At 68.7% G+C, this 56,813-nt stretch carries 53 protein-coding genes and 1 tRNA gene; 14 read left to right on the forward strand and 40 right to left on the reverse strand.

Features of this window, described 5'->3' with window-relative positions; translation table 11 throughout:
• Nucleotides 1-286 precede the first annotated feature (286 nt).
• From ACZ6DT_RS18700 to ACZ6DT_RS18750, 11 genes are all read left to right on the forward strand, one after another.
• Nucleotides 287-1,603, forward strand: a complete 1,317-nt coding sequence (locus ACZ6DT_RS18700) for a nucleotide sugar dehydrogenase (RefSeq protein ID WP_465596298.1) — start codon at nt 287-289, stop codon at nt 1,601-1,603.
• Nucleotides 1,584-2,771 carry a glycosyltransferase family 4 protein gene (locus ACZ6DT_RS18705; RefSeq protein WP_465596301.1) on the forward strand — a complete coding sequence of 396 codons (1,188 nt, stop codon included), beginning with the start codon at nt 1,584-1,586 and terminating at the stop codon, nt 2,769-2,771. Before ACZ6DT_RS18700 ends, ACZ6DT_RS18705 begins: the two co-directional genes overlap by 20 nt.
• Before the next feature lie 139 nt (nt 2,772-2,910).
• Nucleotides 2,911-4,191, forward strand: coding sequence for an exopolysaccharide biosynthesis protein (locus ACZ6DT_RS18710; protein WP_465596581.1), 1,281 nt, complete (start codon nt 2,911-2,913; stop codon nt 4,189-4,191).
• Nucleotides 4,188-5,738 (forward strand): Wzz/FepE/Etk N-terminal domain-containing protein, encoded by a 1,551-nt coding sequence (locus tag ACZ6DT_RS18715; protein WP_465596304.1) that lies wholly within the window; start codon nt 4,188-4,190, stop codon nt 5,736-5,738. Before ACZ6DT_RS18710 ends, ACZ6DT_RS18715 begins: the two co-directional genes overlap by 4 nt.
• A 190-nt stretch (nt 5,739-5,928) precedes the next feature.
• On the forward strand, nt 5,929-7,962 hold the full coding sequence (gene asnB, locus ACZ6DT_RS18720) for an asparagine synthase (glutamine-hydrolyzing) (RefSeq protein WP_465596307.1): 2,034 nt from the start codon (nt 5,929-5,931) through the stop codon (nt 7,960-7,962).
• A gap of 7 nt (nt 7,963-7,969) precedes the next feature.
• Nucleotides 7,970-10,141, forward strand: coding sequence for a bi-domain-containing oxidoreductase (locus tag ACZ6DT_RS18725; protein WP_465596310.1), 2,172 nt, complete (start codon nt 7,970-7,972; stop codon nt 10,139-10,141).
• Nucleotides 10,141-12,096, forward strand: a complete 1,956-nt coding sequence (locus ACZ6DT_RS18730) for a heparinase II/III family protein (protein WP_465596313.1) — start codon at nt 10,141-10,143, stop codon at nt 12,094-12,096. Before ACZ6DT_RS18725 ends, ACZ6DT_RS18730 begins: the two co-directional genes overlap by 1 nt.
• Nucleotides 12,093-13,616 (forward strand): right-handed parallel beta-helix repeat-containing protein, encoded by a 1,524-nt coding sequence (locus ACZ6DT_RS18735; RefSeq protein ID WP_465596316.1) that lies wholly within the window; start codon nt 12,093-12,095, stop codon nt 13,614-13,616. Before ACZ6DT_RS18730 ends, ACZ6DT_RS18735 begins: the two co-directional genes overlap by 4 nt.
• Nucleotide 13,617: 1 nt before the next feature.
• Nucleotides 13,618-14,874: an O-antigen ligase family protein gene (locus ACZ6DT_RS18740; protein ID WP_465596319.1), complete on the forward strand. Its 1,257-nt coding sequence runs from the start codon at nt 13,618-13,620 to the stop codon at nt 14,872-14,874.
• Between the two features lie 133 nt (nt 14,875-15,007).
• Entirely contained in the window at nt 15,008-16,189 is a 1,182-nt protein-coding gene (locus tag ACZ6DT_RS18745; protein ID WP_465596322.1) for a glycosyltransferase family 4 protein, read from the forward strand.
• Entirely contained in the window at nt 16,186-16,821 is a 636-nt protein-coding gene (locus ACZ6DT_RS18750; protein WP_465596325.1) for a phosphatase PAP2 family protein, read from the forward strand. Before ACZ6DT_RS18745 ends, ACZ6DT_RS18750 begins: the two co-directional genes overlap by 4 nt.
• A gap of 259 nt (nt 16,822-17,080) precedes the next feature.
• On the opposite strand, the gene ACZ6DT_RS18755 is transcribed toward ACZ6DT_RS18750, so the two are convergent.
• From ACZ6DT_RS18755 to ACZ6DT_RS18830, 16 genes are all read right to left on the reverse strand, one after another.
• Entirely contained in the window at nt 17,081-18,037 is a 957-nt protein-coding gene (locus ACZ6DT_RS18755) for a hypothetical protein (protein ID WP_465596328.1), read from the reverse strand.
• Between the two features lie 160 nt (nt 18,038-18,197).
• On the reverse strand, nt 18,198-19,634 hold the full coding sequence (locus ACZ6DT_RS18760; RefSeq protein WP_465596331.1) for a right-handed parallel beta-helix repeat-containing protein: 1,437 nt from the start codon (nt 19,632-19,634) through the stop codon (nt 18,198-18,200).
• A 56-nt stretch (nt 19,635-19,690) separates the two neighbouring features.
• Nucleotides 19,691-21,190: a right-handed parallel beta-helix repeat-containing protein gene (locus ACZ6DT_RS18765; protein ID WP_465596334.1), complete on the reverse strand. Its 1,500-nt coding sequence runs from the start codon at nt 21,188-21,190 to the stop codon at nt 19,691-19,693.
• The gene (locus tag ACZ6DT_RS18770) at nt 21,187-22,503 is read right to left on the reverse strand and encodes a glutamate-1-semialdehyde 2,1-aminomutase (protein ID WP_465596337.1); all 1,317 of its coding nucleotides are present in this window, start codon (nt 22,501-22,503) and stop codon (nt 21,187-21,189) included. The genes ACZ6DT_RS18765 and ACZ6DT_RS18770 overlap by 4 nt, the downstream gene beginning before the upstream one ends.
• A 4-nt stretch (nt 22,504-22,507) precedes the next feature.
• Entirely contained in the window at nt 22,508-23,056 is a 549-nt protein-coding gene (locus ACZ6DT_RS18775; RefSeq protein ID WP_465596340.1) for a dTDP-4-dehydrorhamnose 3,5-epimerase family protein, read from the reverse strand.
• A complete protein-coding gene (locus ACZ6DT_RS18780) occupies nt 23,053-24,240 on the reverse strand; it encodes a polysaccharide pyruvyl transferase family protein (protein WP_465596343.1) in 1,188 nt (395 codons plus the stop codon). The genes ACZ6DT_RS18775 and ACZ6DT_RS18780 overlap by 4 nt, the downstream gene beginning before the upstream one ends.
• Entirely contained in the window at nt 24,237-25,187 is a 951-nt protein-coding gene (locus ACZ6DT_RS18785; RefSeq protein ID WP_465596346.1) for a glycosyltransferase family 2 protein, read from the reverse strand. Before ACZ6DT_RS18785 ends, ACZ6DT_RS18780 begins: the two co-directional genes overlap by 4 nt.
• On the reverse strand, nt 25,184-26,464 hold the full coding sequence (locus tag ACZ6DT_RS18790) for a hypothetical protein (RefSeq protein WP_465596349.1): 1,281 nt from the start codon (nt 26,462-26,464) through the stop codon (nt 25,184-25,186). Before ACZ6DT_RS18790 ends, ACZ6DT_RS18785 begins: the two co-directional genes overlap by 4 nt.
• Nucleotides 26,465-26,614: 150 nt before the next feature.
• A complete protein-coding gene (locus ACZ6DT_RS18795; RefSeq protein WP_465596352.1) occupies nt 26,615-27,919 on the reverse strand; it encodes a DUF4910 domain-containing protein in 1,305 nt (434 codons plus the stop codon).
• Nucleotides 27,919-28,941, reverse strand: coding sequence for an NAD-dependent epimerase/dehydratase family protein (locus ACZ6DT_RS18800; RefSeq protein ID WP_465596355.1), 1,023 nt, complete (start codon nt 28,939-28,941; stop codon nt 27,919-27,921). Before ACZ6DT_RS18800 ends, ACZ6DT_RS18795 begins: the two co-directional genes overlap by 1 nt.
• A 5-nt stretch (nt 28,942-28,946) precedes the next feature.
• The gene (locus ACZ6DT_RS18805; RefSeq protein WP_465596358.1) at nt 28,947-29,600 is read right to left on the reverse strand and encodes a PIG-L deacetylase family protein; all 654 of its coding nucleotides are present in this window, start codon (nt 29,598-29,600) and stop codon (nt 28,947-28,949) included.
• A complete protein-coding gene (locus ACZ6DT_RS18810) occupies nt 29,597-30,394 on the reverse strand; it encodes a sugar phosphate nucleotidyltransferase (protein WP_465596361.1) in 798 nt (265 codons plus the stop codon). Before ACZ6DT_RS18810 ends, ACZ6DT_RS18805 begins: the two co-directional genes overlap by 4 nt.
• A complete protein-coding gene (locus ACZ6DT_RS18815; protein ID WP_465596364.1) occupies nt 30,391-31,626 on the reverse strand; it encodes a class I SAM-dependent methyltransferase in 1,236 nt (411 codons plus the stop codon). The genes ACZ6DT_RS18810 and ACZ6DT_RS18815 overlap by 4 nt, the downstream gene beginning before the upstream one ends.
• 260 nt (nt 31,627-31,886) lie before the next feature.
• The gene (locus ACZ6DT_RS18820) at nt 31,887-33,812 is read right to left on the reverse strand and encodes a S8 family serine peptidase (protein WP_465596367.1); all 1,926 of its coding nucleotides are present in this window, start codon (nt 33,810-33,812) and stop codon (nt 31,887-31,889) included.
• 226 nt (nt 33,813-34,038) lie between these two features.
• Complete coding sequence (locus ACZ6DT_RS18825) at nt 34,039-35,226, reverse strand: BtrH N-terminal domain-containing protein (protein ID WP_465596370.1); 1,188 nt, start codon at nt 35,224-35,226, stop codon at nt 34,039-34,041.
• 117 nt (nt 35,227-35,343) lie between these two features.
• On the reverse strand, nt 35,344-36,312 hold the full coding sequence (locus tag ACZ6DT_RS18830) for a YncE family protein (protein WP_465596373.1): 969 nt from the start codon (nt 36,310-36,312) through the stop codon (nt 35,344-35,346).
• Between the two features lie 134 nt (nt 36,313-36,446).
• On the opposite strand from ACZ6DT_RS18830, the gene htpX reads away from it, so the two are divergent.
• Nucleotides 36,447-37,313 (forward strand): zinc metalloprotease HtpX, encoded by an 867-nt coding sequence (gene htpX / locus ACZ6DT_RS18835; protein ID WP_465596584.1) that lies wholly within the window; start codon nt 36,447-36,449, stop codon nt 37,311-37,313.
• A gap of 309 nt (nt 37,314-37,622) precedes the next feature.
• Here the strand turns inward: htpX and rfbA are convergent, their stop codons facing one another.
• Both rfbA and ACZ6DT_RS18845 read right to left on the reverse strand, forming a co-directional pair.
• Nucleotides 37,623-38,504 (reverse strand): glucose-1-phosphate thymidylyltransferase RfbA, encoded by an 882-nt coding sequence (gene rfbA / locus ACZ6DT_RS18840; RefSeq protein WP_465596376.1) that lies wholly within the window; start codon nt 38,502-38,504, stop codon nt 37,623-37,625.
• Nucleotides 38,505-38,557: 53 nt separating this feature from the next.
• Complete coding sequence (locus ACZ6DT_RS18845) at nt 38,558-39,706, reverse strand: sialidase family protein (protein ID WP_465596379.1); 1,149 nt, start codon at nt 39,704-39,706, stop codon at nt 38,558-38,560.
• A gap of 184 nt (nt 39,707-39,890) precedes the next feature.
• Here ACZ6DT_RS18845 and ACZ6DT_RS18850 point away from each other — a divergent pair, with 184 nt between their 5' ends.
• The gene (locus ACZ6DT_RS18850; RefSeq protein ID WP_465596381.1) at nt 39,891-40,571 is read left to right on the forward strand and encodes a hypothetical protein; all 681 of its coding nucleotides are present in this window, start codon (nt 39,891-39,893) and stop codon (nt 40,569-40,571) included.
• Nucleotides 40,572-40,625: 54 nt separating this feature from the next.
• Here ACZ6DT_RS18850 and ACZ6DT_RS18855 read toward each other — a convergent pair whose 3' ends face one another.
• Nucleotides 40,626-41,117, reverse strand: coding sequence for a YajQ family cyclic di-GMP-binding protein (locus tag ACZ6DT_RS18855; RefSeq protein WP_276366293.1), 492 nt, complete (start codon nt 41,115-41,117; stop codon nt 40,626-40,628).
• Between the two features lie 119 nt (nt 41,118-41,236).
• On the opposite strand from ACZ6DT_RS18855, the gene ACZ6DT_RS18860 reads away from it, so the two are divergent.
• Nucleotides 41,237-41,318: transfer RNA gene (locus tag ACZ6DT_RS18860), tRNA-Tyr, on the forward strand.
• Between the two features lie 134 nt (nt 41,319-41,452).
• Here the strand turns inward: ACZ6DT_RS18860 and ACZ6DT_RS18865 are convergent.
• The 21 genes from ACZ6DT_RS18865 to ACZ6DT_RS18965 all read right to left on the reverse strand — a co-directional run bounded on the left by ACZ6DT_RS18865 (nt 41,453) and on the right by ACZ6DT_RS18965 (nt 56,717).
• Nucleotides 41,453-42,823, reverse strand: coding sequence for a tyrosine-type recombinase/integrase (locus ACZ6DT_RS18865; RefSeq protein ID WP_465596384.1), 1,371 nt, complete (start codon nt 42,821-42,823; stop codon nt 41,453-41,455).
• A complete protein-coding gene (locus ACZ6DT_RS18870; RefSeq protein WP_465596387.1) occupies nt 42,820-43,134 on the reverse strand; it encodes a helix-turn-helix domain-containing protein in 315 nt (104 codons plus the stop codon). Before ACZ6DT_RS18870 ends, ACZ6DT_RS18865 begins: the two co-directional genes overlap by 4 nt.
• A 362-nt stretch (nt 43,135-43,496) precedes the next feature.
• Complete coding sequence (locus tag ACZ6DT_RS18875; RefSeq protein ID WP_465596390.1) at nt 43,497-45,083, reverse strand: YfjI family protein; 1,587 nt, start codon at nt 45,081-45,083, stop codon at nt 43,497-43,499.
• 113 nt (nt 45,084-45,196) lie between these two features.
• A complete protein-coding gene (locus ACZ6DT_RS18880; RefSeq protein ID WP_465596392.1) occupies nt 45,197-45,802 on the reverse strand; it encodes a hypothetical protein in 606 nt (201 codons plus the stop codon).
• On the reverse strand, nt 45,802-46,527 hold the full coding sequence (locus ACZ6DT_RS18885) for a DUF4417 domain-containing protein (RefSeq protein WP_465596395.1): 726 nt from the start codon (nt 46,525-46,527) through the stop codon (nt 45,802-45,804). Before ACZ6DT_RS18885 ends, ACZ6DT_RS18880 begins: the two co-directional genes overlap by 1 nt.
• Nucleotides 46,528-46,559: 32 nt before the next feature.
• Nucleotides 46,560-47,645 carry a DNA cytosine methyltransferase gene (locus ACZ6DT_RS18890; RefSeq protein WP_465596398.1) on the reverse strand — a complete coding sequence of 362 codons (1,086 nt, stop codon included), beginning with the start codon at nt 47,643-47,645 and terminating at the stop codon, nt 46,560-46,562.
• Nucleotides 47,642-48,139, reverse strand: coding sequence for an RbsD/FucU family protein (locus ACZ6DT_RS18895; protein ID WP_465596401.1), 498 nt, complete (start codon nt 48,137-48,139; stop codon nt 47,642-47,644). Before ACZ6DT_RS18895 ends, ACZ6DT_RS18890 begins: the two co-directional genes overlap by 4 nt.
• Nucleotides 48,140-48,271: 132 nt before the next feature.
• Nucleotides 48,272-48,496: a hypothetical protein gene (locus tag ACZ6DT_RS18900; RefSeq protein ID WP_465596404.1), complete on the reverse strand. Its 225-nt coding sequence runs from the start codon at nt 48,494-48,496 to the stop codon at nt 48,272-48,274.
• Nucleotides 48,493-48,771, reverse strand: a complete 279-nt coding sequence (locus ACZ6DT_RS18905) for a hypothetical protein (protein ID WP_465596407.1) — start codon at nt 48,769-48,771, stop codon at nt 48,493-48,495. Before ACZ6DT_RS18905 ends, ACZ6DT_RS18900 begins: the two co-directional genes overlap by 4 nt.
• A 17-nt stretch (nt 48,772-48,788) precedes the next feature.
• The gene (locus ACZ6DT_RS18910; protein ID WP_465596410.1) at nt 48,789-49,595 is read right to left on the reverse strand and encodes a hypothetical protein; all 807 of its coding nucleotides are present in this window, start codon (nt 49,593-49,595) and stop codon (nt 48,789-48,791) included.
• Between the two features lie 22 nt (nt 49,596-49,617).
• Nucleotides 49,618-49,956, reverse strand: a complete 339-nt coding sequence (locus ACZ6DT_RS18915) for a hypothetical protein (RefSeq protein ID WP_465596413.1) — start codon at nt 49,954-49,956, stop codon at nt 49,618-49,620.
• A gap of 25 nt (nt 49,957-49,981) precedes the next feature.
• Nucleotides 49,982-50,152, reverse strand: a complete 171-nt coding sequence (locus tag ACZ6DT_RS18920; protein WP_465596416.1) for a hypothetical protein — start codon at nt 50,150-50,152, stop codon at nt 49,982-49,984.
• A gap of 558 nt (nt 50,153-50,710) precedes the next feature.
• The gene (locus ACZ6DT_RS18925; RefSeq protein WP_465596419.1) at nt 50,711-53,068 is read right to left on the reverse strand and encodes an FtsK/SpoIIIE domain-containing protein; all 2,358 of its coding nucleotides are present in this window, start codon (nt 53,066-53,068) and stop codon (nt 50,711-50,713) included.
• 117 nt (nt 53,069-53,185) lie between these two features.
• Nucleotides 53,186-54,373 carry a hypothetical protein gene (locus ACZ6DT_RS18930; RefSeq protein WP_465596422.1) on the reverse strand — a complete coding sequence of 396 codons (1,188 nt, stop codon included), beginning with the start codon at nt 54,371-54,373 and terminating at the stop codon, nt 53,186-53,188.
• A gap of 57 nt (nt 54,374-54,430) precedes the next feature.
• On the reverse strand, nt 54,431-54,586 hold the full coding sequence (locus ACZ6DT_RS18935) for a hypothetical protein (RefSeq protein WP_465596425.1): 156 nt from the start codon (nt 54,584-54,586) through the stop codon (nt 54,431-54,433).
• Nucleotides 54,587-54,617: 31 nt separating this feature from the next.
• Nucleotides 54,618-54,809 (reverse strand): hypothetical protein, encoded by a 192-nt coding sequence (locus ACZ6DT_RS18940; RefSeq protein ID WP_465596428.1) that lies wholly within the window; start codon nt 54,807-54,809, stop codon nt 54,618-54,620.
• A gap of 3 nt (nt 54,810-54,812) precedes the next feature.
• Complete coding sequence (locus ACZ6DT_RS18945; protein WP_465596430.1) at nt 54,813-55,259, reverse strand: RapZ C-terminal domain-containing protein; 447 nt, start codon at nt 55,257-55,259, stop codon at nt 54,813-54,815.
• Nucleotides 55,256-55,603, reverse strand: coding sequence for a hypothetical protein (locus ACZ6DT_RS18950; RefSeq protein ID WP_465596433.1), 348 nt, complete (start codon nt 55,601-55,603; stop codon nt 55,256-55,258). Before ACZ6DT_RS18950 ends, ACZ6DT_RS18945 begins: the two co-directional genes overlap by 4 nt.
• A gap of 20 nt (nt 55,604-55,623) precedes the next feature.
• The gene (locus ACZ6DT_RS18955; protein WP_465596436.1) at nt 55,624-55,893 is read right to left on the reverse strand and encodes a hypothetical protein; all 270 of its coding nucleotides are present in this window, start codon (nt 55,891-55,893) and stop codon (nt 55,624-55,626) included.
• A gap of 6 nt (nt 55,894-55,899) precedes the next feature.
• Nucleotides 55,900-56,244, reverse strand: coding sequence for a hypothetical protein (locus ACZ6DT_RS18960; RefSeq protein WP_465596439.1), 345 nt, complete (start codon nt 56,242-56,244; stop codon nt 55,900-55,902).
• A 293-nt stretch (nt 56,245-56,537) separates the two neighbouring features.
• Complete coding sequence (locus ACZ6DT_RS18965; protein ID WP_465596442.1) at nt 56,538-56,717, reverse strand: hypothetical protein; 180 nt, start codon at nt 56,715-56,717, stop codon at nt 56,538-56,540.
• Nucleotides 56,718-56,813: the final 96 nt, after the last annotated feature.

The following is a 56,813-nucleotide window of genomic DNA, read 5'->3' on the forward strand; positions in this document are numbered from 1 at the left end:
GGGGGGGGGGGGGGGGGGGGGGGGGGGGGGGGGGGGGGGGGGGGGGGGGGGGGGCCACAAAAAAAACCCCCCCCCCACGACCAACCCGACCCACTCCTACCCCGCCGCCCTCAATCGAGACGAAACCCTTACGCGTCCCCTGTAGCGTTTCGTGCCCCCCGAGCGATGAGTGATTCCCTTGCCGCACAGGCATTCCGCCAAAAGCAGGCGAACGCGGGACACCGGTAACGAACCCGGTCCTCCGGCCGACCAACTCGTCAGCGGAACGCGGCTGGAGGAATTCGTCATGAAGATCAGTGTCTTCGGGCTCGGTTACGTCGGTTGCGTGTCTGCGGCGTGCCTGGCCGGGCGTGGGCACGAGGTCGTCGGGGTGGACGTGAACCCGGTGAAGATCGACCTCGTCTCCAGCGGCAAGGCGCCGGTGGTCGAGGAACGGATCGGCGAGCTGACCGCCGAGGTCGTCGCCCAAGGCAGGCTGAGAGCCACCACCGACGTCAGACAGGCGATCGCGGACAGCGAAGTCTCCCTGATCTGTGTCGGTACCCCGTCGGCGCCGAACGGCAGCCTCTCGACGGTCTTCCTGGAGCGCGTGGCCGAGGAGATCGGCGAAGCGCTCAAGGCCAAAACGCGAAGGCACACCGTCGTTTTCCGCAGCACCATGTTGCCGGGCACCTGCCTGGACCTGCTCGTCCCCATCCTCGAGAAGTCGTCCGGTCTCACCGCCGGTGTCGATTTCGGCGTCGCGGTGAACCCCGAGTTCCTGCGTGAGGGCAGCAGCGTCAAGGACTTCTTCGACCCGCCCAAGACCGTCATCGGCGAGCTCGACGCGGCCAGTGGTGACGTCGTCGCGGCGCTGTACGAAGGACTTCCCGGCGAGGTCTTCCGCGTCGCGATCCCGGTCGCCGAGATGACGAAGTACGCCGACAACTCCTTCCACGGGCTCAAGATCGGCTTCGCGAATGAGCTCGGCGCCATCTGCCGCGCGCTGGGGCTCGACTCGCATCAGGTGATCGACGTCTTCCTCGCCGACCGCAAGCTCAACATCAGCCCCGCCTACCTCCGCCCCGGGTTCGCTTTCGGCGGCTCTTGCCTCCCCAAGGATCTGCGCGGCCTTGTCTACGCCGCGCACCGCGCGGACGTCGCCGTCCCGATCCTGTCGCACGTGCTGCCCTCGAACGACGAACACCTGCAGCGTGCCTTCGACCTGGTCGCACGCACCGGGAAACGCAAGATCGGGCTGTTCGGCCTGTCCTTCAAACCCGGCACCGACGACCTCCGCGAGAGCCCGCTCGTCGAGCTGGCGGAGCGGCTGCTCGGCAAGGGATACGACCTCCGCATCTACGACGCCAACGTCAGCCTTTCGCGGCTGATGGGCGCGAACCGCGAGTACATCGAGGGCAGGCTGCCGCATCTCGGCCAGCTGCTGGCCGGCTCCGTCGCCGAGGTCGTCGACCACGCCGAAGTCTGTCTCGTCGGCTGCACCGATCCGGCGGTCCTCGCTGCGCTCCCGGCGGGCGGCGGCCACACCATCATCGATCTCGTCCGCGTACCCGACGCCGGACGGCGCCGGACTGAAGAGGGATATGTCGGCCTTGCCTGGTAAAGCTCTCATCCTCGTCGAGAACCTTTCCGTCCCCTTCGATCGCCGCGTCTGGCAGGAGTGCGCCGCGCTCCGTGAGGCGGGCTGGGAAGTCCACGTCATCTGTCCACAAGGGACGAAACGGGACACCGAAGCCGAAATCACCATCGATGGCGTCCACATCCTGCGGTACCCGCTGAAGGCGGCCACCGGTGGCCCGGCCGGGTACGTCCAGGAGTACGGCTCCGCGTTGTGGCACACGCTCCGGCTCGCCCGCAAGGTCGGGCGGGTGGACGTCGTGCACGCCTGCAACCCGCCGGACCTGCTGTTCCTGGTCGCGCTGTTCCTCAAGCGTGAGGGCGCGAAGTTCATCTTCGACCAGCACGACCTGTGCCCCGAGCTGTACCTTTCGCGGTTCGACCGCGGCGAGGACTTCCTGTACCGGGCGGTCCGCGCGCTGGAGCGCCGCACCTACAAGACGGCCGACGTCGTCATCGCGACCAACGAGAGTTACAAGGACGTCGCCGTGAAGCGCGGCGGCAAGTCGCCGGAAGACGTCTTCGTCGTGCGAAGCGCGCCTGTGGTCGAGCGGTTCCACCTGGTCCCGGTCGAGCCGGAGTTGAAGAAGGGCAAGCCGCATCTGCTCGCGTACCTCGGCGTGATGGGCCCGCAGGACGGCGTCGACTACGCCCTGCGCGCGCTCGCTTCGCTGCGTGACGCCGTCGGCCGCACCGACTGGCACGCCGTGTTCATCGGCTCCGGTGACGCCTTCGACGCCATGGTGGCCTTGTCGAAGGAACTGAAGCTCGACGACCAGGTCGAGTTCACCGGCCGGATCCCCGACGAAGACCTGCTGCGCTACCTGTCCGCGGCCGACGTCTGCCTTTCGCCGGACCCCCTCAATCCGCTCAACGACGTGTCGACCATGAACAAGATCATGGAGTACATGGCGATGAGCCGTCCGATCGTCTCCTTCGAGTTGCGGGAGGCCCGGGTTTCGGCCGGGGAGGCCGCGCTGTACGCGCCGGCGAACGACGAGCCGGAGTTCGCGAAGCTGATCGCCCATCTGCTCGACTCGCCGGAGCAGCGGGCCGTGATGGGCGAGCTGGGGCGGGCGCGCGTCGCCGGTCCGCTCTCTTGGGAGAACTCCCGGAAAGCGCTACTCGCGGCCTATGCAGCCGCGACCCGTTGATCGGCTTCCCGGTCGCGTTTCGAACAAGACTCTGGCGATCCTGTAACCAACGCCGTGGTCGGTCCGACGGGATTCATGCCACATCCGACCGCGCCGATGGGAGATCCCGGCTTTGAGTGACGACACGGTGCGCCTGTCCATGATCGGGCAGGTTCTGCGCGGGAGGTGGCGGACCCTGGTGGTCCTCGCCCTCCTCGGCGCCTTGGTCGGCGCGGGCTCGTCGGTGCTCCTTTCCCCCGGCTACCGGACCACGGCCAGCGTGCTGCTGCAGGGCCCGCGTGAGGCGGACGAACTGCTCACCCAGGCCGAGGTGGCGACCAGTTCCGTCGTGCTCGACCGGGCCGCCGCCGGACTCGGGGACGGCGAGACCGGCGCCGACCTGCGGGACAAGGTGGCCACGTCGGTCGCGCAGGGCAATGTCATCACCATCGAGGCAACCGGTGACACCGCCGAACAGACGCAGCGGCTCGCGGACCGGATTGCGCAGGAGTTCGTGAAGTACTCCACCCAGATCATCGCCGGTTCCGGTGACGCCGCCGTGCAGTTGGCGCAGGAACGCCGCGAGACGCTGCGCCAGCAGGTCGCGCAGACCAACCAGCGGATCAGCGAACTTTCGGCGAAGGTCAACGACGGCAAGACGACGGTGGAGAGCGTCCAGCTCCGCACCGAACTGCAGGGTCTGCGCTCGACGATCGAGTCGGCGATGTCCACGTTGAACGCGGCCGACACGGCGAGCGGTCTCGGCAACATGGTCGTGCTGGGTTCGGCCGAGCTGCCGTCTTCGGCGGCCGCGCCCACGACGGGGCAGCTCGCCCTCGGTGGCGCGGCGTTGTTCTTCCTGATCGGCCTGTTCGGGCACCTCTTCACCGCCCGCACCGACCGGCGGCTGCGTGACGACGAAGAGATCGCCGCGGCGATCGGCGGCCCGGTGCTGGCCACCTTCGACGCCGTGGACAGGCGTCCGGCCGGAACCACCCCGCGGGCCAAGATCCTCCGTGACGACCGGCCGTGGAACATCCCGAGGGTCGACGTCTTCGCCGACGAGATCGACGCCGACGTCCAGTACCGGCGCCTGGTTTCACGGCTCCCGCACCGGCGGCTGCTCGTCCTCGCCGTGGACGGTGACCACGCCGGGCGGGCGGCCGCCGGGCGGATCGCCCGCCTCGCCGGCCGGTGGTTCGCTCCGGTGACGGTGTCCCCGGCGCGGCCCGTCGTCGAAGACGCCGACGTCGAAGGGGTCCTCGTCGTGACGAGCCTCGGCTCCCGGTCCGCGTGGGAGCTGGTCGGGATCGCCGGAGCCGTCGCCGACGCCGGGCTCACCGTGGTGGGCACGGTGCTGCTCCGCCCCGTCTCCCCGACCCGAACCCGGCCCGGCGCGTCCACCACCGCCGACCACGAAGCACTGGCAGGTACCGCGTGACCAGCGCCGAAAAAACGAAGTCCGAACCGCTCATCGACCTGCAACGGCTGGTCGTCTCGGTGCGGAGACGGCGCCGCCTGTGGGTGTCGACCGCCCTGCTCGGCCTGATCCTCGGCGGGCTGGTCGCGGTGTTCCTGCCGTCGCCGCCCACCGCCGTCGCGCAGATCCTGGTCGTCCACCCCGACGACTCGCCGACCGACAGCGGAACGCTGATGCGGACCGACGTCGCCGTGCTCCAGACGACGAAGACCGCCACCGAGGCGCTCAAGAAGTTGAACAGCACCCAGGCGCCGGAGGAGTTCCTCAAGGACTACGAGGGGCTGGGCCTGACGAACAACGTCCTCCAGCTGACGGTCAAGGGCAAGACCGGCGAAGAGGCTGTGGCTCGCGCGCGGGCGATCTCCGACGCCTTCATCACCGAGTTCGTCTCCCGCAACCAGGCGGCCGCGGCGGCCGAGCAGAAGGCCCTGCTCGACCAGCGGAACCAGGCCCAGAACGAACTCGGCTCCATCGAGTCGGCGATCGTCGCCGAGGAGGCCAAGAACCGCAACGCCAACCCCGCCCAGCTGGAACGGCTGTACTCGCGCCGCGCGGAGCTGACGTCCAAGATCTCCGACTACGACGGCCGCGCGCAGGAGGCGGGCATCGGCACGCCGAAGGTCGCCGCCGGGACGCAGATCGTCGACGCGCCCCGGATCCTGCCGTATTCCTTCCTCAAGACGCTCGCCACCGACGCCGGGATCGGCTTCGCGCTGGGACTGCTCGCCGGACTGGGGCTCGCGGCCGTCACGAGCGTGGTGAAGGACCGGCCGGTGCTGCGCCGCGAGCTCTCCCAACACCTCGGCGCTTCCGTGATCGCGCAACTGCCCAAGCCGCCTCGGTTCCTGCGCCGCGGGCAGGCGGAGACCCGGCGGCGGCGGGTCGCGGCGACGCTGGTCCGCGCCGTCCGCCAGGAGGGCGGTCCGGTGTCGCTGCTCGACCTCGGCGCCCGGCAGGTCACCGCCGCGCTCGCCGTCGACATGGCGCGCGAACTGGCGGAGAAGGGGCCGGCCTCGCTCGTCGACGACCTGCCGAAGGCGAATCTCCGCGAGCTGGCCGGTCAAGGCCCGATCCAGGTGCTGGACCGCGGCGACCTGCCGTTGGCGGCCAAGGAACGCCGGATCGGCGTCGGTTCGGTCGAGCCGGGGACATCGTGGACCGACCTCGAATTTCTCGGCGGGGAGACGATTCTCGTCGTCCGCGCCGGGCACGCGAACACCGAGTGGCTGCACACCGTCGCCCGCCAGCTGGCGGACCGGCACATTCCGATCATCGGGGTCGTCGTGGTGGATCCGGATCCGCGCGACCACACCGACGGGACGCTGTGGGACGGCCTGCACACCGCGTTGCGCGGGCGGGCCGCGCGGCCGATGCCGAAACCGGTGGAAATGTTCCCGAAGAAGAACGGGCATCCGACTCCGTACAAACGCGTCAAGGAACTCGGCAACGCCGATCAGCCGACGAAACGATTCGCGCCTGTGTCACCGGACAACGCCGAAGCCTTGTAAGGGGATGGATGGCGGAGCAGAGGACAATTCGATGAAGGGACCGCACGCGTGAACCCGCCGTGGCCGAAGGCCCCGCTAGCGCGGTGGCGGGGCGTCCCTTCAAACGGACGTGACATGGAACGCCGGCCAGCGCCCTGCCGACGTCGCTCGCGGTCGCGGGTTCATTCTCAGAGCTAGGGAGCGAAAGCAGATGTGTGGCATCGCAGGGGCCTACTTCTGGCCGGACGGGGGGCCGCTACGGGATCGGCTCACCAAGACCCTCGCCCATCGCGGGCCGGACGGTTCCGGCCGGTACGACCACGGGGAAGTCCACTTAGGACACCGAAGGCTGTCGATCGTCGACCTGACCGAGACCGGCGCGCAGCCGATGGTCTCCGGCGGGCTCGCGCTGACCTACAACGGAGAGCTGTACAACGCGCCGGAGCTGCGGACGGAACTCGAAGCCGCCGGTGTGCGGTTCCGGGGGACGTCCGACACCGAGGTCCTGCTGGAAGCCTGGCGCAAGTGGGGCACCGACGGCCTGCACCGGCTTCGCGGCATGTTCGCGTTCGGTGTCTTCGACGAGCGCACCGGCGCTTTGACCCTGGTGCGGGACCAACTGGGCATCAAACCGCTGTTCCTGGTGCGCCGAGGTCAGGGTGTCGTGTTCGCCTCCGAGCTGAAGGCGCTGGCCGCCGAACTCGGCGGTTCCCTGACCGTCGACGACACCGCGCTCGTCGCTTCCCTGCTCTATTACTGGGTTCCGGACGGCCGTTGCGCGTTCCGTGAGGCCGAGAAGCTGCCGCCGGGCAGCTGGGCGCGGTTCCGGCCGAACGGCGACGTCGAGCGCGGCACGTTCTGGTCGCTGCGCCAGGTCGCCGAAGAGGGAGCCGCGTACGAGGGCGAGTTCGATCTCAACGCGGTCATCGAGGACTCCACGCGCAAGCACCTGATGGCCGACGTGCCGGTCGCGACGTTCCTCTCCGGCGGGCTCGACTCCAGCTACCTGACCGCGATCGCCGCTCGTGAGCAGCCAGGGATCTCCGCGTACACCATCGGTTTCCGGGCCGAGGACGCGAAATTCGAGGCGATGCCGGACGACCTGATGTACGCGAAGAAGGTCGCCGCGAAATTCGGCGTCGACCTGCACGAGATCGAGATCGCGCCGCAGGTGCTCGACCTGTTGCCGCGGATGACGTACCACCTCGACGAGCCGATCGGTGATCCCGCGGCGATCAACAGCTACCTGATCTGCACCGCCGCGCGCGAGGCCGGGGTCAAGGTGATGCTGTCCGGCATGGGTGCCGACGAGCTGTTCGCCGGGTACCGCAAGCATCTCGCGAACAAGATCGCCGTGCGGTACCAACGGGTTCCCGGTCTCGTCCGTCGTCCGGTGGAGTCCCTTGTGGACAGACTGCCGGTGGCGACGTCGAAGCGAGGCTTCCGTTCGGTGCGGTTCGCCAAGCGGTTCCTCTCGTTCGCGGAACTGCCGGAGGAGACCGCGTTCCGGCGCAGCTACACGATGTACGACCAGGCCGAGCTCGTCGCGCTGCTGAACCCGGACCTCGCGGGCGCGGTGGACGATGTGATCACCGAGCACGCGGACACCTACCACGACAACACGCTGACCGATTTCGTGAACCGCATGTGCCTGGCCGATTCCCGGCTCTTCCTGCCCGGTCTGAATCTCGCCTACACCGATCGGTCCAGCATGGCCGCGTCCACCGAGGTGCGGACGCCGTTCGTCGACATCGAGGTCGTGAAGGCCGCGTTCCGGATCCCCGGTGAGAAGAAGATCGTGAAGCGTCAAGGGAAGATGGCGCTGAAGGAAGCGGCGCTCTCGATCCTCCCCGCCGAGATCGTGCACCGGCCGAAGGGGCTGTTCAGCGCACCACTGCGGGCTTGGATGAGCCGCGACCTCGCGCCGCTGGTGCGCGAGGTGACCAACGATGGCGAATTGGTGAAGGCCGGGTTCCTCCGTCGTGAGGCCCTGCAACGGCTCGTCGACGAGGACGCGTCCGGCCAACAGGACCGGTCCAAGCACCTCTGGCACATCTTGACCCTCGAGTACTGGTATCGCGGCGCCATCGATGCCCGATCCACCCCAGCTCGGCCGGGTGGGGGGGGGGGGGGGGGGGGGGGGGGGGGGGGGGGGGGGGGGGTGGTTTTTCTCCCCCCCCCCCCCCCCCCCCACGACCAACCTGACCCCAGCGGTACCGGCGCCCCCCTCCATCCCCGCCCTTAGGAGCGACGTGAAGCAGGTAGTGCAGAACTACAAGAGCGGGGAGCTGGCGCTCCTCGACGTCGAAGTCCCCGCGTGCAAACCGGGGGGTGTGCTGGTCCGCACCGCCTATTCGCTGATCTCCACCGGCACCGAGATGATGAAGGTGTCCGAGGCGAGCCTTTCCCTGGTGGGCAAGGCGAAGGCGCGGCCGGATCAGGTCGCGAAGGTGATGCAGAGCGTCGCGACGAACGGGCTGAGCGCCACCTACCGCAAGGCGATGAACAAACTCGACTCGTACACGCCCCTCGGGTATTCGCTGTGCGGCGTGGTCGAGGAGGTCGGCGCGGGCATCGACGACGTCGCCGTCGGGGATTTAGTGGCGTGCGCCGGAAACGAGCACGCACTGCACGCGGAACTGAACTGGGTGCCCAAGAACCTCTACGCCAAGGTGCCCGGCGGCGTCGACCCGCGGCACGCCGCGTTCGGCACGGTCGGCGCGATCGCGATGCAGGGCGTCCGCCAGGGTGAACCGCAGATCGGTGACATCGCGCTGGTCATCGGCCTCGGCCTGATCGGCCAGCTGGTCGTGCAGCTGCTGGTCACCTCCGGGGTCCGCGTGGTCGGCGTCGACCCGGATCCGACGCGGTGCGCCCTCGCCGAACGGCTCGGCGCGCTCAACTGCGGTGACCCGGGCTCCGGCGTCATCGACACCGCGGTCGCGGAGATCAGCGCCGGGCACGGCGTCGACCAGGTGTACCTCGCCGCGGGCGGCAGCACGAACGAGCCGGTGGAGCTGGCCGCGAAGCTGGCCCGCGACCGCGGCCGGGTGATCGACATCGGCAAGTGCTCGCTGAACTTGCCGTGGAACGCCTACTACGAAAAGGAACTCGACGTCCGGTTCTCCCGCTCGTACGGCCCCGGCCGCTACGACCCGGAGTACGAACTCGAAGGCCGCGACTATCCGATCGGCCAGGTCCGCTGGACCGAGCGCCGTAACCTCGAATGCGTCGTCGACCTGATGGGCAGCGGCCGTCTCGACGTCGAGCCGCTGATCTCGCACGTCTCGGAGTTCTCCGACGCCGTCGAGACGTACCGGAAACTGAACGAGGGCGAGCTCAAGGCCGTCGCCGTGCTGTTCGAGTACGACAAGCGCCCGGCGGGTCCGGCCGAACAGGTTGTCACGTCGGTATCCGTGCCGAAGCCCTCGGAGGTTCGCGCGGCGCCGAAGCCCGGCGGCGTGCGGATCGGATTCATCGGCGCGGGCAACTACGCGTCCTCCATGCTCCTGCCGCAGCTCGCGGAGATGGAGCACGTCGACCTCGCCGAGGTCGTCACCACCTCGGCGCTCTCGGGGGCGAACGCCAAGCGCAAGTTCGGTTTCGCGCGCGCCACCACCGACCTCGACACGATGCTTGAAGACTCCTCGATCGACGCCGTGTTCATCGTGACCCGGCACAGCTCGCACGCCGAACTGACCCGGCGCGCGCTGCTCGCGGGCAAGGCCGTCTTCGTCGAGAAGCCGCTCGCCCTGTCCGAAAAGGAACTGGAGATCGTGCTCGGCGCGATCGAGGAGTCGGGCAACGATCGGTTGCAGGTCGGCTTCAACCGCCGGTTCGCGCCGCTGCTGCACGAGTCCGTGCTCCACTTCGGGCCGCGGATCGGCCCGGCTTCCGTGCGGTACCTGGTCAACGCCGGACAGCTCGACGCGAACAGCTGGTACAACCAGGCCGACAGCGAGGGCTCGCGGTTCGCCGGAGAGGGCGGCCACTTCATCGACACGGTCAGCTGGTTGCTCGGCGCCGACCCGGTCTCGGTGTACGCCACCGCGACGCCCGGCCACCAGGACCTGCAGATCCTGCTGCGCTATCCGGACGGCTCGACCGCATCGATCGCGTACACCACGAGCGGCGCGGCGTCGTTCCCCAAGGAGACGATCGACGTCACCGCCGACGGCAAGGTGCTGAAGTTCGACGACTTCGCGCGCGCGTCGGTGTTCGGCCGCAAGAAGTGGGCCAGTTCCCGGATCCCCAAGGGCCGGGACAAGGGCCAGACCGCCGAAGTCGAAGCGTTCGTCGACGCGCTGACCACCGGGGTCGCGATGCCGGTCTCCGTCGACTCGCTCGTCGCGACGACGCTGGCCACGCTCGCGGTCAACCGCAGCCTGGAGACCGGGGCCCCGGTGCGGATCGGACTCGGCTGATGGATCTCTCCTGGTATCTGCGGAGACTGTCGCGGATGGGGCCCGCCGAGATCGCGGGCCGCGTCACCGACGTCGTGCGCAAACGCCGGTGGCGCGGGGTCGCGAGCGACAAGGCGGCTTGGCTGCCGGACCGGCGATTCGCCTCGGTGCCCGGTGACGAGGTCCTCGCCGCCGTCTCCGGTGAGGCGGTGAAAGACCTGCTCGCCACGGCGGACAGGCTGATGGACGGGCGCGCCGAGTACTTCGGCGTCGAACGGGACGACTTCGTCGACCCGGACTGGTCGTACGACCCGAAGACCGGTCGCCGCGCACCGTCCGATGTGTACTCCTTCGACATCCCGTATCGGCGTGAGGACGCCGTCGGCGACATCAAGCAGATCTGGGAGCCGTCGCGGCACCAGCACCTCACCGTGCTGGCCGCCGCGTACGCCCTGACCGGCGAGGATCGGTACGCCGAGCGCGTCGCCGCGCACCTGAAGTCCTGGTGGGCGGCCAACCCGCCGATGCGCGGGGTGCACTGGGTCAGCGGCATCGAACTCGGCATCCGGCTGCTGTCGTGGGTGTGGGTCCGGCGGCTGCTCGACGGCTGGGGGCGGGCCTCGGCGCTGTTCGAGGACAATCCGGTGGCGCTCAACCAGATCTGGCACCATCAGCGCTGGCTGGCCGCGTTCGGAAGCCGCGGTTCGTCGGCGAACAACCACGTGATCGCCGAGGACGCCGGACGGCTGGCCGCCGCCTGCGCGTTCGCCTGGTTCCCCGAATCCGCCCGGTGGCGGGACACGGCGCTGGTGTCGCTGGATAAGATGCTGCACCACAACACCTTCGAGTCCGGGCTCAACCGTGAACTCGCCACGGAGTACCACGGGCTCGTCCTGGAACTGGGGCTCGCCGGGGCGCTGGAGGCGAAGGCCGCCGGTGTCGCGGTGCCCGAGTCGACCTGGCTCGTGCTGCTGCGGATGACCGACGCGCTGGCGTCCATAGTGGACAATCGATTGCGGCCGCCGCGGCAGGGTGACGCGGACGACGGTTTCGGGCTGGTCATCGATGGCGCTGCCGGTGACGGGACCAGCCGCTGGGCATCGCTGATCGAGACCGGATCTGTCCTTTTCGGACGGTTGGACTGGTGGCCGGAGACGCCGGGTGGAGACGTCCGCACGGCGCTTTTCTCCGCACTGGCCAAGGACATTCAGATCCGTTCGAAGCGTCCGGTGTGGCGGCGGGACGACTTCGCCGACGCCGGGATGACCATTCTGCGCGTCGGTGCCATCTGGGCTCGCTGCGACGGTGGGCCGCACGGCTTCCTGTCCATCGCCGCGCACGCGCACGCGGACGCGCTCTCGGTGGAGGTCCGGCACGACGGCATCGACATCCTCGCCGACCCCGGAACCTACTGTTACCACGGCGAACCGCAGTGGCGGTCGTACTTCCGGTCCACGGCCGGGCACAACACGCTCGAACTCTCCCGCGCCGACCAGTCCGTCTCCGGCGGTCCGTTCCTGTGGACGAAACACGCCGTCACCACCGTGATCGCGGCGGGAACGCCGTCGCGCTGGAGCGCGGAACACGACGGCTACGCGCCGTTCGTCCACCGGCGTTCGGTGGAGCTGGAAGGCATGGACGGCACTGTGCTCAGGATTCTCGACGAGGTTCGCGGTGGCGAGACACCGCACTGCCGTCTCGCGTTCCACTTCGGCCCGCTGGTCGAGGTCTCGCTTTCCGGCGGGACGGCGACGCTGTCCTGGGTTGTCGACGGCGAGGCCCGGACGGCTTCGTTCGAGCTGCCGCCGGAACTGAGCTGGTCGGCGCATCGCGGCGAAACCACTCCGCCGATGGGCTGGTACTCGGCCGGATTCGGCAGGCGTGAACCGGCGTGGACCCTGCTCGGCAGCGGAACCGGCGCCACGTTCACCAGCGTGCTCACCTTCGAACCAGGTAACGAGGATCCCCCATTGTGATCACACGACCGCACCGCCTCCGCCGGGCAGCGCTTCTGGTGCTGCTCGGCCCGCTGACGCTCACCGCCTGCACCACCCCGGCCGAAGAGCCAGGACCGGATCCGGCCAAGGCGCCGTCCGGTTCGGTCGCGCAGGTGTGCGACAAGCTGCCGGAGGGGCCGGCGGAAGCGCCGGCGGGGACGGTGAAGATCGATCCGGCGGTGCCGGGCGACCTCGCGGCGAAGACGCGGTCCAGCCCGGCCGGGACGACGTTCTGGCTGGCGCCGGGGACGCACAAACTCGGCGACGACCGCTACGACCAGGTCAACCCGAAGCCGGGCAACGTCTACGTGGGTGGCCCGAAAGCCGTCCTCGACGGCCGGAAGATCAACCAATACGCCTTCGCGGGCGACGCCGCCGACGTCAAGATCCGGAATCTGACCGTGCAGGGCTTCGCCGCTCCGCACGACGAAGGCGTGGTCAACCACGATTCGGCCGATGGATGGGTCATCGAGCACAGCGCTGTCCAGGACAACGACGGCGCGGCGCTGATGGCGGGCGCGCGGCAGCAGGTCCGGGGCAACTGCCTGCGGCGCAACGGCCAGTACGGGATGAACGCCTACGCGCAGGACAGCGGCATCACCGGTCTCGTCGTCGAGGGCAACGAGATCACCGGCAACAACACCGGCGACTGGGAAAGCAAGATCGACGGCTGCGGCTGTTCCGGCGGGATCAAGTTCTGGGCGGTCGACGGCGCCGACATCGTCGGCAACTGGGTGCACGACAACCGCGGCGTCGGGCTGTGGGCCGACACGAACAACAACGACTTCCGCATCGCGGGCAACGTCATCGAGAACAACGACGGCTCCGCGCTGATGTACGAGACCAGCTACAACGCCGTGATCAGCGGCAACACCCTCCGCCGCAACAACTGGGTGGACGGCAAGCGCTACATCGACCGCGGCGACAGCTTCCCGGTGGCGTCGGTCTACGTGTCCGAATCCGGCGGCGAGCCGAGGGTGAAGGCGCGCACGGACAAGCTGGAGATCTCCGGGAACACGTTCGAGAACAACTGGAACGGCGTCACCCTGTGGGAGAACTCCGACCGGTTCTGCAACAGCCCGGCCAACACCTCGTCCGGCTCCTGCACGCGGTTGGTGCCCGAGCAGGCGAAATGCGCGCAACCCGGGATCGGGGGCGGGCCGCTGAACGCCGACTGCCGCTGGAAGACCCAGCGCGTCGAGATCCACCACAACCGGTTCGTACTCGACCCGGCCGTCGCCGGCTGCGAGGAGAGCTGCGCGCGGATGGCGATGCTCGCGAACTTCGGCACGTTCCCGGACTGGTCGCCGTACAAGGGCGAGGTCGTCCAGCACGCGATCACCTTCGCCCAGGGCAACCGGCTCTACGACAACACCTACTCCGGGCCGTGGAACTTCGTGGCGTTCGAGCCGAGCCGGGTACTGGGTTTCGGTGAATGGCAGGGCGCGCCCTACCGTCAGGACCAGGGCAGCAAGCTCACCCGTGCGGGAGGTGGCTGACATGCTCGATCCCGTGGTCCGGGCCGAACCGTCGATCCGCACGGGCATGCCCAGGGCGGTCGGCGTCGCCTGGACGCTGCTGATCATCAACACCCTGGGCTCGACCGGGGCGAAGACGCTCATCCCGTTGCCGCGTTCGGTCAGCCAGCTGATCACCATGGGCGCGCTGGGCGCCGCGTTCGTGATCGCCCTCGCCCTGAACGCCCGGCTGCGGATCAGGCCGAGTGCCTACCTCTTCCTGCTCACCCTGCTGCTGGTGCTGAGCGTGGTCTCCAGCCTGAACCTGGAAGGCGGGTTCGGCGCGCTGTTCCGCTGCTTCCGGTTCGCCCTCTTCCTCAGCACCCTGTGGCTGCTGACCCGCTGGTGGAACGGCGGTCTCGACCTCGTCCGCGCCCATATCCGCGCCTACGGTGCGGTGCTGGTGACGGTGGTGATCGGGCTCGCGCTGGGTCCGGGCAACGCGCTGCCGTTCGAGTACGGCGGACGGCTCACCGGAACGCTGTGGCCGTTGACCCCGCCACAGGTCGGCCAGTACGCGGCCATCGTCATCGGGCTCACGATCCTGTTGTGGCTCGGCGGGAAACTGGAACGGAAGCACGCGCTGGTCGTCATCGTCCCGGCGTTCGGGATCCTGCTGCTGACCCACACCCGCACCGCGATGCTCGGCCTGGTGGCCGGAACCGTGGTGGCGCTGCTGTCGCAATGGATGTCCAGCGCCCGCGCTCGCAAGGTGTTCACCTGGATCGTGTTCGGCGGCTTGTTCGCGGTGGTGGCCTTGGGCGGCTTGCTGCAGGCCTGGTTCCTGCGGGGACAGTCCGAGGAGAACTTTTCCAGCCTCACCGGCCGCGCGAAGGTGTGGGACGCCCTGCTCGACGCCCCGAGGACGACACTCGAGTACCTGTTCGGCGTCGGGCTGACCGACAAGTCCTTCGACGGGCTCCCGATCGACAGCAGCTGGCTCGCCGTCTACCACGAACAGGGCTACGTCGGGATCGCGATCGTGGCCGCGTTCATGCTCGTGCTGGTCGTGGTCGCGGTGCTGCGGCCGCCGTCCCCCGCCAGGGCGTGCGCGATCTTCCTGATCACGTACTGTCTTTCCGCCTCCTACACCGAGGCGGGCCTCGGCGACGCGTCGCCGTACCTGCTGCACCTGGCCCTGGCCGCGTCGCTGCTGGTGCGTGTGCCCGCCGAAGAACCCGAGTTAGTCAAGGATGATCGGCGGAGCCGAAGATGTGCCGCGAAGAGACCACACGCGTGAACCCGCCCGGCCGGAGGCCTCCGCTATCGCGGTGGCGGGACGCCATGCCCGCCACCCTGAGGCGGAAGACGGGGCAGCGTCCTCCCGACGTCGATCGCGGCGGCGGGTTCACCACAGATACAGAGGAGCCCGCGTGAAGGTCCTCGTGATCCACAATCGGTACAGATCCGAGCAGCCGAGCGGCGAGAACACCGTCGTCGACCAGGAGACCGCGTTGCTGGCCGAGGCCGGGCACGAGGTCGGCCTGTTCGAGCGGCGCAGCGACGACATCGCGGAGATGTCGCTGCCGCGCAAGGCCATCGTCCCGCTCCAGGTGCCGTGGAACCGGGCCGTACGCGCGGAACTGGCACGGCGCCTCGCCGACGACCGGCCGGACGTCGTCCACATCCACAACACGTTCCCGCTGCTGTCGCCGTCGGTGCTGGCCGCCTGCGCCGAGGCGGGGGTCCCGACGGTCGCGACCGTGCACAACTACACGCTGATCTGCCCTCCCGGCACGCTGTACCGCGAGGGCTACATCTGCACCGACTGCGTGGGCCGCAAGCCGATCCCGGCGGTGCGGCACGGGTGTTACCGCGGTTCGGGACTCGCCACCGTGCCGGTGGCGGCGAGCATGATGCTGAACCGCGACCGCTGGTGGTCCGGCGTCACGCGGTTCTTCTGCATCTCGAAGGCCCAACGCGAGATCCTGATCGCCGCCGGGATGCCCGCCGAGCGGCTCGGGGTGAAGTACAACTACGTCACCGATCCGGGCGAGACGCGCAAGGGCGCGGGGGAGCACCTGCTGTTCCTCGGCCGGATCACCGAAGAAAAGGGCATCGGCCTGCTGATGAAAGCGTGGGACCGGCTCGTCGCCGCGGGCGGTTCGCTGCCGCCGCTGGTGATCGCCGGCACCGGCCCGATGCAGGACGAGGTCGCGCGCTGGGCACACGGCCGCGACGACGTCCGCTATCTCGGACTTCAGTCCAAAGAGGAGTGCCGAGACCTCATCGTCCGCTCGAACGCCGTCATCGCCCCATCGGAATGGCTGGAGGCGTTCGGCCTGGTCGTGGTCGAGGCGATGGCCGCCGGCGTCCCGACGGTCGCGGCGGCCCACGGCGCCTTCCGCGAGCTGGTGGAGGAGGGTGTCACCGGCCTGCTGCACGAACCCGGGGACGCCGATTCGCTCGCGGCGCGACTGCGGGAGATCGTCGGCGACGCCGAACGGAACCAGGAAATGGGCTGGGCGGCGCGGCTGGTGTACGAACAGGAGTTCACGCCGAAAGTCGGCCTCGAACGGCTTGTCGGCGGCTACCAGGCAGCGATCGACGCGTGATCACCGGTCCGCCCGCGCTCCCGCCGCGGGCGCGGATCCCGCTCCGGGCGCTGGGCGCCTTCGGCTTCGTCGTCGCCCTCGTCCTCGGCGTCCGCTACGCCGGGACTTCCCACACCGCCGGCCTGGACGCCCTGGTACTGCCGGTGGTCGACCGGGTCGAAGGCCCGCTCTGGTACCTGGCGACCGCAATCGACTTCGCGGGCGAACCGGTGGGCGCGATCGTCGTGATGGCGCTGTTCGGCTGGGTGTGCGTGCGGCACCGGCGACCGCGGACGGCGATCCTGCTGGTGGCCGCCTCCGGGGTGACGGTGGCGCTGACCACCGGCCTGAAACCCTTGACCGGCAGGCTGATCCACGGCGAGTTCCTCTCCTACCCCAGCGGGCACACGGCCTTCGCGGTCACCGTCGCGACCGTCGTCGCGCTGCTAGTGATCGATGTGCGGGGTCTCGAAACTGCCGGCGGGGCCTGGGTGCTGGTGGGGTCGGTCGCGTTCTCGGGGCTCGCGATGGGGTGGGCCGAGGTGGCGCTGGGGGCGCACTATCCGACGGACACCTTCGGGGGGTTCGGGGTGGCTGTCGCGGTGGTGCCGGTGGTGGCGTGGGTGGTGGACCGGCTTACGCGGCGGGGTTGAGCACGACTTTCGGGCGAGGCCGGGCTTGCGCGGCCGACGTCGCCCGTGATCCGCTATTCCTGCTCGGCCGTCCCGGGCCAGGAGAAGTCGACGTGCTCGCCTGCGAACATGTGCCGAATTCGAAAGCGATCGGTGCGGGCGAGATGTTCGACCATGCCGAGCGGGGCCCACCCCGAGGGGCGTGCTTCGCCGGAGATTGATCTCGGAGAGTCCATCGAGTTTGCGGAGGAGGCTCGGGCGTCTCTGCCATTTCCTCGCGCTACGCCACCCTTTTGACCAGGTTCTCCGGCCGAGGCCGGGCTTGCGCTGCCCGGAACGCGGCGTGCAACTCGCGCTGGACCTCGTCCGGCTCGCTACGCAGGCGAGACGGCAGCGTCTGGAGCACGACGATCCCCGCGGCGGCGTACCGGGCGTTGCGGGCGACGGTGGCGCGATGGCCATCGGGGTCGGCGTGGTGACGGAAGGAGTCGATCTCCCAGGCGAAGGCGACCTCGTCGCACCAGAAGTCCGGCGTGGCGATGTAGTTCCCGTTCGCGTCGAAGATCGGGACGTTCCAGTGACCCGGCGGCAGACCGGATCTTCGCCAGAGACGCCATGCGTCGGCCTCGGCGACGGACCTCGCGCCGGCCAGGAGCGGGACGAGGGCCTTTCTGGGCAGGGCCGTTCCGTTGCGGCCTGCTTGGTCGAGCTCGCGGGTGAGCAGGCCGGTGGTGCAGAAGCGGCGTTGGACGGACTCGGCCATCATCGCCTGGATCTCGTCTTCGTCGGTGAGCCTGCGGGCGGCGTCGATGACGGCTCGGGGGACGGGAGCCACGGGGAGACCTCCCCGGAGGTGAGGGCGGGGCAGACGGTGGGTTCGTTCTACGTGGACGAACCCCACGTCGGCCACACCTCGATTCGCCGGGATGAGCACATGGACTTCTTCCTGCCGAGGGACCCTTTCCAAGCCGTGGATGCGCAGCGCCCACGTGCCGGTGAGTACCGCGTCTTGCCTGGCATGGAGTAACCCGGCGCGGACACGGTGCTCGTCTGTCGGCGTACCGCTGCTCAGCAACACGATGCCGGGCAGCAGCTTTCGCCAAGGACCGCCTTTCGCACATCGACGGGAGATGGTCCGGCGTGGCACGCCGATCTGTTCGAGATCGGCCACGCGGATCACTTCCGGATGGCCCGGAGCGGTGAGCCGGGCGTTCGTCGTCCAGGTTCCTCGTCGCACTGGATCATGATGCGGCGAGGTACCGACAATTTTCGCTCCTCGACCGCATGAAAGTACCTTTCACGAAAAAAGGGAGGCGACGATGTAGGAATAGGGACACTCAACGTCCCGATTCCTACATCGTCGCGGCATGCCTCCCCGCTCGGGACCCAAGCATCGCTCAGCACCCGCCACTCCCGAAAGAACTACAAGCATCCTGCGAGTAAGGAGCACCCTGCCACTCCGAAACCCCCACGGTCCGCGAAGTGTCCTGAACGACGAACCGCCACCCACCCGAGTAAGCGTTGTCGTACCACCGATTCCCCTGCCGGAAGGTCACCGCGTCCGAAACGGAAGTCCCCCGATACGGCGACCAGTCCGGATAAGTCCCGAAATTCGCCAAGAGAGCCATCCGTCCGCATAAGCCTGAGCAATCGGATCCGTGAGAGAACTTGTTGCCGTGGATGGAAACCCGCTGCGTCTTCCACCGGCAATCGTCGTACAACGGAGGCGACGAGATCCCCGGGGCAGAGCAGGAAGAGACCGAAGGAACGAGAAGCGTGCACGAGCCGGAAGACGTGTTCGCCGGGCTGTTGCAGAAGCGGTCCGCGTTCTCCCACAGGGTGATCCCGGCCCAGTTGTCCTCGAAGACGTTGTCGACGATCTCCACCGAAGAGGTCCGGGCGCGAACGCGCGGCTCTCCGCCGGACTCGGAGACGTAGATCGTCCCGATCGGGAAGTTGTCGCCCCGCGCGGCGAAAGCGCGCCCCTGTACGAGGGTGTTGCGCCGGAAGGTGTTCCCGCGGACCACGACGTTGTAGGAGATCTCGTAGAACAGCGCCTCCGCCTCGTTGTCCTCGATCAGGTTGTCCTCGATGAGGAAGTCGTTGTTGTTCGTGTCCGCCCACAGTCCGGCGCCGTGATTGTGGTGGACCCAGTTGCCGCGGATGTCGGCGCCGTTCACCGCCCAGAATTTCGCACCGCCGGTGCACCCGCAGCCGGGTTCCTTCGTCTCCCAGTCGTCGGTGTTGTTGCCGGTGATCTCGTTGCCCTCCACGAGCAGTCCGGTGATCCCGTCGCCCGCCCGGTAGGCGTTGATGCCGTACTGCCCGTTGTTCCGCAGGCAGTTCCGCAGCACCTTCTGACCTGGTCCCGCCATCATGGCGGCGCCCCCGTTGTCCTCGATGGTGTTGCCTTCGATGGTCCAGCGCTCACCGGAGTCGTGGTTGACCACGCCCTGATCCCGCGGCGCCGCGAAACCGCGGATCGTGAGGCCGCGGATGACCACGTCGCGCGCCTGTTGGGTGAACGCGTAGCGGTTGACGCCGCCGCCGTCCAGGACGGCGCCGGGTGCGCCGAGGTAGGCGTTGCCGTCCTTCGGGATGATCTGGCCGAATTCGTCGGGACCCAGGGTGTGCTTGCCCTCGGTGACCCAGAACGTCGTGCCGGCCGGGAGTTCGCGCGTCTTCGCGGAAAGATCGGTTCCCGGGGAGACGGACACGGCGTCGGCCGGCTTTCCCGGGCTCACCGGCCCCGCGGCGCAGGCCGCGACAGGAGCCGTCGAAGCCGTGACGACTCCTGTCGCGATCAGCATCAGAACAACCAGGAGCGTGGGCATAGAGGCAACGGTAAGCCACTACGGACGGTCCCAGATGGACACTTACAGGTGAAACTTCAGCAGGTCGGTGCCTCCCCGAAACCACTGCAAACGTCCTGCCGGTAGGGCTCGGCTTGCCATTGCGCCGCGGTCAGCTTCCGTGACGGGTCATGGGCGACGAACGTCCAGGGCCCGTAGTACTGGTTGTCGTACCACCGGTTGTCCTGCCGGAAGGTGATCGCCTCCGAGATCACGGCGCCCCGGTACGGCGACCAGGCCGGGAAGGTGCCGTAGTTCGAGAGCACCGCCATCCGCCCGCAGAGGCCGAGGCAGCCTTCCATCGACGAATCGAACTCGAACGTGTTCTCCCGCACCGAAACGCGCTGGGTCTTCCAGCGGCAGTCGCCGTACAGCGGTTCGGTCTTGATGCCCGGATCGGAGCAGGCCGACGTCGGCGACACCAAAGCCGTACAGGACAGCGTGGACGTGTTGGCCGGGCTGTTGCAGAACCGGTCGGCGTTCTCCCACAGCGTGATCCCCGACCAGTTGTCGGAGAACATGTTGCCCCGGATGTCGATCCGGCTGGTCCGGGCGGGCAGTCTGGGCTCGCCGCCGGATTCGCTCAGGTACACCGCCGCGACCGGGAAGTTGTCGCCCTTGGCGGCCCGGTTTCGGCCCTGCACCAGCGCGTTCCGGGTGAAGGTGTTCCCGATCAGCTCCAGGTTGTAGGAGATCTCGTAGAACAGCCCCTCGGACGCGTTGTCCTCGATCAGATTTTCCTGGATCAGGAAATCGTTGTTGTTCGTGTCGGCCCAGAGCCCGACCCCGTGGTTGTGGTGGACCCAGTTGCCGACGACGTCGGCACCGTTCACGGCCCAGAACTTCGCACCACCGCTGCAACCGCAGCCCGGGATCCTGGTCTCCCAGTCGTCGGTGTTGTTCCCGGTGATCTCGTTGCCCTCGATCACCAGATCGGTCAGCCCGCCGCCGGAACGGTAGGCGTTGATGCCGTACTGGCCGTTGTTCCGCAGGCAGTTCCCGATCACCCGCTGGCCCGCCCCGGCCATCATCCCGGCGCCGTCGTTGTCCTCGATGACGTTGCCTTCGATGGTCCAGCGTTCGCCGGAATCGTGGTTGACCACGCCCTGATCGCGTTCGGCGACGAAACCGCGGATGGTCAGCCCGCGGATCACCACGTCCTTGGCCGGCGTGGTGAAGGCCGCGCGGTTGATCCCGCGTCCGTCGAGCACGGCGCCGGGCGCGCCGAGGTAGACGTTGCCGTCCTTGGGCATCACCTGGCCGAATTGGTCGGAACTCAGCGTATGCGTGCCCGGTGCCAGCCAGAACGTGCTCCCCGGCGGGCTGAACCGGGTCTTGTCGGTCAGATCGGTGCCCGGTTCGACGACCTGGGCGCCTTCCGGGGCGGAAGGGACGCCGACGGTCGTGCCGCACACCCCTCGAGCCGGCTCTTCGGTTGCCTCCGCTGTGGTTTCAACGGCGACCTGGAGCAGTAACACCGACAGCGCCACGCGAAGCGCGCGCGAGCCGGCCGAGCGATAGGTGATCCCTGAACTCATACCCTTCTCCGAAAAACCGGCTTCACCGGACGGCCACCCAGCCACGGCGCCGGATCCTCCGCGTCGAGCGCTTTGCGGTACACGAGGCAGGCCTGCGAGACCACTTCGACCGTCCGGTCGATGTCTTCTTCGGACAACGCGCTGCTGACCACGAACGACGGTCCGAGGACCCCGCCGGTGACCAGTTGCCGCAGGAACAACGTTCGGTAGTCCTGCGACGGTTTCTTCTCGGCGTCGAGCGTGCCGAAGACGAGGTTGCTCGCCCGGCCGCGCACGACGACGTGTTCCCCGACCCCCGCCGAGGCCGCGACTTCGCGGACCCCGGCGGCGAGCCGGTCGCCGAGCGCGTGCAGCCGCGCGGCGATGCCTTCTTCGGTGTAGGTCTCCATGACCGCGATGGCGGCGGCCAGCGAATGCGTTTCGGCGCCGTGCGTGGTGGACAGCAGGAAGACACGCTCCTTGGTGGTGCGCAGCCCGCCGAGTTCCATCAGCTCGCGTTTACCCGCGAGCGCCGAGACGGCGAACCCGTTCCCGAGCGCCTTGCCGAACGTCGAGAGGTCCGGCGTGACACCGTAGAGACCCTGCGCTCCCGCCTCCGACCAGCGGAAACCGGTGATCATCTCGTCGAAGACGAGGACGCAGCCGTACCGGTCGGCGAGTTCCCGCAGGCCGACGAGGTACCCGGCGGGCGGTTCGAGTTGCGTGGACGCCTCGAGGATCAGGCAGGCGACCTGGCCCGCGTTCTCCCGCAGCAGCCGCTCGGTCGCAGGGAGGTCGCCGTAGGGGAACGACACGGTCAGGTCGGTGATCCCGGCCGGGATGCCCGACGACATCGGCGTGGTGCCGATGAACCAATCGTCGATGGAGAAGAACGCGTGGTCGCGGCAGATCGCCACCAGCGGCCTGCCGGTGGCCGCCCTGGCGAGTTTGACCGCGGCCGTGGTGGCGTCCGAGCCGTTCTTCGCGAACTTGACCATCTCCGCGCCTGCGACGGTTTCGAGGAACTTCGTCGCCGCGCGTTCCTCAACGATGGACGGGCGGGCGAAGTTGGCGCCCCGGTCGATCTCACGGTGGGCCGCTTCGCTGACCCGCGGGTGCACGTGCCCGAGGCTGACCGCGCGCAGCCCCGAGCCGTACTCGATGTAGGAGTTCCCGTCGACGTCCCAGACGTGCGCGCCGAGGCCGTGCGAGATGACCGGCGCCAAATTCTCCGGGTACTGGTCGTCCCCCTTGGCGTAGGTGTGCGCGCCGCCGGGGATCATCGCGTGGAGGCGCTCGTTGGCCCGCATGGATCGGGGAAGACGACGGGTCATGACCTCACCTCGTGTTCTGTAGTGCGGTGGAAAGCGACAGTGCGGACCGGTCCCGCTCCGACATCAGTGCCACCGGAAGCGGCCACGGGATCGCCAGTTCCGGGTCGTCGTGGGCGATCGCGACGTCTTCGGCGGGATCGTGTGCGCGGTCGATCCGGTAGGAGACGTCCGCGTACTCGGTGAGCGCCTGGAACCCGTGCGCGCAACCCGCCGGGATGTACAGCGAGACCTGCGTCTCCCCGGACAGTTCGAACGTCTCCTTGCCGAGGTACGTCGGCGAATCCGGCCTCAGGTCGACGACGACGTCGAAGACGGCGCCCCACGAACACCGGACCAGCTTCGCCTCGCCGAGACCCGAGCGCAGGTGCATCCCGCGCAGCACTCCCTTGCGGGACCGCGAAACGCTGTCCTGGAGGAACCCGTTCGGGTCGATCCCCACCGACCGGACGACGTCGGCGTCGAACGTGCGGCTGAAGAAGCCGCGTTCGTCGGCGTGCGGGGTCGGCTCGAACAGGTACGCGCCCGCGATGGCGGGCACCGGGATCGCTTTCATCGGACTCCCATCGGCAGGAGGGCGGCCGACAGTCCGGCGAACTGCTCGTCCAGCAACCGTGTCTGCTCCTCGGCTCGTTTCGCGACGATTTCGGTCAGTTCGCCCGCCCGCGACTCGAGTTCGGCGAACTGGCGGACCAGCGCGTCGAACTCGATCTCCTTGGCCGACAGGCAGAACTCCCCGAGCCCCATCGTGGTCATGAGGACGTCGTTCTTGCGGGCGTACCCGACGGACAGCGTCGGCTTCGCCAGTTTCAACGCGCACAGGACGTTGTGATACCGGGTGGCGACGACGGTCTCGACCGCCGACATCGCCCGTAACACGTCGTCCAAAGTGGACGTTTCAGCGGGGGCGATCAGCGGAGAACCCAATGCCCGCATGATCTCGTCGACGACCCGCGCGTCGGCCCGGTCGCCGATGAACAACCGCACCGGCCTGCCGTCGGCGATCAACCGCGCGACGAACCGGATCATCTTGTCCACATAGGACTCATAGATCTCGTCGGCACGGGCCCGGTCGTCGTTGCCGCCGCGATAGGCCATCACCCCCACCCCGACGGAGCGGGGCAGCACCGGTTCCGACGGCGCGGTGAGGGCGAAGGCGAGGTCGGGGTAGACCCGGTCGTTCGTGACGTCGACACCCATCGTGCGCATCGCCTCCCGCGACGGTTCGTCCCGATAGGTCCGGAACGTCGCCAGCCGAGCGGTCCGGCCGATGACCGACCGGGTCACCCGGTGCGTGCTCACGCTGGCGCCGACGCTCACCAACGCGACCTTGGTGCCGACCAGCCGCCCGGACGCCGCCAGCAGGAACAAGGCGTACGGGAAACCCCAAGGGCGCAGAGGAAGCGTGGACTCGAGGACACCCATCCCCGGCACGATCACCACGTCCTGGCGCCGCACCCACGCCGCCGTGCGGACGATGTCGACGAGTTTGCCGAAGCCCTTCATGGCGATGGACACCGGTCCCGAAGCCGTCCGGTACTCGCCTTGGTACCAGTTCAACGCGGTCGTCTCGAGGTCGTAGCGCGACGCGACGATTTCCGGACCGCCGCACATCACGCTGAGCGCGGCGTCCGGATGCTCCGTGCGCAAATACCCGAGAACCGCCTCGAAGGAACCGTCGTTGCCGAGGTTCCCTGATCCGAGGAGTCCGAACAGCCCGATTCTCACGGGCGAGCTCAAGGGACTCTTCCCTCCTGGCCGGCGACGACCGAGGCCACGGACACTTCGCGCGGGCCGAGTTCGGCCTCGGCCTGCACCGGCATCCGGCCCATGGCAGGGTTCCCCGCCCGGTTCAGCGCCCATTGCCGCAGGTAACGGAAGCACTCGCGCTTCTCCGCGCCCGAGATCGGCGCGTTGCGGATCGCGTTGACGTAGCCGAGGACGTACTCGCCGAGCAGCCGGATCATCGGGTGCCTCAGCTTGTCGGCGCGCTTCGGGTCCAGGTTGCTGGCGCGCTTGCGCACGGTCGGGTACTCGTGTTCGGAGCGGCCGGGGTGGTCGCGGCGGAAGTACAGCCAGTCCGGCACCTGGTGGAACGGGCCGTGCAGCGCCAGTTCCGAGATGATCGTGCGGTCCGCGTGGTGGTAGCTGTCCAGCGGCGCGACGCGGCGCAGCACCTCGGTGCGGATGACCGCGCCGTCGTCGTCCCCGCCGGGGGCGAACAGCGTGCTGCGGAAGCGTTCCGCGGCGTGCGGTGACACCGTGTTGAGCGGGTACTCCAGCGCCTGCGTGACGACGGCCTTCTCGTCGATCATCGCCGTCCACGAATGCGAGAGGACGAATCCGGGGTGCTCGTCGAGCGCCTCGATACAGCGTTCCAGCAGGTCACGCGCGTAGAGGTCGTCGTCGGACGCCCATTTGAACAGCTCGCCGCGGGCGACGTCGACGCAGTAGTTGTGGTTGGGCGCGCAGCCGATGTTCACCGGTTGGCGCACGTAACGAACTCGGGAATCAAGCTTCGCGTACTCACGGCTGATCTCTTCGGTGCGGTCCGTGGACGCGTTGTCCGAGATGATCAGCTCGAAGTTCTCGTAGCTTTGGCCGAGGAGTGCGTCCAGCGATTCGGCGAGGTAGTCCTCGCCGTTGTAGACCGGGAGCCCGATGCTCAGCCGAGGAGCGGTGCTCATGACGTCCTCATCTCTTCCTTCTCAGAGTGCGAAGTCGGGTGTTCCTTGAAAGCGGTGTGCAGCTGGAGCCACCACACCGCCGACCCGCTGGTGATCGCCAACGCGACCCCCCAAGCGGATCCGGACGCCCCGGCCAAGAAGGCGCCAATGAGCCCGAAGCCGACATAGCCGGCCGAGTTGATCAGCTGGGCGCGAAGGCTCCGTTTCGCAGCGCCGAGCGCACGCAATCCGGCGGCCGCCCCGGTGTTGAATCCGGCCGCGGCGATACCGATGGTCACCGGGAGGATCAATTCCGAAGCGGGATCCCAGACGTCGCCGAGCACGAACCGGCCGGCGTCGTCGGGTACCAGAAGCAGGGCGAGACCCCAGATCAGGGCCGCGACCGCCTGGCCCGCGCCGAGAACGGCGCAGAAGCGGCGAAGGCGATGCGGAGCCCGTTGGAGCACCCGCGCGCTTTCGGCCACCGTGACCAGGGAAAGTCCCATCAGAAGGGCGAAGAACGGGCCGAGCAGCAGTTCGGCGCCGCGCACCGCGCCGACGCTCGCCAGCCCGGCGATCGCGCCGAGTCCGTACATCCGCAGTTGCGTCGAGCCGCTGTTGCTGACGTTTTCGACCAGGTACCGGGCGCCGAGGTCCAGATGCCGGTGGAGCCAGGCGCGCGTGCCCCGCGGATCCGGCCGGACCCCGGACTGCAAGCAGCCGTATCCGGCGGCGACCGCCCCGGAGAGGCCCCACGCCAGGATGAAGGCGACGACCGTGTCGAACCACCGGTGCGCGATGAACAGCGCCGGGATCAGCGCGACACCCCAGACGACGTCGTTGACGAACGCCTTCTTCCCGTGCCCGGCCGCGAAGAACGTGAACCGCCAGGCGTCCTGCAAGAGCAACGTGGGGATGACGATCCCGAGCGCGACGAACGCGCCGCCGATGGGGCCACCCACCAGGAGCCCGGCGACCACACTGACGACCCCGGCCACGACGCCCGCGGTGAGCGCCGTCCCGGTCGCCCTGGCGGTCGCCGCCCGCCAGGTCTCGGTGGGCACCCCGGAGAACCGCACCATCAGCGGATCCGTCGTCAGCCCCCGCGAAAGGTTGAGCACCACGCCGTAGCTGACCCAGGCGAGGCTGAACATGCCGAAGGCGAATGTGCCGAGTGAGCGCGCCACGAACAGCCCGACCACGAAGTTGGTGATACTGGAAACGGCCTGGTCGCCGAGGCCCCAGCTGAGCCGTCCGGCCATCGCCCGGACGGCTTGGGAACGCAGGAGTGATCGCATGGGGCCTCTAATCCTCGAGCATCCGGTGAACCCGCGGCCGCGATCGACGTCGGCAGGGCACTCGTCGGTAAGTCAGGTCGCCGACGGCGATCGCGGTGTCCTGCCACCGCGATCGCGGGGCTTTCGGCCGGGGCGGGTTCACGCTTGTGGTCACCACCGAGGACCACCTCCGCTCCGCTTATCACTCGCGAGCAATCCGGCGTCGTGCAGCGCCTTCGCGGCGGCGGCGACGGAATCGAACGGCAGCCCGGACCGCTCGGCGACGTCGAGCAGGCTGTGCTCGCCGTCCGAGAGGTTGAGCACCCAGAGCATGGCCATCTGGGCTTGTTTGGCGTCACTCCTCCCGCCGAGCGAGTCGTACAGCCCGCGTTTGCCGAGTTGCGGCTCGCCGTACGGGCTGAGGTTGACGTAACCGCGGTTGCGATCAAGGACGGCGTGCATGTCCCGCAGCGTCTGAAGGGTTTCCTCCATGGCCGCGGTCGAGACGAAATCGAGGTTGTCGGCCGAGGTGTGGTACTCGGGATAGCCCGCGTACGGCGTCCTCGTCAGTGATCCGACACCGAGGTTGAAGCCGGGGGAGCAGAACTGGCGCTCGTCGTAGCCGTACGGCGAGAAGTCCACGATCTGGTGCGCGCGATCGGTGAGGACGTACGCGAGCACGCGGTCGATCTCGGCGTCGCCCCGGCGGCTTCGCTTGTACGTCAACGATCCCGGGTCACCCGCGCAGGCGAGCACGAGCCCGGCCTTGATCCGGTCGACGCGTTCGGTGTTGCGGGCGAGCCAGGTGATCGCGCCGATCGTGCCGGGCATGAACAGGAACCGGTACGTGTAGTGCGGCTTCTCGAGCGTCTGGGCGAAGGCGGCGGCGATCGCGATCCCGGCGACGTTGTCGTTCGCCAGCGATGGATGGCAGGTGTGACAGGAGATGATCACCTCGTCGGCGACCTCGCCCGGCACGACGTGCTCGGCGTAGGTGAGGTGACCATCGTCCAAAGTGGAATCGATGTGCACCTCGTACTCGCCGTCCGGCATCGCGTCGAGGATCTCCTGTGCCAGGCAGAAACCCCACGCCGGCGAGTAGTAGCTGGTCCGGTACGGCACCCACGACGGCTGGTCGGGCAAGGTGTGCAGATGACCGCGCAGTTCATCTAGGGGCATCTTCCGCGACACCGGGACGCTGTAGCCGACGACGTGCAGGTTCGATTCACCGAAGTCGACCACGCGACGGCCGGAGGCGTCCTTGATGTACGCGTCGCGGATGTTCCACTCCTGCGGCACGGTCCAGTCCAGTACCTGGGTGCCGGTGGGGACCTCGTGGATCTCCAGTGGGATGTGCTCGCCGACGATCTCCAGCGTGGCGCGGACGCCGTCGCCGGTGATGCTGCGGCACAGCGGATACAGGCGCTCGACCAGGTTCTCGAGGTCGGCGCCCGTCTCCAGGTCCCGGTGCGTCATCAGCGACGCCGCAGGGTGTCGTCGAGTTCGCCGGCGGCGGTGCGGTCCTGCAACCGCGCCAGCCGGGTGAACAGGCGCTGGAAGCCGTGTTCGGTGAGGCCGTGGGTCTGGTAGGCCTCGATCAGTTCGAGCGCGCCGTCCTTGACCGACCAGTCGCAGTCGAAGCCGGGGATCGCCGCGCGGAACCGGGAGAAGTCGACCCGGTAGGAGCGGGGATCCGCGCCCGCCTCGCCGGTGATCCGCAGTGTGGAGCCGGGAACGGCCTCGACGACCTCTTCGGCGATCTCGGCGACGGTCACGTTGTTGCGTTCGGTGCCGATGTTGAACGCCTTGCCGTGAACAGCTTCCTTCGGTGCTTCCAGTGCCGCGGTGAAGGCACGGGCGATGTCCTTGGCGTGCACCAGCGGCCGCCACGGCGTGCCGTCGGAGAGCACCAGCACCTCGCCGGAGAGGTGGGCGTGCGCGGTCAGGTTGTTGAGCACGATGTCACCGCGCAGCCGCGGCGAGAAACCGAACGCGGTGGCGTTGCGCAGGTACACCGGGCTGAAGTCGCTGTCGGCGAGTTCCTGGACGTCGTCCTCGACCCGCACCTTCGACTCGGCGTACGGCGTCACGGGGCGCAGCGGCGCGTCCTCGTCGACCAGGCCGTCGCCGCCCGAGGCGCCGTAGACCGAGCACGTCGAGGCGTAGAGGTACCGCTTGACCCCGGCGTCCCTCGCCAGCTTGGCGAGCTTGACCGAAGCGTGGTGGTTGATGTCGTAGGTCAGGTCCGGCGCCAGCGAACCGAGCGGATCGTTGGACAGCGCGCCGAGGTGGATCACCGCGTCGATCCCCGACACGTGCTCGGCCGTGATGTCACGAAGGTCGACCTCGAAGCCTTCAGGGTCTTCGGGCTCGGGGCCCAGCACGCAAGTGTCGTAGAGGCCGGAGTCGAGACCGATCACCTCGTGGCCTTCGGCGGCCAGCACCGGGGCCATCACCGTGCCCAGGTAACCCTTGTGCCCGGTCAGCAGCACACGCATGGCTTTCAGCCTTTCGGAGTGAGGTCGAGCGTCAGTTTCTTGAGGTCGAAGGCCTCCGCGTAACGCTGCCCGCATTCGATACCGCGGATGCGGGCGAGGCCGAGGAAGGCTTCCCGGTCGTACCAGGGCCGATGCCGCTGGGAGGCGTAGTGCTCCTGCAGCAGGCGGACCTTCTCCTCGGCGAGTTCGGCCGACAGCGGAACGTACGCGGCGGGTTTGCCGAGGTCGCCGTCCCATTTGGCGATCTCGTACTCCAGCTGGAGATGGGTGCGGAACACCGTCGGCACCAGCTTCGCCAGGCCGCGGTGGTCCTGATGCGCGTCGGCCGTGCGCGGCGAGAGGACGAGGTCCGGGTCGGTGCGGCGGCGCAGGTCCTCCAGCCCGTTCTTAGCCTCTTCCCAATGCGCGGGGAACCGGCCGTCGGGCAGTTTGAGCACGGTGACCTCGACGTCGGCGCCCGGGCAGAAGGCCGCGAGCGCGGCCCGCTCCTCGGCCTCCCGTTCGGTGCCACCGCCGGAAAGGACGAGCGCGTCCACCCGGACCCCCGGATTCGCGGCGCAGATCGTCAGCAGGGTGCCGCCCGCCCCGATGGCGATGTCGTCACAATGCGCGCCGAGCGCGACGAGCCGCTGGATCCCGCCGGTACCGAGTGCGATCACGCGATGCCCACCGGCGCCGGTTCGTGTTCCCACAACGCCCACGGGCGCGTTCCGTGCGCGTAGGCGTCGTCCAGCTGGACACGCTCCTTGACGGTGTCCGTCGGCTTCCAGAACCCGCGGTACGGGTACGCGAGCAGCCTGCCCTGTTTGGCGAGCTCGCCACAGCCGTCGGTCACCAGGTCGCCGCCCTGGGGGATGTGGTCGAAGATCTCCTGGCGCAGCACGAAGTACCCGCCGTTCTCCCACAGCGGCATCTCGCTGACCGGGGTCAGCGCGCCGATGCGGCCGTCCTCGCCCATTTCGACGCAGTGGAACGACGACTGCGGCGGCACGACCATCATCGACGCGCCGGCGTCGGAGTTCGTGAACCGCTCGATCATCTCCGGCAACGGGGCGTCGGTGAGGACGTCGGCGTAGTTGGCGAGGAACATCTCGTCGCCGTCGAGATGCGGGCGCACCCGGCGCAGCCGTTCGCCGATGGCCGATTCGAGACCGGTCTGCACGAAGGAGATCGACCAGTCCGCGATGTCGGTCGACAGCAGTTCCGTCTTGCCGCCGCGCAGGATGAAGTCGTTGGAGGTGGTCTCCTGGTAGTCGAGGAAGAACTCCTTGATGTGGTGCGCGCCGTACCCGAGGCAGAGAATGAACTCGGTGTGGCCGAAATGCGCGTAATAACGCATCACGTGCCAGATCAGGGGTCTCGGCCCGACCATGGCCATCGGCTTGGGCACGTCGGACGCGTCACCGTTGCGCATCCGCATGCCGTAGCCACCGCAGAAGAGGACTACCTTCACGACTTCACCTCGACGATTTCCAGGTGTGGGATGGGGAAGACCAGTTTCCCGCCCCATTCGTCCACAAAGGACAGTTGGGCGGTCAGTTCCTTCCGGAGGTTCCACGGAAGGACGAGCACGTAATCGGGCCGGTCCGCCTCGATCCGCTCCGGCGGGAGGATCGGGATCCGGGTGCCGGGGGTGAACCGGCCGTGTTTGTACGGATTGCGGTCGACGGTGTACCGCAGCACGTCCGGGCGGATACCGCAGTGATTCAGCAACGTGTTGCCCTTGCCGGGGGCGCCGTAACCGACGACGGTCTTGCCTTCGAGCGCCGTGTCGGTGAGGAACTTGTTCAGGTCGAGCCGGACCTTGGTGACCCGCTCGGAGAATTCGGTGTAGCCGGACATTTCGTGCAGTCCGGCGGCCTTCTCGGCGTCGAGGATCTCCGACATCCGCTCGCTCGGCTCGCCGGCGACGGCGTCCGGGCGCGCCCACAGCCGGATGGAACCACCGTGGGTGGGCAGCAGTTCGACGTCCACAACGGACAAACCGCCACGCGAAAGGGCCCGGCGCGCGGATTCCACGGTGTAGTACTGGAAATGTTCGTGATAGATCGTGTCGTACTGGTTCTCCTGGATCAGCGTCAGCAGATGCTGGACCTCGATGCTGACCCAGCCGTCCTCGGCGACCAGGGCGCGGAGCCCGTGCGTGAAACCGATGATGTCCGGAATGTGCGCGTAAACGTTGTTCGCCACGACGAGGTCGGCCGGGCCGTGTTCGTCGCGGACGTCGTGTCCGCTTTCGGGGCCGAGGAAAGCGGTCTTCGTCGGCACCCCGGCGTCACGCGCGGCTTGGCCCACGTTCACCGAAGGTTCCACACCCAGACAGCGGATTTGCTTCGCCACAACATGTTTGAGCAGATAGCCGTCGTTGCTGGCGACCTCGACGACAAACGAAGACTCATTGAGCCCGAGCCGCTCGACGGCGCCATCGACGAACGTCTTGGCGTGTTCGACCCAGGAGGCGGAATACGACGAGAAGTACGCGTATTCGGTGAATGTCTCTTCCGGGGTGATCAGCGGCGGGATCTGGGCGAGCCGGCATTCGGTGCAGACCAGCAGGTGCAAGGGGTAGGTCGGCTCCGGCTCTCGCAGCTGTTCCGCGGTCAGGAAACGTTCGCACGGCGGCGTCGCCCCGAGGTCGACGACACTGGCGAGATGGGCCGAGCCGCAGAGTCGGCAGGTGGTCATCGAGAGGCTCCTTGGCTCGCGTCACGTATCCCAGACGTCGGCCCCTCGGGTCACCTCGTTACATGCCTTTCAGGGGTCTCACGCTTCCGTCTCACAACCGACACCTGCGTCTCGGCCAACGGCGCAGACGCCTCCGCCATCCGGGCGCGGGCAACCCCGGACCGGACGGCCTGAACGTGATGCGGAAGTCCGTGAAGGCCTCCTTCCCTACCTTGAGAGCAGGGAAGGAGGCCTTCACGGACTTGCTGCCCGTAGCACCGTCAAGAAACCACCAACGCGTAGTCCGCGTCCGTCGCCGACGTCTCCGGGTGGCCGTCGGCGTTCACCTGCGTCGCCACGACCTCCACCGTCCAAGTGCCCGCGGCAGGCTTTTCGAGGATGACGTTCTCGACCGTGTCGACGGTGTTCGGCGAGCCGCCCGCGGTCGAGAAGTTGCCCGCCTTCAGCCCGTTGTTGCCGTAGTAGACCGTCCCGTTCGGCGCGGTGACCTTCAGCGTCAGGTCGTTGACCCTGGCGATCGACGCGCTCGGCGAGCCCGCCGGATCGGTGTAGGCCAGCGTCGCCTTGAACTGCTTGGTCCCGTTCACCGCGACCGTGTACTTCTTCGATTGCCCGGTGCCCAGCAGATCGGTCTCGTCGACCAGCACCGGCAGTTTCCACCCGTTCGCCTTGGCCTGTTCGTGCAGGTACCGCACGTTCGCGGTGCCCCAGCCCTGATGTGTCCTGGTCATGTCGTGCGAGGTGCCGCTGAACGCGAACTGGTCGGCCCCGTTGATCAGCAGCGCCTTCGCGGTGGCGGCGTGCGGGCGGCTGGAGAAGACGTCGCGGCCCTTGCCGGGGCCGCCGTCGAATACGCCGTCGGCCCACATCTGGAACAGCAGACCGGCGTTTCCGCAGGTGATCGGCGTCGCGCCACTCGTGCCGCCGAACGACGTCGTGTACGAGGTGTCGCTGCCGGAAGACGTCGTGTCGATCCGGTCGTAGTAGTTCGACAGCTCCGGCTTGATCCGGCCGTCGGCGGCCGGGCCGACGCTGGCCCCGCCGTTCCACTTGTCGTCGGTGCGGCCCAGCGTGTTGTAGTGGTACTGCCCGCCGACCGAGAGCACGTTCTTCGACCAGGCCTGCGGCCGCGACTGCTGGGTGCCCGCGTTGCTCTGTGACTGGCAGATCAGCAGGTCATGGTCGAAAACGATGCGGTCGAGCTCGGCCGACACCGAGTTGTACGCCGTCGTCAGACCGCCGCCCCAGCTGTTGCTCTGGAACACCGCGCGGTACTTGCCCGCCGGGTCGACCAGTTCCTTGGTGTGGGCGTAGCGGTCGGGCTTGTTGTAGGTGGCGAAGATACCTTGGGCCTCGGGCAGCAGTCCGCGCTGCGGCGCGCTCACCCCGGACGCGAAGATCTGGCCGTACGTCGACGTGCCGTGGCTGGTGCTGGTCGAGTTCGAGCCGTGCATCACCGTCGGCCGAGCCTTGAACTCCTGATGGGTGACGCGCAGGCCGCCGTCCATCACCTCGCCGCGCACCCCCTGACCGCGGTAGCCGCCGACACTCTCGACGAAGTTCGCGCCCCCGCTCTCCCTGGCGTTGGCCATGTCGGTTTCGGGGGCGGTGATCGCGCCGACCGCGAGCACCTCGGCCCCCTGCGCCACGGTGGCCGCCTGACCGGAACCGAGGTTCGCGACGATGTGCTGCCCGCTCTGCGAGATGGCCTCGATGCCGCCGCCGAGCCGCAGGATCCGCTCGGCCACCGCGCGCTGGTCCCGCGCGTCCGATTCGACCAGCGTCACCAGGTGACTGCCCGCTGCGGCCGACGAGATCTCCATCTTGTCGGCCGCCCGGTATTCGCCGAGCCAGCGGACGAAATTCACTTTCGCCACCGATTCGCGGTGCTCCGGCTTCAGCCGCACCACGTAGGCGAAATCGGGAATGTAGGTCCCGATCCGCACGCCGAGTGAGCGCAATTTTCCGCGCTGCGCGTCGGTCAGCGCGCTCCGGACCTGAAGCAGGTATGCGCCTTTCCAATCCTGGCTCGCGGCCGTCCGCTGGCTGAGTGGATCAAAGGTCCTGCCGGCCAGCCGGATGAACTGGGGGTCTTCGCCGTCGGGGGCGGCGACGGCCACCCCGCTGGTCAGGAGCATCGCGCCGACCAAGGGCGCGAGAAAGCGGACAGACTTCGGCCGTGGCATGAAATACCTCCGGGGAGCTCTGCAGGGGGAGAGGTCTTTCGAAGGTACGGCCGAAAACCGTGATGATCAGCCGCTGAACGGCCCAGCCGTTTCCGCTGTTGCGGGAAACGGAGCATAAATGGTTAAAAACTCATCCAGGAAGCTTGATCGATCGTTCCACTGAATCGCGTCAGCCGGATCTCGGGAGCGGGACGAGCACGAGCGGCGCGACGGGCACCGGTCCGGTTCATTCCGTCAGGGCTTCGGAGAGCTCGCGGATCGCGGCCGTCTCGGCGGCGTGGATGTTCCGGACCATCGTGCCCATCGTGCCGAACAGTTCGCGTGCTTCGACATCGGTGAACGGCGACTCGTCGTTGTGGTGCGCGCGCAGTTTCCACATCTCCGCACCGGCCGCCGCGGCCGTCTCCTGCCCCGCGTCGCCCTCGCGGACACCGGCCGACACCGTGCTGATCAGCCCGCGCACCCAGGCGAACTCCGCGTTCGACGCGGGAACCGCCGTCTCGGCCAGTTCGGCCCAGCGTTCCCCGATCCCACGCCAGGTCGGCGCCTGTTCGGCCAGCGCCGGGAGGTCGAGCAGACCGGCGGCCTCGGTGAGCGCGTCGGCGAACAGCCCGCGCAGATGCCCGCCTTCCATCCCGGCCGGGGTGACGCTTTCCCAGACGTTGAACAGCGCCCCGACGAGCCCGCGCCGCTCCCCGAACGCGCGCGGCCAGCCCTTGGGGTCACGTTCGTCGGTCATCGCCTTCGCCCAGCGCCCCCAAGCGGGCAGCGAGAACGACTTCGACGGCGCCGAGAGGTTGCGCACGCAGTCCGTCAGCCCCTCGCGCACGGCCGTCCGCCAGTCCGGGACCTCGCCGGGCCGGATCGTCGCGAGCAGGTTCTTGTACGAGCCGACCCGGCCGCGCGCGGCGTCGAACGTCTTCCGGTCGACCGTCAGCCGGGCGAGATTCCGGTCGTCGACGAGCACCCGGCCGTCCTCTTCGCCGTACGCGACGACGAAGTGGCCGCCACCGCCCGACAGCTCCGGCGGCAGGTACCAGTAACCGAGCGACTCGCGGTCGGGCAGGACGAGCACCGGCCGTCCCGCTTCGAGGTCGGCGGTGAGCCGTTTCGCGGCGGCGCGTTTACCGCCGGTGGCGTGGAAATCGGTGTCGAGCCCGAGACGGTCCACTGTGGACTTGAGCCATTCGCGGGGGTACTGCCAGCGCGCGCGGAAACCGAACACGACCGTCGACCTCGTCTCGCGCGCGAAGTCCCACAGGATGTAGCCGGCCCCGATCCCGCCGGACACGGCGAAGACCAGCGCCTCGCCGGGCGCCTTCCCGTCCGGGCCTTCGACGCCGTGATGCGCCAGTACCGCGGCCACGGCCGACACGTCCGGTTGCGACCCGCCCCGCAATTCGTACTCGCTCACCCCGCCATCATGCCCGCTCCGGCCACCTGGGACGGCACACGTGTCGTCCGCCCAGTCACGCGTGCCGTCCCAGCAAGCACGCGAACCCGCCGTTTTGGTACAGATGGTCGTGAGTACTCAGAAATCCCTGATCAGGGAAAGCCTGCCACGTACGGGATCCGCCACGTATACCGTCTTGGTGCGCTGGTCGATCGCGACCGCGCCGGGGTTCACGCCGAGTGACAGGTCACCGGTGAGCATGTTCGTCACACCGTCGATCTTGGCGACGCCGTTCGGTCCTCCGTTGGAGTACACGGTGTTCGATCCTTCGTGGACCGCCACCGACGAAGACTCCGAGCGCAACAGCACGGTCGCCTTCTCCTTGCGCTCGCCCGGATCCACAACGGACAGATGATGGATCGCCGAATTAGCGACGAACACCGTCCCGGTCGCGTTGTGCACGGCGACTCCGGTCGGTGACTTGCCCACCGGGATCCCGCCGGTGAACTTCCCCGCGCGGATTTCGAAGACCTCCAGCGAGTCCGTGTCCGTGCTGGTGCAGTACGCGAGCTTGCGTCCGCTATCGACCGCTGTCGACGACAACCCCCGCGTGGGGCCGGGGACGAGGTCCAGCAGGCGGCAGCCGACACCGTCGAGGACGGCGAGCATCCCGGTGAGCGCGCTGACCGCGTAGATGCGGTTCGCCTGCTCGTCGACGTCGACACTGGACGCTCCAGGGCCGGCAGGCACCACGCTGACGACGTCGTTGGTCTGCCCGTCGATGACGAGGACGGTCCCGCCGGGCGGGTTCGCGACGAAGATCCGGTCGGTCACCGTGTCCACGGCCAGCCCGGCGGGCTGGCCGCCGACCGGGATCACGTCGCCGACGGTGCCGGTATGCGAATCGAGCACCACGATCGTGCCGGTGGACGGGTCCGAAATGTAGGCGAAGCCGGTGACGGAATTCACCGCTATCGCCTCCGGGGTGCCCCCGACCTCGACGACAAGTACTTTCTGGGCTCGGGCGACCGGTGCGAGCGCGACCGCGGAAACGCCGGTCGCGGCCAGCGTGAACAGGGCCCGGCGGCTCAATTCGGGTCCTCGCACACGCGCCTCCCCGTGATCGCTCCGGGGTTCGACGATAGCCCGCGAATCGGGCACGCGAAGGAACTTCGCGTCCCCCGATCGCGTTGTTTCCGATGAGTAACCCCAAGCCCTGGACAAGGAAGGAGCAGGACGCCGTGCACAAACACCAGAACGGCCTGAAGACCGTCGTCCTGCTCGGCGCGCTGTCCGCGCTCATCGTGGGCATCAGCGGCTTCTTCGGACGGGGTGCGCTGGTCATCGGCCTGCTGGTGGCGCTCGGGATGAACGCGTACGCCTACTTCAACTCGGGCAAACTGGCGCTGCGGGCCATGCGCGCACGGCCGGTTTCGGAGGCCGAGCAGCCGACGATGTACCGGATCGTGCGAGAGCTGGCGACCACGGCACGTCAGCCGGTGCCGCGGCTCTACCTCAGCCCCACCCAGGCCCCGAACGCCTTCGCCACCGGCCGCGGCCCCCGGCACGCGGCGGTGTGCTGCACCACCGGCATCCTCGGCCTGCTCGACGAGCGCGAACTGCGGGCCGTGCTCGGGCACGAACTGTCGCACGTCTACAACCGCGACATCCTCATCTCCTGCGTCGCGGGCGCGCTGGCGAGCGCGATCAGCGTGCTCGCCAACATCGCGATGTTCACGAGCGTCTTCGGCGGCAGCGACCGCGAGGACGACGACAGCCCCCTGGTCGCGCTGCTCCTGGTGCTGATCGGGCCGATCGCGGCCGCCATCGTGAAGCTCGGGGTGAGCCGCTCGCGGGAGTTCCAGGCCGACGCCTCGGGCGCGGAACTCACCGGCGACCCGCTCGGGCTGGCTTCCGCGCTGCGGAAACTCGACAGCGGGACACGTGCGGCGCCGCTCGTGCCGGAGCCGAAGCTGGTCTCGCAGTCGCACCTCATGATCGCGAACCCGTTCCGTCCGGGCGAGGGCCTCTCGAAGCTCTTCTCGACCCACCCGCCGATGGACGAGCGAATCCGGCGCCTCGAAGAAATGGCCCGCCACCCCTTCTGACCACCGGAGCGCGTTTAGCCCCCTAATCGCGACGCGACGCCCGGGTCGCGTTTAGCAGGCTAAACGCGACGCCCCACCAGAGCGCATTTAGCAGGCTAAACGCGACGCCCCCCGCCGGATCGCGTTTAGCCTGCTAAACGCGCTCCGCCCTCGGGATCGCGATTAGGGGGCTAAACGCAAGTCGGCCTCCGGAGCGCAATCTGGCCCCCGGTGGGCTGGACGCGTTCGTCGACGACGTCGTCCCGCGCCTGCAGGACGGAGCGTATTCCGGGCCGACGCAAGCCGGAGACACCCTGCGGGAGCGCCTGGTCAGCCGGTGGCACCCTGAGTGCGCGCGACGTTCATCAGATATTCGCCGTAGCCGGACTTCGCCAGCTTCGCGCCGAGCGCGTAGCACTGGTCCGCGTCGATGAAGCCCATCCGCAACGCGACCTCCTCGAGGCAGGCGATCCGAACGCCGGTCCGGTGCTCGAGGACCTGCACGAACTGGCCCGCCTCCAGCAGCGAGTCGTGCGTCCCGGTGTCGAGCCAGGCGAATCCGCGTCCGAGGTCGATCAGGGTCGCGCGGTCCTGCCGCAGGTAGGTGAGGTTGACGTCCGTGATCTCGAGCTCACCGCGCGGGGAGGGCTTGAGGGAGCGGGCGATCTCGGTCACCTGGTTGTCGTAGAAGTACAGGCCGGTGATGGCCTTGTTCGACTTCGGCTTCTCGGGTTTCTCCTCGATGGAGCGGAGCTTGCCGTCGGCGTCGATCTCGCCGACGCCGTAGCGCTGCGGGTCCTTGACCGGGTAGCCGAACAGCACGCAACCGTCGAGCGAGGTCACCGCGGCCTGAAGCCTGCTGGAGAACCCCTGGCCGTAGAAGATGTTGTCGCCGAGCACGAGCGCGACGTCGTCATCGCCGACGAAGTCCGCGCCGATGATGAACGCCTCGGCCAGCCCGTTCGGGGCGGCCTGTTCGGCGTAGCTGAAGCTGAGCCCGAACTGGCTGCCGTCGCCGAGCAGCCGCCGGAAATGCGGCAGGTCGACAGGGGTCGAGATGATCAGGATCTCGCGGATCCCGGCGAACATCAGCACCGAGATCGGGTAGTAGATCATCGGTTTGTCGTAGACCGGTAGCAGTTGTTTCGAGATCGCCTGAGTGATGGGATGCAGACGCGTCCCACTGCCCCCGGCCAGCACGATGCCCTTCATGCGATGCCCCCGCTTCGTAGCCGATCGCTCGAGGCCTCACACTACCGGGTGGCTCAGAACGCCGGTCCCCTCGCGAAATACGCCTTGCAACCGAGGTTGTACTCGGTGGAGATCTGCAGCACGTTCTTCCCGTCGTCGACCGGCAGCAGCGTCGAGCTGTAGTTGGGGCAGAAGTTGTCGTGGATACCGGTGATGTGCACCGGCGCGGGCAGCTCGTACCAGGTCCCGGCGCCGAAGTTGTCGTTGGCGAGCAGGACCTTGCCGTTCTTGTCCTGCGGGACACCGGCCGCGTCGGTGTAGATCTGCCCGACCATCACCAGCCGCACCCCGTTCGGGCCGCCGGGGAACAGGGTGATCGTCTGGGCGTGCTGGAAGTAGTTGCCGTTCGCGGTGTCGACGCGGGTGCCGGGGTCGAGCGGATCGCCCCAGTTCGCGCCGTCGGAGGAGATCTTGAAGTACGGGTCGCAGTAGCGGTCGCGGTAGTTGCAGATCTCGTAGGCCAGGTAGTACCGGCCGTCGGGGAGGCGGCGGATGGTCGGCATCCCCGGCCGCACCCGATGGGGTGGGATGGCGATCGTGCGCTGCTTGGTACCCCAGTTCATCCCGTCGGTGGAAGCGACCCGGTTCATCACCTGCGCGAACTGCGGCGCCTCGGTCTCGTCCGCGTAGTGCAGCCACAAGGTGCCACCCGCGTCGACGACGAACTCCGGCTCCCAGATGCCGTCGTAGTTGTGCGAGCGGGCGGCCTCGGACAGGAAGGACCACGTGCGGCCGGTGTCGCGGCTGGACCAGATCTTGATGCCGATCCGCCGCTGCGGGCCGGCGTCCTGCCGGTAGCTCGCGGCCCACAGCAGGGTGCCCGCGCGAAGCCTGCCGACCCGCTGCGGCAGCTCGTACAGCGTCCCGCAGCACATGCCGCGGCGGCCGTCCCGGTCGCGGACCTCGCCGACCTTGTGGAAGGTCTGGCCCTCGTCGGTGCTTTCCATGATCGGGGCGAACTTGCCGCTCGCGTCTTCGCTGGTCAGCGACGCGAGAATGCGGCCGCGGCCGATCGCGGAATGCTCCAGGCGGATGAGCCGCGGGTACGAGCCGAAGCCGGGCACGAGCTGTTGCCGCTCCGCGGCCTGCGCGGACGTAAACAGGGACGCGATCACCGTGAGTGACAGTGCGAAGGCGAGTGCGGTGCTGAAACGGCGCTTCATGGTGACCTTCCTCGAACGCGATCGCCGGATTACAGCATGGGAATTTGTCCCTTTAGGACTCCCTCGGAGGCGTCGCGGCGGAAGCCCACGTCCGAGTGTCCTGAATCGCTCGGCCGAGTGCGCCGGTAACGCTGGGCTATCGGCTGACGAAGATCCGAGGACGGGTTCGACCAGGGGGAAATACGTGATCAGGCGCTTGTGCGCGGCGTTGAGCGCCGCGCTGCTGACCGTGGGGCTGCCGGCCTGCTCGCCACCGAACCTGGGCCGCGTCGTCCCGCAGGCGGCCGCTCCGGAAGGGCTGCGCTCACCTTCGGCGACCCCGCCGCAGACCTCCACCGCCACTCCGCGGCCCGGCCCGCGGCCGGCGGAGAAGCACTCGGGGAAGGGGAACGCGTCGGTCCCCATGGCCTGGCCGATGCGCATCGGCTTCGTGACCTTCGACTGTCCGAAGTGTTCCGGGCATGTCGCGGTCAACACCGAGAACGAGCTGATCGTCAACGACGTCGGCCCGTACAAGGGCACGCAGTGGATCAACGACATGCCCGGCCACCAGGCGAAGACGTTCACCGTCAAGGCCGACGCCGCCTGGACGCTGACCATCACCGACGAACGCGGCTTGCCCGTGCTGGAGCCGGGCAAACCGCTCTCGGGCAAGCGCGACGCGGTCTTCTCCGTGCCGGACGCCGTCTCGTCGGTCGCGGTCACCACCAAGGGCAACGGGAACACCGCGGTGTGGGTGCGCAGCGGCGACTACGCGGAGCTCCCCGTGAACCAGCTCGGCGACTACAAGGGCAGCGTGCCCGTGTCCGGCCCGGCCTTCGTGTCGCTGGAAGGCGATGGGACCTGGACGATCACCGCGTCGTAGACAGGACGAAGACCACCTTCGGAGCTCCCGAAGGTGGCCTTGCCGGTGCCGCGCTCAGCGGTAGTTCGTGAACTGCAGCGCGATCTCGAAGTCCTTGCCTTTCAGCAAGGCGATCACGTCCTGCAGCTGGTCCTTCTTCTTGCCGGACACCCGCAGCTGGTCGCCCTGGATCTGCGCCTGGACGCCCTTGGGGCCTTCGTCGCGGATGAACTTGGCGATCTGCTTCGCTTTGTCCGACGCGATCCCCTGCAGGATCTTACCGCCGATCTTGTAGATCTTGCCGGACAACGCCGGCTCGTCCGCCTCGAAGGCCTTGAGGGAGATGCCGCGCTTGATCAGCTTCTCCTTGAACACCTCGACCGCCGCCAGCGCCCGCTCCTCGGTCTCGGACTCGATCGTGATCGCTTCCTCGCCGGACCAGTCGATCTTGGTCCCGGTACCCCGGAAGTCGAATCGGGTACCGAGTTCCTTGCCGGCCTGGTTCAGGGCGTTGTCCACCTCCTGGCGATCGACCTTGCTCACCACGTCGAAAGAGGGATCCGCCACGTGTTCTCACACCTCGTACTCGCTTGTCAGGAGCTTCCACCCTAGCCCTGCGGAACCCGGTTGACCGGCCCGCCATGGCATTGGGTATTCTTTCGTCTCGGCCGGGGACACCCGGCCACGGCGAGTTGCCCGAGCGGCCAAAGGGATCTGACTGTAAATCAGACGGCACAGCCTTCGGGGGTTCGAATCCCTCACTCGCCACACCAGCAGGATCGGCCCGGTGACCAGCAAGAACAGGTCGCCGGGCCGATCTTGTGTTGTCCGGTTGTGTACGGCTGTAACCGGCTGTTCAGGTCTATCCACGGGCGCATTGCGGGCGCACGCCTTATGGCCCCTCAGGTCCTGCTGTAGGCGCGTTCGAGCTTCTGGAGGGCAGTCACCTCACCGCCTGACCGGCACTTCGCGTAGACGCGCAGGAGCACCGCCAGGCTGTGTCCGGCCCACTTCGCGACCTGGGTGGGTTCCACGTCGTTGTTGAGCCATGTCGACACGGCCGCGTGACGGAGGTCGTACGGTCGTTTGCCGAGAGGGCCAGCAGCCACCTCGGGTGTGAATACGGCCGCGCGAGCGGCCGCCCATGCTCGTCCGTAGACCGAGCTGCTCAGCCGCCCACCGTCGCGCACGCCACGGAAGAGACGGCCGTCCGGCGCGGTGCCGAAGATCACCACGTGCGCGTGCAGGAGCGCGGTCAGCTCCGACGTGCAGGGGACTCGCCGACTTGCCCCCACGTTCCGGTGCTTGAGCGGCCCCGCTTCGGATGCCTCGCCGGAATCAGTCCACTCCCCGCCGACCTCGGGGCGTGCCCCTTCCAGGTTGAGCCATCCCGCCCCGTCCAGGGGCAACGGCAGGTTGGACAACTTGAGGTCGGCGGCCTCCTCGGGGCGGAGGCCGGCGTAATACATAAGCGCGAAGAACGCGACCAGTTCCGGATGGGTCTCGCGCACCGCGTCGAGCAGCATCCGTCCCTGGATGTCGTTCACGACCACGCCCGGGTCGACCTCTTGGATCTCGTAGCTGCGCTTCTTTACCTTGATCTCCTCCAGAGGATTCGCGTCGAAAACTTCCCGCTCCACCGCGAAATCGAGCAGGTCCCGCAAGGCCACCCGCCGGATCCGGACCGTGTCCGGCGCCGCCTTCGAGCCGTCGATATTGCGATCGATCGCGCTGAGCACTGAGCGCAGCACGTCCGGTGTCGCGAACTCGTCCGCGCGCCGACACGCGGCCGCGACCTCGTCGAGAACCGCGGTGACGTCGGGCGGAAGCCGCTCGGTTCTCAACGTGGTGTTGAACGCCTGCGTCAGCGCTCTTCGGAGAACCTTCCCGTCCATCCCGGTGATCTGGCCTTGCAGCATCGACACCGTGATACCGGTCAAGGAACTGGCCAACGATCGCCTGTACTTCGGGGACGCGTCCGGCCACTTCATATCGACGTACCCACAGGCCAGCTCGAATGCGGAGAGCTTCGAGACCTCCTTGCGGATCATCGACGTCGGCAATCCGGGCTCCTCGACCAAAAAGCCCTCGCCATCTTTCGAGGCGCTGATCAGGTCGTTGCGGAAGTTGTCCGCCAGCTTGAATGTCCGGAACGGCTCACCGAACTCCCGGCCGGCCACCGTCCACCGCACCCGATAGGACACCTTCCCGCTGCGATGCCGACGCGATTTCAGCGCCCAGATCTTCACGTCATACGACACCTGGTCTGTCATGCAGCCTCCAGGCGGCCATTGAGCCAGCGGTTCAGCGCTGATCGAGAAACACGAATTTGGTTGTTGGGGAGCCGAATGCACGGCGGAGCCTCGCCTTTGTCGCGCCATTCGCTGAACGTGGAACGGGCGATTTTCAGCAGGGCACAAACTTCCTTGATGGTCAGCTGTTCGTCGTCGACCACCGACGTGGTGATCGCCCGGTGCGTTCGCGACGTGCGACTCATCGCACGAGATTTGGCTGCCATGACGATGGTCCTCTCGGCGTGACGGTGCGTGGTCGACGGATCGACCCGTGGATCGGGGGTGCGCACAGAACCCTCACAACCCTCAGAACCTCCAGGAGCGGTGAGTCTGTTCAGCTCAGGGCTGGTTTCTGGCGTGTGCTGGTTGTGCGCACAAAACCGTGCACAAAACTTCTGTGTGCGCACAGAACCTCGGGGCCGGGTCGTTGGACTCGGCCCCGAGGCGTTTTCGGTGACTGTCGGTGGCAAACAGCCGGGTTTGACTTTGCGGTGTCGGCCGGGGGTTTTGTGTGCACACAGAAGTTCTGTGCGAGGTTTTGTGCGACGTCGGCACACCTGCCGATCAAGCCTGTGACCTGCGGGAACGAGCCGCTCGGGACGTTGTGAGGGTTGTGAGGGTTCTGTGCGCACCCCTTTCTGGCGGAGGTGGGTCAGGTGGTGCGGTAGAGGGGGTGGCGCCAGTAGTGCGGGCTGGGTGGCCGTCCGCCTTTGCCGGGGCGTTCGGGCTGGGTTTCGGCGGCGATGTGGCCGAGGTCTGCCAGCAGTTCGAGGCCGCGTTTGAATTCGTCGGTTTTCATTTGTTTGGTGCGGATCTTCTGGAATGCCTGGCGGATGGTGAACCGGTCTCCGAGTTCCCAGTCGCGGCGGCTGAGGCGTTCGAGGATGCGGCGGGCGATGCGGATGGTGTCGTCTTGGCCGATGTATTCGAGGGTGGCTTGGGCGTGGGTGGCGTAGTACTGGGTGATGCGCCAGGCGTTCGCGACGGTGGTGTCGGCGATGTGCGGGTTGTTCCACGCGGTGCGCGGGTATTCGGCGAGGTGCAGCAGGGCGGCGATGCGGGCGGTTTGGCCGGCGAGTTTCCCGGCCCAGTCGGCGATGTCGGCCCATTCCCCGCCGTGCGGGTCGAGCCGGGGCTCGATCTCGGCTTCGATGTCGGCCATGAGGTCGTCGGCGGCCGGGGAGAACGTGAGTGTCACGGGTTCTTCGAAGCCGTGGAGCGCGGTGGCCATGGCGAGCATTTTGGCGGTGTAGGCGTCGGCGACCTCTTGCGGAATCGGGTCGGGCCGGATCTTGCGGCGGCCGGACAGGGGGATGGGGCGGGCGAACAGGATGCGGGCGAGGAAGCCGTTTCCCCGGAGTTTCGGTGGCAGGTCCTCGATCACGGTGGGCTGGATGGTCAGGCCGAGGGTGAGGGCGGGGCGGGCGACGTATTCGGAGCGGTCGCCGCGGTCGACCCGGAGTTCGGTTCCGCTGTAGCCCTTGAGGAACACTTCGGCGTTGACGTTGCCGCTGTAGCGTCCGGCGACGATTTCGAAGATGGTGCCCTCATCGGAGAGCACCGCCAGCCGGCCGCCCTGTTGGGCGAGGATGGTGGCGACCTTCTGGGGTGTGACGTCGTCGGCGATCAGCTGGGGCGGGTGCGGGATCGCGATCGAGTCGACTTGCAACGCGGCGTCGACCGCGTCGGCGATGGCTTCCTCTTGTGCTTGCTGGTCGGTGAGTTCCTCTCCGGTGATGGCGGCGGCTTTCTTCTGCGCTTTGTCGCGGGCGGATTCGGCCATCTGCTGCTGCATCCGCGCGGTCTCGATGCTGTGGCGGGCTTCGTCGCGCAGCATCCGTTCCAGGGTCCGGATGGGTTCGGTCATCAGCGTGAACACCGGGGACTTCCGCGCGGATGGTTCCATGATCACGACGGTGAACAGGGTGGTTTGCTCGGCCCAGCCGTCACGGACCTTGACCATCACCCGGCCTCCGGCGGCGGTCGACAAGGTGGCCAGGGCGAGCGCGCCGGGAAGGTCGACCGGGGTTTGCATGGTTTCGGCGACCGCGTCGGTGAAGTCCGCCAGCCACCCCGGCAGCGCCTCGCTCGGGAACCGCGACAGCGCCCGCAAGGTCGACAGCGGCGCGGGCCGGTCCGGCCACGGCGACGGTCCGTCTTCGCTGGCAGGCACAGGGGTTCCGGCGGGGGTGGGGCGTTCCGGGAAGTCCCGGATGTTCGTGGCGGGTTCTGCGGACATGACGTACCTCCGCGATCTCTTCGTGTGGAAACGGGTGCTCACAGCCGGGGGGCGGCACCGTTGGACGGCGACCGCGTCCCCGGCTGGTCAGGGCCCGAAGCGAGCAGGGTCGGTCATTCCTGGGCGCGGCGTTTCTGTTCGGCCCGGATCTGGTCGTAGACCGAGGACGGTGTGCCGTGGTGAACGCGTGCCGCTTCGAGGTCCTTGTCGGTGGCGTCGGCGAAGCCCGCCGCTTGGACGCGTTGAAGCGCGGCGGGGTCCTGCTCGGGCTGGATGGCGATGATGTGCTGTTGCTCGCCTCCGACGGTGATCGCAGCGGCGTGGGCGTCGTCGGTCAGGGCCTTGCGGTTGGATTCCGGGGCGAGGTGGATGTTGGGGTTGTCGCGCGCCATGTCCCGCAGGGCCTGGGTGACCTCGGCCTGGTCGACGTCGGCGAGGGCCTTGCGGATGTCGACGATTCCGGCCCACCCGTTGCCGTTCGCGGTCAGTGCGGCCACGGCCTCACGGATGCGGTCTTCGATCGATGCCTCCGGGCCGTCGGCCGGTGCAGGTGTGGCCGGGTCCGGCTGGGGCCGCGTGTCCTCCGGGACGTCCGGCTCGGGCCGAGGTTGCTCGGTTGCGGGCACGGCCGGTTCCACTCGCGCCGGACCGCCGCTGCTGCCGCTGCTGGTGGCGGGCGGCCGGTTTCCCTTGCCGAGGGAGGATCCTCGTCCGCCCATCACCGGTCACCGCCGTCCCAGCGCGACGGGTAGCACCGGATCGGCGTGCAGCCTCGGACCTGCTCGGCTGGTGGCTTGCCGTGCACCAGCACCAGGGCCGGTTCCAGGCGGAGCAGCATTTCGGCGTACCCGGCGGCGAACAGGCTGCGCGCCACGGGGTCGCGCCACACTCCGACGGTGGACACCGCGACCACCGACCGGGCCGGGATCCCGGCGAACGCGAAGTCGTAGGAGTCCGCTGTGGACCAGCTGACGGTGGGGACGACGGTGACGCCGTGGTGCAGCAGCCACGCGCCGCACCACCGCGCCCGGTAGACCTGCCACAGCTGCATCGCCAGCGGCATGTCCCGGTACAGGCTGAAATCCGGGGTCAGCGCCGCGCCCACCGTGGCGCAGCGGGATAGGCCGCGTTCCGGCTTGGACCACACGACCTCGAACCGGTAGTCGTCGAGGAAGAAGTGCACCGCGGCCCCGGGCCCGGCGGTGGCCGTGGCGCGGCGGTCGTTGTAGGCCACCAGCCGGGCAGGTTCGAACGTGGCGCGGGGCAGGGCGGGGATGCCCCACGCGTTGTCCGTGGGCCACAGGGCGCGGCAGTTGAGGCGGTCCCAGTTGCCGGGCATCGTCGCCCACCGGTGACTGGTGCGGGTCCCGCCCAGTCCCAGTTCCGGCGGTGGGGTGCCTGCGAGAACATCGGGGCGGTCCATGTCGAGGGTTGTGAAGGTCATCAGCTTGCCTCCATAACGGGGTGGAGTGAACCTCAGGCGGTTATCCGCAGGGCCGGGTCTTCCGGGGTGCGGACGGGGAAACTGAGCAGGGGCAGCAGGTAGCGCAGTGCGGCGATGGCTTGCTCTGAGACGACGCCGTTGCCGGGGAGGCGGAGCATGTCCGCACGGGTGAGTCCGGGCACGGCAGTGATATGGCCGGCGGGAAGGCCCATCATCCATTCCGGCAGCGCCGGGTTGAGGACGGCACTGCTGCGCCGGCCGGGCACGGTCGGCGCGGGCGCGGGCTGCCCGGTTACCTGTTCCCATCGGCGAATAGCGGGCTCGTACTCTCCCCAGCATCCGGCTGGAGCTGGGAGGCCAGCGTGTTCAGCGAGGGCCGGACGGTCGCACCGGCCGATGGGCTCTGGTTGCTGCCGTATGGGCTCGCGGTTGGCGTCGGCAGCAAGTGCGAGACGACGTCGTCCAAGCTCACCGAGTGCCCGCCGGCCCGGCGTTTGCCCGGGTGCTGGGAGCCACCGTTGCTGCCGAGGTTGGCTTGTGGTGTCGGCAGCAGCGATGAAGATCCGGTATCGGGTGTGGGGTGCTCCCACGGCGGAAGCGGGTAGGCCACACCATGCCGCGTCGTACCCGAGGTCGGCCAGGTCTGCGAGTACGGCTCCGAGTGCTCGCAGAGCAGGGTTGTCCGGTTCGTTTCCCAGACACCACGGGCAGGGTTCCACGTCGCTATGGGCTGGGGCATGGAGAAGTCCTCTCACGTTCTCGATGAGCACGAGCTCGGGGCGGAGCACGGCGGTGGCGTGCCGCATCACCGACCACAGCGCGGACCGGGTACCGGGCATGAGGCCGGTCTTGCGGCCCGCGCCGGATACGTCCGGGCAAGGGAATCCGCCGGTGAGCACCCGCACCGGCGGCACGGTGGTGAAGTCCACGCGGGTGATGTCCCCGAGATTCGGGGTGTCCGGCCAGTGGTGCGCGAGCACCTTCGCCGCGGCGGGGTCGTTGTCGCAGTGCCACACCACCCGGCCGCCCAGCAGCGGCGCCGCGGCGAGCTCGCACAGCCCGCCGTAGCCGGAGAACAGCGACCCGATCAGGACGTCGTCATCGGTCTGCACGGTCACTCGCCGACCTCTGCCCCGGCGGTGTCGGCGGGCTCGTAGAAGCGGGGGTCCCACAGGTCGGGGTCGCCGGTGACGGTCAGCAGCTCGCCGGTGCCGCGGTTGCGCACGACGTCGCCCGGGGCGAACCCGGCTGGCCGCGCGGATTGGGCGCGGCGGTTGATGGCCTCGATCCAGCACACGGCGACGGCGGCGACCTGGACCAGTTCGGCGCGCAGGGCGGCGGGGTCGGCTTCGGCGAGGGCTTCGAAGGCTTTTTCGGTGAGCAGGTCGGCGAAGGTCGGGCCGTCGTGGCGGGCGGCCAGGTCGGTGCGCCAGCGGGCGAAGTCGGCGGCCTCGGCCGCGTTCACGCAGAACCGGACCTGGTTCGGCTCGTCCGGCCCGGTGCCGTCGGCGTGGTCCTGGCGGCCCCATTTGGCATCCTGCCGGGCGCGTTCCTCGGCCACCTCGATCAGCACGGTGAATGTGGCCGGGTCGGCGACGGGGTTGGTGGTCATGGCAACACTCGCTTTCACGGGAAGACGGCGCGAACAGGGCAGGGCCGGACACCTGGTGTGGTGTCCGGCCCTGCTCGTGTGTCCGAAGTGGTCAGTCGTCGCGGAGGTCAAACGGTCGCGCGGTGGTGGTGGTCAAGAAGTCGCCTCCCTGGCGTCGATGAGGTCGCCTCGGCCGTAGCGGCGGGCTTCGGCGGCACGCTCAGGCGTACGCCACCATCTGGTGTTGCCGATGTCGTCGTGGTCGGGTGCGGCGACGTGTTCGAGGTAGACCGTGCTGGGCTGGATGCACGGCTGTCGGTGGTCGATGTCGGAGCAGTGGTGCGCCTTGCGGGCTCGGCGCGCGGTCGTGCGGATCACGCGGCGTTCCCGGCGACCGAGGCGTAGAGGGTGTGGCAGGCCTCGCAGCCGCACAGCTCTCCCATCCCGGCGTTGCGGGTGCCCGGCACGATGACGGCCGGGTCCTCGACCGTGGGCCCGGTCGGCGAGCCGTCGACCCGCCAGGTCGGGATGACCTCCGGTGGCCCGGCGTTGAGCGTCTGGCACGGGCACCCGCCGGTAGTGCAGGCCTTGGTGACCGAGCTGTGGAAGAAGTCCGGGTGCCCGCAGGCACAGCGGTGCGCGATGGCAGCCATCAGTTCACGTCCCCTTGTCAGTGGTAGTGGTGGGTGCAGTCCGGGCAGGTCCAATGCGCCTGGTCGTGCCCGCGCCACCCCGCGTTCCACGCGGCCTCTTGCAGTGCGGCCCGGGTGTCCACGACCGGCAGGCCGTAGTCCCAGTCGTCGGGGAAGAACGAGTCGCCGTCGGTGCACGCGATCGAGGCGCACCGCAGTGCCCACCCCGGCGAGTGGATGTCGCGATGGATGACGGCCTCCGGGCGCAGCACCCCACCCGGGACGGCGACCGCGTCCTCGGCGAGAGCGGCGGCGTCCTCGAAGGTCTCGAAGCCGACCGGGTACAGCTCCCCGCGGTGACAGATCCGCCACAGCGGCGGCCAGTCCACCAACGACGTCCGCGCATACACCAGCGGCCGACCGGTCTCCCGCGCGCCGATGAGCGCGAAGTACAGGTCATGGAATGTGTTCGCTGCGGCCGGATCGGCGTGCAGGTCGGCGACGGGCCGGTCCCACTCCACCCCCGCCTTTCCCAGCCACAGCAGCGCTTCGCGGGTGTGCAGCAAGCTCGCCGGGGGCGACACCCGCGCCCCGGAGGCGATGTGGGTCAGGCACCACAGGCCGTTGAACCGCAGCACCTGCCCCGAGGTGTGCGGGATGAGCGCCAGCCCCGGCACGTCGGTGCGCTCCCCGACGGCCGGGACGAGCCCGTTGGAATGGGCGGCGGCCAGCTCCACCAGCGCGGTCTCGGCCGCGGGGATCGGGTGGCGCGGGAACGGGTCGCGATATCCGCCCGCCGGCCGGTCCGAGGTGGCCGCGCGGGGATGTTCGGTGGTCATGGTCATGGCGAGGAAGTCCTTTCGGTTGTCAGGCGGCGGTGCGGGTGGTGATCCAGTGCTCGACCCGGGCCCACGACGCTGTTGTGCGGGCCCGGATCTGGTCCGGGGTCAGCGGTTCGGTGGTGTGGACGGCGCGGCGGCGGGCGAGTTCGGCGTAGCTGGGGCTACTGGCGATCGCCCGCCAGTCCGCTGCCCCGGAGATGGTGTTGGAGGTGGCGCGGGCGGTGGCGCGGCGGTTCCACTCGATCCACTCGGCCAGCAGCTCCGCGACGTGTGGGCTGGAGTTCAGCAGCCGCCAGGCGCCCGCGTCGGCCACCAGTGCCCGGTACTCGAGCAGCGGCACAGGGACCGGGTCGGTGTCGTGCATCCGAGAGAACCTCCTTTCGGGCGGGTCAGTCGTGTGCGAGAGCGGCGAACATGTCCGCGATGGAGCCGGATACGGCCAGTTCGCCCGCGGCGATTTCCGCGCTGGCTTGCCGTTCCCCGGCCTGCCACTGCGCGGTCCAGAACCAGCCCTGATCGGCCGGGGTCGCCGTCGGGTCGGTGGCGTCGATGTCGTCCATGAGCGGTGATGTCCCTTCGCGTCAGTGCCTGCCGGTACGAGGTGCGGGGTGGTGTTGGCTGGCGTAGTTCAGTGGCGGGGGCGGATCTGGCGGCAGTGGTGGCAGCAGCGCTGCCGCAGCCGGTTGCGGGCCCCGCACGAGCGGCACACCCACCGCGTCCGGGGCGGAAGGCGGGTGCCGGTGGTGCCGTGAGCGGGCTGGCGGAGCGCAGCTGGAGAGGTCATGACAGGACTTCCCTTCACGGTCAGTGATCGGAGGCGGCCCGGGCCGGGGTCCGGGCGGAGAGACGACGCGCCCCACCTGTCGGCTACTCGCGGTAGCTGACAGGTGGGGCGTGGGGCGCCGTTCGGCGCGGGGACGCGGGATCGGCGAGGAGTGAGTCGGCGGTGAGTTCAGCGGTGAGTTCGCGAAAATCGAGTGAGCTGGCTCATTTGGCGGGTGAGTTGCCTGGTAGAGGGCGTGATCAGCGGAAATGAGTTGGAGTGAGGCGAGTGAGTCCGCCGCCGGTGCCGCCCGCGAACCCCGGATTTCGGGGTTCGCGGGCGGGTGGGGTGGGACTCACTCGGCGGGTACGGAGTCCCGGCCGACGGCGGCGTGGGCGACCTTGGCCGGGTCGACCGGATACATACGCTGCGTACTCGGAACCTTGTAGCCGTAGACGGCGAGCAGGTCGGTGACGTGCTGGATCTGCCACCCGCTGTAGTGGTTCCAGCGGGAGGCGAGCGCCGACGCGACGGCCGCCGCGCGCGGGTGCTGCTCGCCTTCGCGCGGGGTGATCTCGGCCAGCACGGTGAGCATGTCGGCCAGCGGATCCCGCACCACCACGACCTCGGACGTGCCGTTCGCGCCGCCGCCGCGGGCTTCCAGGGCACGGTGGGCGATGTTCTTCTGGTCGTCCGGGGACAGGTAGTAGCTACGCAGGGCGCCGGGTTCGTCCATGAACCCGACCGTGATCAGCGTTCCGCAGTCGTTGAGGCTGGTTTTGGTCTTGGGCTTGAGATCCAGCGCGGAAATCCCTTCCTCGTGCGCCTTCTCCCCGAGGACCGCGTTGTTACGTGCCTTGTTCCCGTTGACCGCCCCGCACGCCCGGTTGGTCGACATCGCCACCAGGTCCCGCGGCAGGCTCTGATCCGAGGGACTGGGGGTGAGAAACGCCAGGTGGACGGCGTATTTGCGGGAGGCCATGAACAGGTTGATCACCAGGTTCACGATCCGTTTGCGGTCTTCGGCCTTGTCCTGGCGGAACAGCCGCTGGCATTCCTCCAGCACCACGATCCGGGGCCGCAGCCCTGGCTCGCGGGCGACGATCTCGCGTCCGGCCTCCAGCACGGAGTTGACGTTGTGCTTCTGCAGCAGCCGACCGCGCGCGGACAGGTCGTCATACAGCTCTTGCAGGTGATCCAGCGCCGCGTTGACGTTGTCCTCCCCTGCGCCCGGGGAGTACTCGTTCAGGCAGGGTGAGATGGCCTCGTAGTCGTTGTTTTCCGCGAATACGAAGACATCCACGTCCACCAGCGGGTCCAGGATCGCCCCGTTGAGCAGGGTCTGCATCAGCGTCGACTTCCCCGAGCCGGGGCTTCCGGCCAGGACGAAGTTCCGTTCGGGCATGTCGGCCACGATCGGTTCCCCGCGCAGGTTCACCCCGACCGGGATACCCTGCCAGTAGTCGGTGGATCCCTCGTGGAGCAGGGGATATGGGTCGACCGGGTCCCGGAGCACGCCGGGGTTGAGCCGGAACAGGTCCATCACCGTGGGGTCGTCGGCGTCGGCGCGGATGAACAGTTCCATCGGCCTGCATGCGAGGTTGTGCGCGAGCATCTCCTTGGCCTTGTCGACGCTCTTGACCGGCGCCCCTTGCGGGAGCCGGATTTTGGTCGACCAGCCCTTGCCGTCGATCATCGGCGGCTGGACCCAGGCGTTGTCGGTGTCGCGCTGGGGCCAGCCTTCCTTGATCATCGCGTTGAGCTTGCTGTTGCCGATGTTGGCCAGCGCCGCGACGATCGCGGACTCGCTCAGCTCCACCCGAAGGTTCTGGGTGGCCTGTTTCCGCAGGTGAACGGGTAGAACCTGGTCCCCGAGACGGTTGCCGTCGCGCCACCAGCGGGACAGTTTCAGCAGCAGCCACGCGGCGGGGAACGCCCACCACCAGGTCACCACGACCACCGCGACGGTGTAGGCGATGGTGAGGGCGTCGCGCCAGACGGCGAGGACGTCGTTGGCGTTGAACACCCCCAGCCACCGGCCGAACCCGTTGATCCCGCCCACGACGACGGAGACGACGAACAGCACCCCGAGCACAGCGGCACCGCGCCAGGTGAGCGACCAGGCCAGCTCGGCTTTCTTCTGTGCCGCGTCCACTCCGACGTGACGGCTTTCGTTGTGTTGCCGGGTCAGCGCCTCCACCGCGGCGGTGTCGCCCTTGTCCTTCGCCGCCGCCCGCGCGGCCTTGAGGTCGGCGTAGTCGCGGTCCGCGCGGCGACGCTGCCGAGCGGCCTCCGCACCCTTGCCGATGATGGAGGCGTGGCGGCACGCGAACCGCCAGCCCCGTCCGGTGAGCCGCTTCCCAGTGCTGGTCCCGGACCGGATCCGGGAAGCGGTCGCGTGTGCGGCGTCCACGGTCGCCACCGCCAGCCTCGCCCGGGTCTCGTCCGACGGTCCGGCCAGGACCCGGCCGGTGCCGTGCAGCACCCGCGTGCCCCATGTCTCCCGCATGTCGGACATGGCCATATCGGTCCCGGGTTCGACCACGTCCCCGTCGATGGTGGCCGGGTCCTGATCCGGTTCGGGGCGGCGGAACGGGACCACCGTCGCCCGCGTCTGCGACCGGCCCAACCCGGTCTGATCGGGACCGGTGAAGGCCGGTCCGGTTGTGCTGTTGTCCCCGGTCCCGTGGGGTGTCGTGTCGTCGTGGGTCATATCGGTGATCCCTTCTCGAAACCCGCGTCGGGTGTGGGTGTGCGAACCCGATGCGGACCGGTTCCGGCCCGGACGGACAAGGCGTGTCCGCGCGGGCCGGGCCGGACCAGACCGGGGTCAGTCCTGGTCGGTGTCACGCTGTTCGGCGAGCAGCCGCTTCGCGGCCGGTTTCCCGCACCGCAGCGTCTTCGCGATCCGGTAAATCGACGCGGTCCCGGGGTCGATGTCCCCGGCCGCGACCGCCTTGTCGAACCGGGCCCGCAACGCCTCGAAGTGGGCGTCCCGGCCCGTCTTGGTGACCGGTCCGGACCGGTCACGGCGTTTGGTGGTGCGGGCGGTTCGGCGCGGTGCGGAACGGTCCGGCGTGGCCTCGGCCGTGCCGTCGCGAGACGGGCCGGGCGGCGGGCCGGGGTCGGTCGCGATCCCGCCGCCCGGCCCCGGTTCCGGGTCGTCGGGGTGTCCCGAACCGAGCAGCTTCGCGAGTTCGGCGTCGAGCGCGTCCGGCGGGCCGACGACGTCCAGGTCGGGGGCGACCGGGACCAGGCGGCGTCGGCGGACCTGGAAGGTGCCGGGGGCGTAGGTGAGGCGGGCGTTGCCCTCGGCGTCGATCTGCGCGGCGGCGGCCTTGAGCGCCGCCCGGGCCGCCGCGCGGGTCTTCGCCGCCCGGGCGGCGGCGAGCTTGTCCGCCGCCCGCTGCGCCTTCGACCGGGGCGGGGTCGCGATCGCCAGCTGATGCGCGACCACCCCGGCCACCGACACCACACCCATGATCAGCGCGGCGTCGAAACCCTGAGGCCAGCCTTTTGCGGCGTTGGTAACGAACGCCAGCGTCCCGAACACCCACACCCCGGTCTGGTATCCCCACACCGGCCGCGTCGGGTATTTCACCCGGGCCACCAGCACGGCGATGGCGAACGCCCACATCCCGAGTTCGGTGATCAGCGGCAGGAGACCGCCCAGCGGGGACCGGTAGACGTCCTCGCCGTAGCCGGACATCGCCGGGGCCGCCATCGCGAACGACACCAGCGCGATCCCGTAGATCAGCCCGTCCACCACATGCGCCTTCGCGAACGCGGTGACCTTGCCCCACTGGGCTTTGCGGTCACCGCGGCGCTTGTCGCGGATGGCGTCGGCGGTGGCCTTCGCCTCCGCCTCCAGCTTCGCGGCCTGCTCGCGGTCGGCGCGGGCCAGGTCGCCGGCCGCCTTCATCAGCGCGATCTCGTTCCCGGTCCGCGCGGTCTCGTCCAGCCGGGCGGCCTCGGCCTTGGCCAGCTTGTTCGCCCGCATCTCTTTCTGCCAGCTCATGGTCAACCTCTCTTCGCCGGAGAACACCAGCGGCAAGGGGCCGGGTGTCCACAGTGGTCACTGACTCGTCTCGTGTGGGGCTGTAGTGGGCCGATACGGCGGGAACTCGGGCTGGTTGCGGACTCGCCACAACAGCCGCCACACCGCCACCGTCACGGTCGTGACGCACACGACCGCGACGGTGGCGAGCACCAGCAGCAGCCATAGCGGCATCAGGCTGTGTCTCTCTCGGTGCCGTGGCTGCTCACCAGCCCTCCTGCGTCCATCCGCAGCTGTCGCAGTGGGCTTCGGAAACGTCGTCCGGGGCGGGCCCGAAGTCGACCTGGACGGTTGCTTCCTCACCGCAGTTGGGGCAGTCGTAGAGCGTCTGCGGACAGTCCTCTATGGACTCATGCCAGTCCACGCAGTCATCGCAGTAGAAGCCGTCGTCGTCCACTGGTCAGCACTCCTCTCCGGTCACGGTGTCGATGCCGCTCGTGCCGGAGTCGCCCGTTCCGGTGTCGCCTTGTCGTGCCAGCACGGGCAAGTCGATGTGGCGGTGGTCGATCCCGGTGGCCAGCCTCGCTCCGAGCGCGTGCCGGTACAGCATTTCGGCCAGCACGACCGAGCGGTGCCGTCCACCGACGCAGCCGTACGCCACGATGACCGGGGCTGGACCGAGGCGGGCCAGGGTGACCGCCATCCGGTAGGTGTCTGCGACCAGTTCGCGGACGCCGGGATAGGCGGCGACCTTGAAGTAGACGTCGGGATGCTTCCCGGTCAGCGCCCGCAGCACGGGCGAGGTGTGCGGGTCCCGGAAACGCTGGCGGACGTCGATGGTGATGTCGGCCGCCGGGGTGTCGTTGTGCCCGTATCCGAACGACACGACCTCCAGGCGAGCGCTCACCGGCCGTCCCCTGTCTCCAGCGGGCACGGGTCGCCTGCCTGGAGCCGCGCGAACTCGGCCTTGGTGACGGTGACCGCCACGAGTTCATGCGGCTGGGGAAGCTGTGCCGCACTGACCATGTCGGTGGAGGCGCAGAACGCGGTGTAAGTGGACACGGGCCGGATGGCGGTGTCTCCCGGGGCGCTGAGGTGATCGATGAACCAGTGCACCGGGGTGGAGGGTTCGGGTTTGGCGGGAACCTCCGGCGTGGGGGTGCAGCCGGTCAGCAGCCCGGCGGCGGCGAGACCGGCCCACCAGCAACGGCGGAGCTTGTGGTGTGCTGTAGCGGTTTTCGTGGTGGTCATGGTCGGCGCTCCTCGGGTGGTCAGGGCGTTTCGCCGGTGGGCACCGCGGTGACGGTGAGGGTGGTGGTCACGGCCGGGCACGGTGTCCCGCGCGCGGGTCGCGCGTCCGCCGCCGCGTCGCCCCCACCGGTCGGTGCGGCGGCGGTGGTGGTGGGGCGTGGTGTCGGTGGTGGGCAGGGCGCCGATCTCGTCGGGGCCGGGGGCCGCACCTGCGGCGGGGTGACGGTGTAGCCGAGCGCGAACAGCGTCCAGAGGGCGATGAACACGACCAGGCCGATGACGATCCGCACAGGGCATCAGCTCCGGTCCGGACGGGCGGCCGGGCACGCGTCCCCGGGCTGCATCCGCAGGAACTGGTCTTTGGTGATGGCCACCGCACGCAGGTCGTCCTCACCGGGCGCGGTCGCGGGACTGTAGGCCCCGGCGGGGACGCAGAACGCGGTGTAGGAGGCGGTGCCGGTGTCGATGTTCTCCTCGCCGTCGAGGTGGTCGACGCGCCACGCCCCGGCCGGCGGGCTCTCCTGTCCTCCGGCGGGCGCCGGGGCGGGGGTGGACGGGCCGGGGTCGCAGCCCGAACCGAGCAGGGTCACCGTGATCGCGAGCGACGCGACAGCGATGGTGGTGGCGATGCGCACGGGCATCAGTCCTTTCTCATCAGCGGTAGAGGAACCGGAACAGCGCCTGTTGCAGGGCCACGTGGTCGTCTCCGCCGGCCAAGGGCGGGTAGCCGTGGGTGGTGAGCACGGCGGCGACGTCGAGCACCAGCCCGAACGTGAACCGCGGGTCCGACTCGGGCGGGTCATCGGGTAGTTCGTCTTCGCGGGATCAGCCATCGATCCTCCGTAGTGGACGGTTGGGGGTCCGGGTTCCGGGCGGGCATCTGTGTGCGGCCGCCCGGAACCCGGGAACCAATGTGTGCGGCGAGAAAGGCGGGTTACTTGGCCTTGGCCTTGGACTTGCCGGTGAACACGACCAGCAGCGACACGACGGCGATCAGGCCGAGGACCAGGGCCGGGGTGAGGCTGTACTCGGCCGGGCTCTTCTGGTGCAGGGAACCGGCGCCCCAGGCGAGCCAGGCGGTGACGGCGGCGATGACGAAGGCGATGAGCTTCATGGGAATTTCTCCAAGGGTTGGTGTGACACAAGGGATGGAGCCGGGATGCGGGCGCCACGATGCGACCGCGCCCCTTGAACGGGTGGTGCGGTGGAG

This window comes from Amycolatopsis sp. NPDC041971, assembly GCF_055588925.1.

Excerpts from the sequence above, each read along its gene's own strand:
- ACZ6DT_RS18875 (WP_465596390.1), bottom strand. The coding sequence starts at position 45,083 with ATGTCCGCAGAACCCGCCACGAACATCCGGGACTTCCCGGAACGCCCC.
- ACZ6DT_RS18770 (WP_465596337.1), bottom strand. The coding sequence starts at position 22,503 with ATGACCCGTCGTCTTCCCCGATCCATGCGGGCCAACGAGCGCCTCCAC.
- ACZ6DT_RS18910 (WP_465596410.1), bottom strand. The coding sequence starts at position 49,595 with ATGACCATGACCACCGAACATCCCCGCGCGGCCACCTCGGACCGGCCG.
- ACZ6DT_RS18885 (WP_465596395.1), bottom strand. The coding sequence starts at position 46,527 with ATGACCTTCACAACCCTCGACATGGACCGCCCCGATGTTCTCGCAGGC.
- ACZ6DT_RS18935 (WP_465596425.1), bottom strand. The coding sequence starts at position 54,586 with ATGCCGCTATGGCTGCTGCTGGTGCTCGCCACCGTCGCGGTCGTGTGC.
- ACZ6DT_RS18800 (WP_465596355.1), bottom strand. The coding sequence starts at position 28,941 with ATGCGTGTGCTGCTGACCGGGCACAAGGGTTACCTGGGCACGGTGATG.
- ACZ6DT_RS18915 (WP_465596413.1), bottom strand. The coding sequence starts at position 49,956 with ATGCACGACACCGACCCGGTCCCTGTGCCGCTGCTCGAGTACCGGGCA.
- ACZ6DT_RS18785 (WP_465596346.1), bottom strand. The coding sequence starts at position 25,187 with ATGAGCACCGCTCCTCGGCTGAGCATCGGGCTCCCGGTCTACAACGGC.
- ACZ6DT_RS18710 (WP_465596581.1), top strand. The coding sequence starts at position 2,911 with ATGATCGGGCAGGTTCTGCGCGGGAGGTGGCGGACCCTGGTGGTCCTC.
- ACZ6DT_RS18765 (WP_465596334.1), bottom strand. The coding sequence starts at position 21,190 with ATGAGTTCAGGGATCACCTATCGCTCGGCCGGCTCGCGCGCGCTTCGC.
- ACZ6DT_RS18740 (WP_465596319.1), top strand. The coding sequence starts at position 13,618 with ATGCTCGATCCCGTGGTCCGGGCCGAACCGTCGATCCGCACGGGCATG.
- ACZ6DT_RS18905 (WP_465596407.1), bottom strand. The coding sequence starts at position 48,771 with ATGGCTGCCATCGCGCACCGCTGTGCCTGCGGGCACCCGGACTTCTTC.
- ACZ6DT_RS18760 (WP_465596331.1), bottom strand. The coding sequence starts at position 19,634 with ATGCCCACGCTCCTGGTTGTTCTGATGCTGATCGCGACAGGAGTCGTC.
- ACZ6DT_RS18930 (WP_465596422.1), bottom strand. The coding sequence starts at position 54,373 with ATGAGCTGGCAGAAAGAGATGCGGGCGAACAAGCTGGCCAAGGCCGAG.
- ACZ6DT_RS18730 (WP_465596313.1), top strand. The coding sequence starts at position 10,141 with ATGGATCTCTCCTGGTATCTGCGGAGACTGTCGCGGATGGGGCCCGCC.
- ACZ6DT_RS18790 (WP_465596349.1), bottom strand. The coding sequence starts at position 26,464 with ATGCGATCACTCCTGCGTTCCCAAGCCGTCCGGGCGATGGCCGGACGG.
- ACZ6DT_RS18925 (WP_465596419.1), bottom strand. The coding sequence starts at position 53,068 with ATGACCCACGACGACACGACACCCCACGGGACCGGGGACAACAGCACA.
- ACZ6DT_RS18815 (WP_465596364.1), bottom strand. The coding sequence starts at position 31,626 with ATGACCACCTGCCGACTCTGCGGCTCGGCCCATCTCGCCAGTGTCGTC.
- ACZ6DT_RS18950 (WP_465596433.1), bottom strand. The coding sequence starts at position 55,603 with ATGACCACCACGAAAACCGCTACAGCACACCACAAGCTCCGCCGTTGC.
- ACZ6DT_RS18965 (WP_465596442.1), bottom strand. The coding sequence starts at position 56,717 with ATGAAGCTCATCGCCTTCGTCATCGCCGCCGTCACCGCCTGGCTCGCC.
- ACZ6DT_RS18775 (WP_465596340.1), bottom strand. The coding sequence starts at position 23,056 with ATGAAAGCGATCCCGGTGCCCGCCATCGCGGGCGCGTACCTGTTCGAG.
- ACZ6DT_RS18820 (WP_465596367.1), bottom strand. The coding sequence starts at position 33,812 with ATGCCACGGCCGAAGTCTGTCCGCTTTCTCGCGCCCTTGGTCGGCGCG.
- ACZ6DT_RS18795 (WP_465596352.1), bottom strand. The coding sequence starts at position 27,919 with ATGACGCACCGGGACCTGGAGACGGGCGCCGACCTCGAGAACCTGGTC.
- ACZ6DT_RS18705 (WP_465596301.1), top strand. The coding sequence starts at position 1,584 with ATGTCGGCCTTGCCTGGTAAAGCTCTCATCCTCGTCGAGAACCTTTCC.
- ACZ6DT_RS18895 (WP_465596401.1), bottom strand. The coding sequence starts at position 48,139 with ATGACCACCAACCCCGTCGCCGACCCGGCCACATTCACCGTGCTGATC.
- ACZ6DT_RS18845 (WP_465596379.1), bottom strand. The coding sequence starts at position 39,706 with ATGAAGCGCCGTTTCAGCACCGCACTCGCCTTCGCACTGTCACTCACG.
- ACZ6DT_RS18880 (WP_465596392.1), bottom strand. The coding sequence starts at position 45,802 with ATGGGCGGACGAGGATCCTCCCTCGGCAAGGGAAACCGGCCGCCCGCC.
- ACZ6DT_RS18920 (WP_465596416.1), bottom strand. The coding sequence starts at position 50,152 with ATGGACGACATCGACGCCACCGACCCGACGGCGACCCCGGCCGATCAG.
- asnB (WP_465596307.1), top strand. The coding sequence starts at position 5,929 with ATGTGTGGCATCGCAGGGGCCTACTTCTGGCCGGACGGGGGGCCGCTA.
- rfbA (WP_465596376.1), bottom strand. The coding sequence starts at position 38,504 with ATGAAGGGCATCGTGCTGGCCGGGGGCAGTGGGACGCGTCTGCATCCC.
- ACZ6DT_RS18865 (WP_465596384.1), bottom strand. The coding sequence starts at position 42,823 with ATGACAGACCAGGTGTCGTATGACGTGAAGATCTGGGCGCTGAAATCG.
- ACZ6DT_RS18700 (WP_465596298.1), top strand. The coding sequence starts at position 287 with ATGAAGATCAGTGTCTTCGGGCTCGGTTACGTCGGTTGCGTGTCTGCG.
- ACZ6DT_RS18960 (WP_465596439.1), bottom strand. The coding sequence starts at position 56,244 with ATGCCCGTGCGCATCGCCACCACCATCGCTGTCGCGTCGCTCGCGATC.